This window comes from Luteibacter sp. dw_328, from assembly GCF_018449605.1.
In the GTDB taxonomy this organism is placed as follows: Bacteria; Pseudomonadota; Gammaproteobacteria; order Xanthomonadales; family Rhodanobacteraceae; genus Luteibacter.
Map to the genome: position 1 here is coordinate 342,391 of NZ_JAAVUW010000006.1, position 57,238 is coordinate 399,628.

Genomic DNA, 57,238 nt, shown 5'->3' on the forward strand with positions numbered 1-57,238 from the left:
TGTGCGGATCGTCGCTGCGGATGCGATCCACCGCGCGAATGAGAAGGTCGTAGTTCTTCTGCGGATGAAGGCGGCCGGTGCTGCCAATCCGGAGCGGGCCCGTTCCATCCCAGCGTGGGATCGGTGTCGTCGGAGAGGCGGGATTGAACACCGGCCAGATCGCTATCCTGTCTTTCTCGACGCCCATCGAATCTTCGAGGTAGAGCGCGACGTCGCGCGAGTCGGCAATCCATAACTTGCAGCGGCGCTGGTTTCGGCGGATGTGCGCCTTCGCGTCGGAGCTGTGCTTCCAACTCACGACAGGAATACCGAACATCCCGGCAACGACCTGACCCACTCGCGTCGCCTGGCTCAGCGAGGTCCATATCACGTCGGGTCGGGATGCACGCACCGCTTTGGCATATCTGTAGATGCTGCCGAACTTCGAGGCCTCGTGGTCGGACAGAAGCGTATAGGGAACGCCCGCCTCGATCAGCCTCGGCTCGGTCAGGCGATCGCGAGGCTTGAGCGCGAAGACATGAATTTCATGGCCGAGATCCATGATCACCTTGGCGATGTCCGGAATGATGAATTCGGCGCCGCCGCCTTCAAGGCTCGTAACTACGTAATGAATGCGCATAGGGAGTCCGCGATATCTTGAGGGGGTGAGTGCGGCCGGATCGCACTTCTGCTCGCCTGCGCTGAGCCCTTGGTTGCGAATGACTCCGCCGTTTACAGCTTGGCGAGTCGACACTACGCGGGATAGGTTTCGTGCAGGTTTCGTGGCGCGTGACTTTCGTCGGAAATGTTGTCGATGTCGATGTGTCTGACACTGATAGACGCGGACATCGGGCGAAACGAGCGTGTAAGCAAAAGCAAAGGTATGCGCAAGGCGAGGTCTCGCAAGCCATTCGAAGCAGTGCGACAGCAACGGCGTTGCTTTCATCATCGCTTCAGGCAAGCGGACGGCGAGGCGACCGGCGGGCGATCCTCGTGAGAAGTTTCGCACTCGGGGCTTGGCTATACTCCGGTGTCGCGCGCTTCAGGGCGCGTCCATGTCGGTTACTGGGGAGATCGGATGCGCGCACGTCGCCTGCCATGGTCCATGTTCGTGGTGCTCGCCCTTCTTGGTGGAGGTGCACACGCCGCGGACGACGCCGTCCGATGGGTGCACGAAGCCCAGGCCGTGACCGTCCAGCGCGATGACTGGGGTATCGCCCATGTGCACGGCCACACGGATGCCGACGCCGTGTTCGGCATGGCCTATACCCAGGCGGAAGACGACTTCAATCGCGTCGAGACCAATTACCTGACCTCACTCGGCAGAACGGCCGAGGCTGAGGGTGAGTCGGCGATCTGGCAGGACCTGCGCCAGAAGCTTTTCATCGACCCGGCGCAACTCAAGGCGATGTATGCGCGAAGCCCTCGCTGGCTGGTCGCGTTGATGGATGCCTGGGCCGATGGACTGAATTACTACCTCGCGACGCATCCGGATGTGCATCCGCGTGTGATTGCCCACTTCGAACCGTGGATGGCGCTGAGCTTCAGCGAAGGCAGTATCGGCGGGGATATCGAGAGGGTGTCGACGAAGGGATTGCAGGCCTTCTACGGCAAGGATCCGGAAGGCGCTCTCGCACAGTTCACGCCGCCTTCCAGTTGGGAGGAGCCGACTGGCTCGAACGGCATCGCCATCGCACCGAAACTCACCGCGAACGGACACGCGCTGCTGCTTATCAATCCGCACACCTCGTTCTTCTTCCGTTCCGAACTGCAGATGTCGAGCGACGAAGGCCTCGATGCGTATGGTGCGGTTACCTGGGGACAGTTCTTCATCTACCAGGGTTTCAACAAGCACGTCGGCTGGATGCACACCTCCACCGGTGCCGATGTCGTCGATGAATTCGCCGAGGCCATCGTGCAGAAGGATGGCAAGCCGTTCTACCGCTACGGCAAGGAACTGCGTGCCGTGACCTCGCGCGAGATCGTCGTGCCATATCGCGCGGTGGACGGCACGCGCGCCGCACGCACCTTCACGGTCTATGCGACGCACCATGGTCCGGTCGTGCGCACAGAGGGCGACAGGTGGATCGCCATCGCCCTGATGAACAAGCCACTCGAGGCACTGCAGCAGAGCTGGCTTCGCACCAAGGCCAACGACTACGCGGCGTATATGAAGGTAGCCGAGCTCAAGGCGAACTCGTCGAACAACACGATCTACGCAGACGACAAGGGCAACATCGCCTACCTGCATCCGCAGTTCATTCCGAAGCGCGACGACCGGTTCGACTATACGAAGCCGGTCGATGGCAGCGATCCGGCGACGGACTGGCAGGGACTGCTGCCGCTGGACAAGGCGCCGCGTCTGTTCAATCCGCCCACCGGCTGGATATTCAACACCAACGACTGGCCGTACTCGGCGGCAGGTCCCGACAGCCCGAAGCAGGCCGACTTTCCGCGATACATGGATGCGGTGGGCGAGAATCCCCGTGGCCTGCACGCGACGCGCGTGCTCGCCGGGCGTCGTGACTTCACGCTTGCCTCGCTGATCGATGCCGCGTTCGATTCTTACCTGCCGGCGTTCGCGCGGCAGCTGCCCATCCTCATTGCCGACTACGACGCGTTGCCCGCAGGCGACCCGCTGAAGCAGAAGCTCGCCGGACCCATCGGCTTGCTGCGGACCTGGGATTACCGCTGGGGTATTGCCTCCATACCGACCTCGCTGGCCGTCTTCTGGGGCGACATTCTCTGGGACAAGGCCAGCAAGCTGGATTCGGAGGAGGGGCTGTCGGTCTACGACAGGATGGCGGAGAAGGCCGGTCCGCAGGTGCGCCTGAATGCCCTGGTCGAGGCCACCGACCGTCTCGAGCATGACTTCGGTAGCTGGGGCGTTCCCTGGGGCGAGGTGAATCGTTTTCAGCGCGTTGACGGTGCCATCGTGCAGCCCTTCGACGATGCGAAGCCGAGTATCCCGGTGCCGTTCACGTCGTCGCGGTGGGGCTCGCTGGCTTCGTTCGGCGCCCATCGCTGGCTGGGGACGAAGCGCTATTACGGCACCAGCGGCAACAGCTTCGTGGCCGTCGTGGAGTTCGGCGACAAGGTGCATGCGCGTGCGATCACGGCGGGCGGAGAAAGCGGGCACCCCGATTCGCCGCACTTCAACGATGAAGCGGAGCGTTACACCACCGGCAATCTGCGGACGGTGTACTTCTGGCCCGAGGAACGGCAGGGGCACATCGAACGGACCTATCATCCGGGACAGTGATGAATCGATCAGGGGGCGGCATGGCTAAGTTGGCGGGGTGGGGCAGGGCGTTTGCATTCGCAGGTTGCATGACGATGGCCTGCGGTTCGTTCGCGGCAGAGCCATCGGCCACGTCAAAGCCGGCGGACCACCCCTGGCTGATCAAGGGCGATCGCGTCTTCGACGCACGCAGCGAACAGACCCATGCAGGCTGGGTGGTGCTCGTCCAGGGCGACAAGATTCTCGATGTCGGGCCAGCCGGGAAGGTCGCCGCGCCGCCCGGTACCCAGACCATCGACCTGCCCGGCACGACCATTCTCCCTGGCCTCATCGACGCGCACTCGCACATCTTCCTGCACCCGTATAACGAGACACCCTGGAACGACCAGGTGATGAAAGAGACGCTCGCCTTCCGCACCGTGGAAGCCGTGAAGCACGCCAACGACACACTCATGGCCGGCTTCACCGCCCTTCGCGATCTTGGCACCGAAGGCGCGGGCTACGCCGATGTCGACGTGCAGCGGGCCATCGATAAAGGCGTGATCCCTGGGCCGCATCTTTTCGTCGCCACGCGGGCCACGATCGCCGCCCATTGTTATGGGCCCGGCCCGCTTGGATTCCGCGACGACATGGACATTCCGCAGGGCGGCATCCCGGTGAGCGGGCCGGCGCAGATGCTGGATGCCGTGCGTGACCAGGCGGCGCACGGCGCGGACTGGATCAAGCTCTACGCCGATTACCACTGCGGCAAGGCGAAGGGCTCCGTGCCGACGTTCACCGAAGAGGAACTGAAGGCGGCGGTGGACGCTGCGCATGGCATGGGCCTGCCGGTAGCCGTGCACTCGACGACGGCCGAAGGCATGCGTCGCTCGGTCATGGTCGGCGTCGACACCATCGAGCACGGCTACGACGGCACGCCGGACGTCTTCGCGCTGATGAAGCAGCACGGCGTCGCGTACATGCCCACGCTCGAAGCCAGCGCGGCCACGTCGGAATACTTCGGCGGCTGGAAGCCGGGCGATCCGCCGACCGAATCCATGCAGAAGGCGGCACACGCATTCAAGCTCGCGCTCGATGCCGGCGTGACCATCGGCAACGGCAGCGACGTCGGCGTCTTCACCCACGGCGACAACTACAAGGAGCTCGCCTGGATGGTGCGCGACGGCATGTCTCCCGTGCGCGCACTCCTCGCTGCCACCGCTGTCGACGCGAAGGTGCTGCGCCAGCAGGATCGCATCGGCCAGCTGAAAGCAGGCCTCGACGCCGACATCATCGCGGTGCCGGGCGACCCCACGCAGGACATCGGCACGCTCGCCCACGTCGCCTTCGTCATGAAGGGTGGTGTGATCTACAAGCAGTCGTCGCCTCAGCAGTCGTCGTCTCAGTAGACGTCGGCCGTCTCCCGGCCGCTCGGCTTGACGTCGATCGGCTCGGGATCCGACGGTGGGTCGCCCTGGTCCGGCCCCGGCTCGCCATCGGCGAGCGGGATGTCGATTAATTCGCCGGGACGGCGCCCCCAGGTGCCCTCGGCGGTGTCGTAGTAGCCGGGCGACCAGTTGTGGCGGCGGGCGTTCTCCATATCGCGGAGCGTCTCGAACTGCACGCGGTACGGATAGGAGTCAAAGGAACCGTTGGGATTGTCAATGCGCATGGGGATGCCTCGGATCGCGCAGAACTCGCATTCCCGCCCGTCGCGAACTGCCGCGCAGGCTGGGTTTTCATTGGGTCGGGTGCACGCCGCGGATCCTTCACGCGGGGCAAATAAACGATGCGCCGCTGCGCATTAACGGCGCGTCGTTTCCTTGATGGATCAGCGTAAAGCGATGGTTACACCGTGAGCTTTTCGCTCAACGTCCACAGCCGTTCCACCGCCTCCGGGTCGATCGCCCAAGGACGCACGCCGACATCGTTGCTGACACGGCCCGGTGTGTTGTCCGCGTCGACCAGGACAGGCGACACCTCGACGTCCTCGCAATACACGCCACCCATGCCGTCGAGCTGAGGGCTCGTAGCGCACCAGACGCTGGTCGCCGCGCCCTGCGGCACGCTCTTGAATCCACGAGCAAGATCGACCACCGGGCGGCCTTCGTCGTCGATCGCCCCGCGAGCGCGCAGGTCGTCCTCACTCATGTGTCGAATGAGATCGGTGATGATCGCACCGGGATGCAGGGCGAAGGCGCGGATGCCTTCGGCTTCACCGCGTTTGTCGACGCCGAGCGCGAACAGCACATTCGCCGTCTTCGACTGGCCGTACGCCATCCACGGGTCGTACTCGCGACGTTCGAAGTGGGGATCGTCGAAGTCCACGCCGGCAAACCGGTGCCCGCGAGACGACACAGACACCACACGCGCGCCGTGAGCGCGCTTCAAGGCAGGCCAAAGCCCTGTCGTCAGCTGGAAGTGGCCCAGGTGGTTGGTCGCGAACTGCATTTCGTAGCCACGTGCGTCTCGGGTCAACGGCATCGCCATGACACCGGCGCTGTTCACCAGAATGTGCAGGGGCTCGCCACGGGCGAGGAAGCGCTCGACGAAGGCGTCGATGGAAGCGGGGTCGGCGAGGTCCATGGGCTCGATCTCGACGTCGATCCCTTCGAGGGTCTTCCGGGCCTTGGCCAGGTCACGGGCGGGGACGATGACCCGCGCTCCGGCGGCACGAAGCGCCCGGCTGGTCTCGGTGCCGATGCCCGAATAACCGCCGGTGACGATGGCGGTCTTGCCGGTCAGGTCGATACCGGCGAGCACCTCGTCCGCCGTACTGGCCATGCTGAAGCCGGAATGGATGGGGGTCTGGACGCTGGACATGGGGATCTCCTCGTAGGGTCCGGACAAGGTTAGGCCTCGCCATCCGAACGATGAATGCTTGAAAGTCCGTCATCCATGCTCAATCGTACGGGTATGGCTGACGATCCGATTTCCGAGGTACTGAGACTGGCCGATGTCGAGTCGGTGGTTTCCGGCGGCTTCACCGCAGGGGGCGACTGGGCAATTCGCTTCCCGCCGCCGGACAAACTCAAGTTTTTCGCCGCGCTGCGAGGCGGGTGCTGGCTGCGCCTGGACGAAGGCGCGACGGTGCGGATGGAAGCGGGCGACATCGTCCTCCTCGTCGCCGAGCGCGGCTTCGTGCTGGCCAGCGATCTCACCCTCCCGCCGGTCGACGCACGTGAGGTGTTCGCCGGTCGCACCACGCCGATCGTGGCGCTGGGCCAGGGCGATGACATGCTCCAGATCGGCGGCCATGTCCGCTTGCATCCGACCTACGCGCCGATGCTGCACGAAGCCCTGCCGCCGATGATCCACGTGCGCGGATCGGCGCCGGAAGCGGTGACCATGCGCTGGATCCTCGACCGGATGGTTGAGGAAAGTCGTGGCGATCTGCCCGGCTCCGGCATGGCGAGGACCCAGTTGGCCCACCTTCTGTTCGTGCAGATTCTCCGCGCCCACCTGTCGGCGGGTGGCCCGCTACAGGCCGGTTGGTTGCGTGCGGCGGCCGATCCTCGCCTGGGCGTGGCGCTGCGGATGATGCATGGCGAGCCTGGCAAGCCCTGGCGTCTCGACCAGCTGGCCAGTGCGGCGGCGATGTCGCGGACCATCTTCGCTTCCCAGTTCAAGGCGGCGGCGGGGGTGGCTCCTCTGGCCTACCTGGCGCGGTGGCGTATGAGGCTTGCGGAACGCGCCTTGCGCCAGGGCGACGTTCCTGTGGCCGTGCTGGCAAGAGACCTTGGGTACGCGTCCGAGAGCGCCTTCAGTCATGCGTTCAAGCGGATTGTCGGGGTTTCGCCGAGTCGTTATGCGGGGGCGGAGGTGTCGTTGTAGAAGGCCAGGGCTGGGGCGATCTGGTTTTCGCCGATGAATCGGCTCCTACAGGGAGGGTGTGTTTGGGATGGCATGGAGAGTATCGGGGCGAAGTGGCGCCGGTTCGGACGGCCTGGTGAAAGGCGGTCCGACCGAGACTTCGCTACAATCGCGTTTTGCCCAGCTCGCGATGCCGGCTCCGGGAGAAACCATGCACGTCCAACCAGAGACCCGCGGATGATCGACGGCACCCTGTTCGTGGTCGCCGCGCCCTCGGGAGCCGGAAAGTCCACGCTCGTCAACGCCTTGCTCGAGCGCGAGCCGGACATCTCGCTGTCCATTTCGCATACGACGCGGCCGCCGCGCGTGGGCGAGGAATACGGACGCCACTACTTCTTCGTAGAGCGAACGGACTTCGAGAGCGAGATCGCCGAGGGCATCTTCCTCGAACACGCCGAGGTGCACGGCAACCTGTACGGCACCTCACGCACCGTGGTCGAAGGCAAGCTCTGCGAAGGTGCCGACGTACTTCTGGAGATTGACTGGCAGGGCGCGCGGCAGGTGCGTAAGGGCAAGCCCGACTGCGTCAGCGTCTTCATCCTGCCGCCGTCGCGTGTGGAGCTGGAGCGCCGCCTGCGTGGCCGCGGCTCCGACGCCCCCGAGGTGATCGAGCGTCGCCTGTTCAACTCGCGCGAGGAGATCGCCCACGCGCACGAGTTCGATTACATCATCGTCAACGACCGTTTCGAGGACGCCCTGGCGGACCTCCAGGCGATCGTTCGCGCCGTCCGCCAGCGCACGCCTGCGTCGGCTCGCCGCCACGAGGCGCTGATCGAGGAGCTTCTCGCACCATGACCGACGACGCCATCGTCCGCGTACGCGGACTGACCACGGTCCTCAACGGCAAGACCATCTTCGACAATCTCGATCTGGACATCCCCCGCGGAAAAGTCACCGCGATCATGGGCCCCAGCGGCACCGGCAAGACCACCCTGCTCAAGCACATCACCGGGCAGATGCGCGGCGATGCCGGGACCATCGAGGTCGACGGTGAGAACGTGCCTTCGCTCTCTCGCGAGAAACTCTTCGAGTTGCGCGAGCGCATCGGCTACCTGTTTCAGAATTCGGCCCTGCTCACCGATTTCGACGTCTTCGAGAACGTAGCCTTTCCGCTGCGCCAGCACACCGAGTTGCCCGAAGAACTGATTCGCAACATCGTGCTGAACAAGCTCGAGGCGGTCGGTCTGCGCGGTGCGGCGCGGTTGTCGCCCACGGAACTGTCCGGCGGCATGGCCCGGCGCGTCGCCCTGGCTCGCGCCATCGTCTTCGATCCCGCGCTGATCCTCTACGACGAGCCCTTCGTCGGCCTGGATCCGATTTCGCTCAACCAGGTGCTCCTGCTCATCCGCACGCTCAACCACACGCTGGGCATTACGTCCGTGCTGGTAGCGCATGAGCTGGCCGCCGTGCAGAAGGTGGCCGATCACGTGTACCTCATCGCCAACGGCAAGGTCGTCGCGCAGGGTGCGCCGGCCACGCTGGCCAGTGACGGCTCGCCGTGGACCGCGCAGTTCTTCGGCGGCAAGATCGACGGTCCCGTCCCGTTCCAGTATCCCGCCGGCGACTACGCCACGGCGCTCGGTTTCCCAGGAGGCAAGGCATGACGACGGCCAGGAATGACAATGTCGTCGTCCGCAGCCTCACCCAGATCGGCGCCTGCGGGCTTTTCCTGCTGACGATCCTCGCGGCGATTCCCCGTAGCTTCCGCCACGGTCGCGAAACCGTCCGGCAGATCTGGTTCGTCGGCGCGATGAGCCTGACCATCGTGATGACCTGCGGCCTGTTCGTCGGCATGGTGCTCGGCCTGCAGTTGTATGACGTGCTCTCGATCTTCGGCGGCACCTCGGCCACCGGTACCGTCGTCGCTATCGCGATCTATCGCGAGCTGGGCCCTGTGGTGACGGCGCTGTTGTTCGCCGGGCGTGCCGGCACCTCGGTCACCGCCGAGATCGGCCTGATGCGCGCGACCGACCAGCTCGACGCCATGGAGATGATGGCGGTCGATCCCATCGCCTACGTCATCGCCCCGCGTTTCCTCGCCGGCGTGGTCGCGCTGCCCCTGCTCGCCGTGGTGTTCTGCGCCATGGGCGTGTTCGGCGGCCATCTGGTTGGCGTGACCTGGCTCGGCATCGACAACGGCACGTTCTGGTCGAACATGACCGCCACGGTGGATGTCCATAAGGACATCATCGACGGCGTGCTGCTCAAATCCTTCGCCTTCGGCATCGTGGTCTCCCTGATCGCGGTGTTTCAGGGCTACACCACGCCGCCCACCAGTGAAGGCGTCGCTTACGCGACAACCCGCACGGTGGTCGCTTCGTCCATCGCCATCCTGGCGCTGGACTTCGTCCTCACCTCGTTCCTGATCTGAGGCACCGGAGACCCGCCATGACTGTCCATTCCTTCTTTACCCGTTCGAGGATCGCGCCGTGACCCAGAGACGTTCCTATGCCTTCGGCACCGGCCTGTTCATCGTGCTCGGCTTCGCCGCCCTCGCTTACCTGGCCACGCAGACCACGTCGGTCGCCAACGCCAGCCAGGGCTCCAGCTACACGGTGGAAACCCACTTCGCCAACATCGGCCAGCTGAAGAACCGCGCGCCGGTGAAGATCGCCGGCGTCCGCGTCGGCTCCGTGCAGGCGATCGAGCTTGTTCCCGGCAAGGAAGAAGCCAAGGTCACCCTGTCCATCGACGACCGCCACAAGGACATCCCCGAGGATTCCGTGGCCACGATCTTCACCAGCGGCCTGCTCGGCGACCAGTACGTCGGCATCCAGTTCGGTTTGTCCAAGACCCCGGTCAAGGAAGGTGGCGAAATCGGCCTGACCCGTCCGGCGCAGCAGCTGGAAGAGATGATCGGCAAGTTCTTCGGTGGCGGCAGCGCCCCGGATCGCCTGGGTGGCACGTTCCATGTCACCGGCAACTTCACCAACGTCGGTGCCCTGCAGCCGGGCGCGGCGGTGAAGATGGCCGGCGTGCCGATCGGCAGCGTCGACGCGGTGACGATCAAGCCGGGCAGCAGCGAAGCCACGGTGACCCTTGCGATCGACAAGCGCTACTCCCAGATACCGGATGATTCGGCCGGCGCGGTGTTCACAAGCGGTTTGATCGGCAGCCAGTATGTTGCGATCCAGCCGGGCGGCTCGCCGACCTTCCTCGCCGAAGGCGACCAGCTGATCCTCACCCAGTCCGCACTCCAGCTTGAAGACCTGATCGGCAAGTTCCTCGTGAACGGCTCGCCGAGCGACAACAAATCCGGTGGCGCCTCGGGCGGCACCCAACCCGACAACTCCGGCAAGAAATAAGGCCGGAACCCAGGAGACATCGCATGTTGCGTCAGCTTTCCCTTGCCATTGCTCTGGCCGTCGGTGGCGTCATCGCCGCCCCCGCGTTTGCCCAGGACCCCGCGCCGGCGTCCGCCACCCAGGGTCCCGGCCCCGAGGCGATCGTGCAGACGATTTCCGATGACCTTGCCAAGGCCATCGAAGGTCACCAGGCCGAGCTCAAGAACGATCACGAGAAGCTGATCGCGGTCATCGACGACACCTTCCTGCCGCACTTCGATATCGACTACGCGTCGATCCTCGTGCTCGGCCAGAACGCCAGCAAGGCCACCCCGGAGCAGCGCCAGCGCTTCGCCAAGGCCTTCTACAACTCGATCACGCACCGTTACGCCGAAGGCCTGCTCAACTACACCCGTGGCCGCGTGAAAGTCCTTCCGTTCACCGGCGATCTCAACAACAAGCGCACCGTGGTCCGTACGCAGGTCATGCTCGACGACGGCAAGTCGGTCTCGGTCGACTACGCGTTCCGCAAGAGCGCCAGCGGCGACTGGAAGGCGTATGACGTGATCATCGAAGGGATTTCGTACATCTCGAACTATCGCAACCAGGTCGACGCCGAGATCAAGAAGGAAGGCCTCGACAAGCTGACCGCCGACCTCGAATCGAAGGGCGGTGCCGCGATCGACGATATCCAGAAGGATACCGGTGGCGCCAAGGGCGGCGCCCAGAAGTGATTCCGGCGTCGTTCTCGCTGACGACCACGGCACCGGGCACCCTCGGGGTGTCCGGTGCGTTGACGTTCGCCACGGCGGCCAGCGCGCTCGAGACGGCCCGTGCCGACCTCGACCGTAGCGGCCAGACCACGCTCGACCTCAGCGGCGTTACCCATGCGGATAGCGCCGGTCTGGCCACACTACTGGCCCTGCTGGCGCACGCCCGAACCCAAGGCAAGACGCTCGCGGTCGCCAACACACCGGAAGGCCTGCAGGCCCTGGCCCGCGTCTCGGGCGTAGAAAACCTGCTCTAACGCCAACGCCAGATCCCGGCTCCTGCTTGTGCGTGTATGTAGGAGCCGATTCATCGGCGATCGGCCGCTTGCCTCGACCTACCAACTCAAGCCGCCGCTTGCGTGAGGGGTGAGGCGCAGAGCCTTCGGCGCCCCGACGTAGCGGCACAGAGCCTTCGGTGCTCAGGCGGCGCGGCGCAGAGCCTTCGGTGCCCACCCTCGCTGCTCAGACACGTCCTCCGCGTTCCGTACCGGAAAGGCCGCTGCGCGGCCGTGTACTTATTTGGCCTACGGCCGCTCCACTTGTGCGGAACTCGCCTCGAGGGTGGGCACCGAAGACTCTCCCCAACCCTGAGGTTCGCGTGGGTCGAGCGAAAGCACGGCAGCATCGTCGGCAGGCTCGCAGGCAAGCAGGCACGCCGGTGGAGGCGCAGACGCGAGTAAGGCGTTCCGCAACCGGTTGCCCGCAATCGCTTCCGCATCGGCTGGGTGTTCCGGGAGCGCCCACGCCAACGGCTCTCCGCCCACTCCACCGTATCGTCGTGAGAGACCTTGGTGTCCACCCTCGATGCGAGTTCCGCACAAGTGGAGCGGCCGTAGGCCAAATAGATACACGGGCCGCGTGAGCGGCCTTTCCTTCTCGAACGCGGAGGACGTGTCTGAGCAGCGAGGGTGGACACCAAGGTCTCCCCGCGAGACGCCCAAGTGTTGAGAGCGATGGCAACGCCGAGCCCCGCGAAGCCGAAGGCGAGCCATGCGCGAGGCGCGAGGCGCGAGAGAATCGCCGGCCTGAAAGCCCGGAAATCAGGCATCAAGCGCACGAGCGACCAGGAAAAGGCTCCACGGAAATCGACGACGAACCATAAAAGAAGGCCCCTCGCGGGGCCTTCTCCTTACTCGGGCTTTTCGCCGTTCTGGCGTTCCCACTTGTGCTGCTCATCGAGCAGCTTGTCGGGATCGAAGCCCTGGTTGTCGTTCAGCCCCTGCATCTGTTCAATGACCGCGTCCGGCGGGTTGCCGTCGTAGATCTGGTACAGGCGCTGCTGGCGGTAGGCGTCACGCATGAACACGTACGGATCGTAGGCCGAGGCAAGGAAGCTCTCGGCATCGATACCGCGCGAGCGCAGGGTCACGAGATAGAGCGCCGACGGGATGTATTCCTGACCGTACTTGTAGCTGTGGTTGCGCGAGTAGTAGCTGAGCGGGTCGAAGAAATAGCTGTCGACCGGCAGGCGCCAGACGTCGCGGACCGTGGTCGGGCCGACCAGCGGCAGCACCAGGTAGTCGCCCTCGGGCAAGCCCCAGCGAGCCAGCGTCACGCCGAAGTCGTTGTCTTCCAGGGGAATACCGAGCAGGCTTGCCGGATCCTTGAAGCCGAGGAAACCGATCGTCAGGTTCACGACGAAGCGGCTGGTCGACTGGATCGCCTGCTTCGGACGAGCCTGCAGCAGGTCGTTGGCCACCGTGATCGGCAGCCGGATATTGGTGTAGAAGTCGCTGACCGCGGTGCGTACGGCCGGGGTGGTGACCTTCCGGTAGCCGACAGCCACGGGGCGAATGACCGCCTTGTCGAGCTTGTCGTTGAAGGCGTACATGTTCCGGTTGAAGTGTTCGTTCGGATCGTCCGTGCGCGGCGGTGCGATATGGCACGCGGCAAGCAGGGCGGTGGCGAACACGGCCAAAGCGGGTCTGGCGATCCGGGAGATCAGATTCAGGTGCATCGGGGCGACTTTGCGGGTGGGGCGATACTTTAGTGTACCGCTTGGTTTTATTATTTGCACTAATACCCGTCCATCCTGGCCAGAACCGCGCATGATACCCCTCCCCTGATTGCCAGCCAACCGGCCGGACCGGTAAACTGCCCGACCAGAAGTGTCTTTATTGTCAAGGATTTGAAATGGCCCGTATTACCGTCGAAGACTGCCTAGAGGTAGTCGACAACCGCTTTGAGCTGGTGCTCATGGCGACCAAGCGTGCCCGTCAGCTCTCCAAGGGCGCCGAGCCGACCATCGATCCCGCCAACGACAAGCCGACCGTGCTGGCCCTGCGCGAAATCGCCGACCGTCGCGTCAACGACGAGATGATCGACGAAATCGACCGTGCCGCCCGTGAGCGCGCCGAGCGTGAAGCCCTCGAGTGGGCCGCCACGGAAGTGGACGACGACCTCTCGAAGGGCGGGGATGACTGATGACACCGGGTCGCTGTCGGCCCTGTCATAAACGGAACACTGCGCACGTTGACGCGCGGCTGCTGAGGCCGCGTGCGGGAGGCTGCGCCGGCTAGGCGCGAGACCCTCCCATGGAAGTCGTCCCTGCGAAAAAACTGACCGACGTGGTCGATGATGGCTCGGTGCCGCCGTACGTGCAGGCGCTGGAAGATCGCGTGGGCGCCTACCTGCCCAGGGATCAGGTGCTGCGCATCCGCCGCGCCTTCCTGATCGGCGCCGCCGCGCACGACGGACAGACACGCAAATCGGGTGAGCCCTACATAACGCACCCGGTGGCCGTGGCGCAGGTCCTGGCCGAACTCGGCCTGGATGCCGAAACGATCATCGCGGCGATTCTCCACGACACCCTCGAAGACACCAAGCTCGCGCGCGACGAACTCGCCGGCGAATTCGGCGAGACCGTGGCTGAGCTGGTCGATGGCGTCACCAAGCTCGACAAGATGCGTTTCTCCAGCCGGCAGGAAGCGGACGCCGAAAGCTTTCGCAAGATGCTGCTGGCGATGGCGCGTGACCTTCGCGTCATCCTGATCAAACTGTCCGATCGCCTGCACAACATGCGTACGCTGGGCGCGAAAGACGGCGAGTCGCGTCGCCGCATCGCCCGCGAAACGCTCGAGATCTACGCCCCGATCGCACAGCGCCTGGGCATGAACAAGTTCAAGGCCGAACTGCAGGACCTCGGCTTCAAGGCGTTGTATCCGGATCGCCATCGCATCATTGGCGAGCGTATCCGTGCCGCGCTGGGCAACCGTCGCGAGGCGATGGCCAAGATCGAGATGGCCCTCGAAGGACGCCTTGCCGCCGAGAAGATTCCCGGCCGCGCGGTGAGCCGCATCAAGTCGGCCTGGAGCATCTATTCGAAGATGCGCGGCGAACACAAATCGTTCGCCCAGCTGATGGACGTCTACGGGTTCCGCGTCATCACCGATTCGGCCATGCATTGCTACATGGCGCTGGGCGCCGTGCACGGCCTGTACAAGCCGGTGGACGCCCGCTTCAAGGATTTCATCGCCATTCCGAAGGGTAATGGCTACCAGTCGCTGCATACCGTGCTGCTCGGCCCCTTCGGCGCGCCGATCGAAATCCAGATCCGAACGTCGGAAATGGAGTCCGTCGCCGAGCGGGGTGTCGCGGCGCACTGGGCATACAAGTCGGATTCGGGTCCAGCGAACAGCGCACAGGCGCGTGCCCGCGAGTGGCTTTCCGCGCTGGCGGACAGCCAGGCGAATACGCCTTCGGCCGCTGAGTTCCTCGAAAACGTCAAGATCGACCTGTTCCCGGATGAGGTCTATCTGTTCACCCCGCGCGGTGAGATTTTCTCGCTGCCGCGCAACGCCACGGCCCTGGATTTCGCCTACGCAGTGCATACCGACGTGGGCGACCACGCCGTCGCAGCGCGCGTCGACAAGAAGCTCGTGCCGCTGCGCACGCGCCTGATTTCCGGCCAGCAGGTAGAAATCATTACGGCGCCCTCCGCCGTGCCTAACCCGGCGTGGCTGGAAGCGGTCGTCACCGGCAAGGCGCGTACGGCGATTCGCCAGTACCTCAAACATCTGCAGCACGAGGACGCGGTCGACTTCGGTCACCGCATGCTCGATCGCGCGCTCGATGCGCGCGGCCTCAGTCTCGACTCCGTGCCAGCCGCCGCGCTCGATCGTTTCCTCGACGACGCCAAGCTGAAGCGACTCGAGGAGTTGCTCTCGGAGATCGCGCTCGGCAATCGCTTCGCCGACCAGGTCGCCACGCAGCTCGTCGCCCTGCTCGGGCCGCGTGAGGGCAGTCACCCGCAGGCACCGCCGGAGCACAACGCCGAGAAGATACGCATCAGTGGTGCGGAGCGTGGCGTGTTGAGCTTCGGCAACTGCTGTCACCCGCTGCCGGGCGACGAAATCGTCGGCTTCCTGTCGTCGGGCAAGGGCATCGTCGTCCATCGCGTCGAGTGCCCGAACGTGGTCGAGTTCCGGAAGACGCCCGAGCGCATCGTCGCCATCGAGTGGGACCGCGACGTGCAGGGCGATTACCGTGCCGAGCTGCGCATCGAAGTCCTCAACCGCCCGGGCGTACTCGCCACGGTCGCGGCCGCCATCGCCGACGCCGGCTCGAACATCGAAAACGTCGAATACATCGAACGCGACAGCACGGCCGCCACGCTGCTCTTCGCCATCGAGGTAAAGGATCGCAAGCACCTTGCCGACGTGATGCGTCGCGTCCGCCGCACCGGCGTGGTCAGCGGCGTTTACCGCCACCCGCTGTAAATGTGGGAGCCGGCTATGCCGGCGATGGTAGGAGCCGATTCATCGGCGAATGGGTGCTCGCGAAACCCTGGCCCGCTGCCGCGGGATCGCCGATGAATCGGCTCCTACAGAAAGCTGCGAGCATCCGGCCGGAGCGCATGCGATAGACTCGGAGGATCGATTCCCCGAGGAAAGTCCATGACCCGTAGCAGCATCGCCACCGAGAAGGCACCGTCGGCCATTGGCCCGTATTCCCAGGCCGTTCGCGCGGGTAACACGGTGTATTTCTCGGGCCAGATCCCGCTCGATCCCGCCACCGGCAATCTCGTCGAGGGCGATATCACCCTGCAGACCCGTCGCGTGTTCGACAACCTCGTCGCCGTGGCCGAAGCCGCCGGTGGCAAGCTGGCGGACATCGTGCGCGTGGGCATCTACGTGACGGACCTGGGCAACTTCGCCGCCGTGAACGCGGTGATGGCCGAATACTTCCAGCAGCCGTACCCGGCACGCTCGACGATCGAGGTCTCGGGCCTGCCCAAGGGCGCCCAGGTCGAAGTCGACGCGATCCTCGTCCTGCCGTAATCCTCGGCACGACCCGTGGCCCGAGGCGCAGTGACCACGCCGGCGACACCGCCGGCGGATCCCGGACGTGCACCGCTGACAACACTCGGCGGTGTCGGGCCCGCGCTCGCCGAAACGCTGGGCAAGCTCGGTCTGCGCGAGGTGCAGGACCTCTGGTTCCACCTGCCGCTGCGCTACGAAGACCGCACCACGGTCGTGCCCATCGCCGACCTTCGCCCGGGTGACCGCGCGCAGGTGGAGGGGATCGTCGAACACGTGGAGCGAGGCTTCCGCTTTCGTCCCCAGCTGAAGCTCATCATCGGCGACGATTCCGGTCGGCCCCTGCTGTTGCGCTTCTTCCACTTCCGGAAGTCGCAGGTGGATCTTCTGGCGAAAGGTACGCGGCTCCTTTGCTTCGGCGAAGTCAGGCAGGGACCGCAGGGATTGGAGATCGTCCACCCGCAATACCAGCGTATTGAAGCGGACGAGCAGGTCCTCGTCGACGAGCGCCTCACGCCGGTCTACCCCACGACGGAAGGTCTCGGCCCGCGTCGCCTCGCCAGCGTGATCTCACGTGCGCTGGCCCACTTGCCGACAGACGACCGCCTGGAATTGATTCCCGACGAGATCGGCCGTCCCATGGGTCTGACCTCGCTACGTAACGCCTTGCTTCATGTGCACCGCCCGCCACCCGACGTGGACCTGCGGCAGCTGGGGGAGGGCACGCATCCCGCACAACAACGGCTTGCCTTCGAGGAGCTGCTCACTCAGCACCTCACCTTGCGGCGCATGCGCGCGGCGGTGAAGAAGCGCAAATCGCCCGCACTCAAGAGTGCCGGTACCCTGCGCGACCGACTCCTCGCGGCACTGCCGTTCGCACTGACCAAGGCCCAGTCGCGCGTATCGAAAGAAGTCGCCCGCGACCTCGCACGCGCACATCCCATGCTGCGTCTGGTCCAGGGTGACGTGGGAAGTGGCAAGACCGTCGTGGCCGCGCTCGCTGCACTGGCGGCGATCGAGAGTGGCTACCAGGTGGCGCTGATGGCGCCGACCGAACTGCTTGCCGAACAGCACCTGCGCAACTTTCGTGCATGGTTCGAACCGCTCGGCCTCGAGGTCGAATGGCTGGCCGGCAAGGTGCAGGGCAAGGCGCGCAAGAGTGCACTGGCGCGTGCGGCCGGCGGAGCGCATGTGCTGGTCGGTACGCACGCACTCATGCAGGAGGGCGTCAGCTTCGCGAAGCTCGGCCTGGTCATCGTCGACGAGCAGCACCGCTTCGGCGTGCACCAGCGTCTCGCCTTGCGTGACAAGGGTGCCGAGGGTGATCTCATCCCGCATCAGCTTGTCCTCACGGCGACGCCGATCCCGCGCACGCTCGCCATGAGCGCCTATGCCGACCTCGACGTTTCGTCGATCGATGAACTGCCGCCGGGCCGCACGCCGGTGCAGACGGTCGCCATCTCCAACGAGCGCCGCTACGACGTCATGGAGCGCATCCACGCCGCGTGCATGGAAGGGCGCCAGGTGTACTGGGTGTGCACGTTGATCGAAGAGTCCGAACAGCTCAACGCGCAGGCCGCGGAAGTCGCCCACGCGGAACTGACCATCGCCTTGCCCGATCTCGCCGTCGGCCTGATTCATGGCCGCATGAAGCCGAAGGAAAAGCAGGCGGTCATGGACGCCTTCAAGGCCGGCGAACTTGCCGTGCTGGTCGCGACCACGGTGATCGAAGTAGGTGTGGACGTGCCCAACGCCAGCCTCATGGTGATCGAGAACAGCGAGCGCCTTGGCCTTGCCCAGTTGCATCAGCTACGTGGACGCGTCGGTCGCGGGGCCATCGCTTCCAATTGCGTGCTGCTGTACCAGAACCCGCTGTCGCGACTGGCGCGCGAACGCCTGCAGGTGATGCGCGAGACGAACGACGGCTTTCGTATTGCTGAGAAGGATCTGGAACTGCGTGGTCCGGGCGAGGTGCTCGGCACACGACAGACCGGCCAGCTGCAGTTTCGCATCGCGGACCTCACGCGCGATGGCCATCTCATGCCCGAGGTACAGCGTGTCGCCGAGGCGATGATGAAAGACCATCCTGCGCGGTGCGAGCGTCTGATCGCCCGTTGGGTAGGCGACGCAGCCCGTTACGTCGACGCCTGAAAAACCCCTTGTAGGAGCCGATTCATCGGCGATCCCGCGGCAGCGGGCCAGATTCTCGCGAGCACCCATCGCCGATGAATCGGCTCCCACAGAGAGCTCGCCGGTGAATCGGTTCCTACCGGGCGACGGCGTCGCTTAGCCCCAGGTGCCGGCGTACCTCGGAGGCAATCGCCGCGGTCTCGCGTAGCGGCGTTTGCGTCGTCGCCGTCGTCGCGTCGATATCGTGCAACAACCCCGCCGAGCGCAGCTCCCGGTGAAACCGCTCCAGCTTCTCCGGCAGCGGCTGCGAAACGAAGGTATGCACGGGCCGCCCCGTCGCGCAGGCCTCGGACAGCATATTCACCGAGTCCGGGGTGACGACGAGCCGATCGGCCCAGCCGAGCACGCCAGGGTAGGGGTTCGCGCCGTCGGTGCTATCGGCCCAGACCACACCGGGCAAGCCCGCGAACGCGCTGCGAATGCGACCCCGCTGTGCTTCCGGTGTCCGCCGTGATGCCGCCACCAGGACGGAGCCACCATCGGCCTGATGTCGTCGCTTCACGGCCTCGAGGAAGGCTGCCGCCGCGTCGTCGTCGAACGGCGTGCCGTGCCTGGCCCCGCCGATCAACACGCCCAGCCGCGGCGACCGCAGGTCGGCGAACGGGGCGAAGGCATCGCGTCCGTCGGCCAGCCAGGTGTCGTCGATGGGATGCAACGAGCCCAGCGGATTGAGGACATTGTCGCCGCGCAGGGTGTCGTGCCTGGGCGCGATCACCAGGTCCCAGTGGGCCGGATCGATCCTCGGATCCAGCACCTGCACGGCCAGGGTCTTGCCGTCCGACCATTGGCGGATCTGCCGGGTCGCCCAAGCGGCGCTGCGTCCGCAGCCGATGACCAGTTTCGGCCAGGGCGGTCGCAGGCTTTCGTCGTTGCCGCCCAGCGCCATACGCGAACCCGGCAATTGCCGGGGCGCGAACCACGACCAGGGAGCGCGCAGCTCCACTACGATCTCGCGGATAGATGGGGTCAGCGCCTCGGCCAGCGCCAGCGCCTGCCGTCGATTGCCGGCCGCGCCGTCTGTCACAACCCAGCAGGCATCGTGGGGCAGGATTGTTGTCGTATTTGCCACAGTTCGTTCCCTGGCCGACCGATCACGGACCGGCTCATGACGCTTACACTGTCGGGATGCCGGGGCCCCGGCGATCCGTCACTGTACAAGGATATCCATGAGCGCTCCGTTGTCCGATGCTTCGCTTGACCAGCTTTTCCTGACCGCCCGCACCTATAACGCGTGGCTGCCGAAGGAAGTGACCGACGAGCAGATCCGCCGCTTGTACGATCTGGCCAAGTTCGGCCCCACTGCGGCCAACTCCTCGCCCATGCGCATCGTCTTCGTGAAGTCGCCGGACGCCAAGCAGCGCCTCAAGCCGTATCTCTCCGAGAGCAACGCCGAGAAGACCATGCAGGCGCCGGTGACCGCCATCGTCGCCACCGACTACGCCTTCTACGAGCACCTGCCCAAGCTGTTCCCGCACGCGGACGCCCGCAGCTGGTTCGTCGGCAACGAGCAGCTGGTCCAGGCTTCGGGTACCCGCAACGGCTCGCTGCAGGGTGCTTACCTGATCATGGCGGCCCGCGCGCTCGGCCTCGACTGTGGCCCGATGTCCGGCTTCGACCAGGCCGGCGTGGATGCCGAGTTCTTCGCCGGCACCCAGATCAAGTCGAACTTCCTGATCAACATCGGCTACGGCGATCCGGACAAGAATCTTTTCGACCGCCTGCCGCGTCTTTCCTTCGACGAAGCGGCACAAATAGCCTGACCTCAATTCCCGCGGTGACCATCCGGTCCCGCTGCCATCAGCAGTACCCATCCCACTGCAGGAGATTCACCATGCGCGCACTCCGTTACGTCGCCCTCGCGGGCCTGCTCGCCACCGCCGGCACCGCCGCTGCTGCTCCGGTCACCTATAAGCTGGATCCGGGCCACACCATGGTCCTGTTCAGCTGGAACCACTTCGGCTTCTCCAACCCGACCGCCAACCTCGGCCAGGTCGACGGCACGCTCGTCTATGACGAAGCCGCCCCGACCAAGTCCACCGTCGAAGCGACCCTGCCGCTCGCCGGCCTCGACACCTTCGTGCCGAAGCTCGATGAGCACCTGAAGTCGAAGGACTTCCTCGACGCCGCCACCTACCCGACCGTGACCTTCAAGAGCACCAAGGTCACCTCGGCCGGCAAGGACAAGCTGAAGGTTGTTGGCGACCTGACCGTGCACGGCGTCACCAAGCCGGTCACCCTCGACGTCACCGTGAACAAGGTCGGCCCGCACCCGATGATGAAGGTCCAGACCGCCGGCTTCGACGCCACGGCCACGATCAAGCGTTCGGATTTCGGCGTCGGCGCTTACGTGCCGAACGTCTCCGACGAGATCAAGATCCGCATCACCACCGAAGCGCACGACGCCTCGGCTGCTGACAAGAAGTAAGCAAGCCCCTCGGCTTCGCTTCCAGACCCGCGTCGGTAACGGCGCGGGTTTTTTTTGTTCACCGTGGACACCAAGGCCCGGGCGCCCGGCTTCCAGGCCGCACATGCTTTCGCATCGCGCATCGCGCATCGCGCATCGCGCATCGCGCAGAGGGCTCGCCTTCGGCCTCGCAGGCTCGGCTTAGCCGTCGCTTTCTACACTTGAGCGTCTCGCGGGGAGACCTTGGCGCCCACCCTCGCTGCTCAGACACGTCCTCCGCGTTCGAGAAGGAAGGCCGCTGACGCGGCCCGTGTATCTATTTGGCCTACGGCCGCTCCACTTGTGCGGAACTCGCCTCGAGGGTGGACGCCAAGGTCTCTCACGACGATACGGTCAGCTGGAAGGAGAGCCGTTGGCGTGGTGCCGTCATCGGTCCCGGCCGCACACAGAACACTAGGGCGATGCGGAAGCGCATGCGGATACGCGGTGGCGGGTACCCGGTTGCCGAACACCTTCCTCGCGCCTCTGCCCGTGCCTGTGCCTGGCGACAGCCGCAAGCGTGGCGAATGGACTCCGAATAAACACGCCGGTCGATGCCGCCGAGCGCTTCGGCTCGACCCACGCGAACCTCAGGGTCCGGGAGAGTCTTCGGTGCCCACCCTCGAGGCGAGTTCCGCACAAGTGGAGCGGCCGTAGGCCAAATAGATACACGGGCCGCGGTAGCGGCCTTTCCTTGTCGAACGCGGAGGACCTGTCTGAGCAGCGAGGGTGGGCACCGAAGACTCTGCGCCGCCACGTCCAGGCACCGAAGGCTCTGCGCCGCCACGTCCAGGAATCGAAGGCTCGACGCCGCCACGTCCAGGCACCGAAGGCTCTGCGCAGCAACGTCTGGGCCCGCCGCGGCAGGCACTCAAGCGGGTGAACCCGGAGGAAGCCCGAAAACCGCAATTCCACCGAGAGCCAATTCCTTTTTTGCTACCATCGCAGACCCAGTTACACGGCCTTGTCCGGAGTTTCCCCATGCATGCCAATCCCGCGGCCGCCAAGCTGATTCCGGCCAACGCCGAGAACCGTTATGAAGTGACCAAGGCGGACCTTCCGCTATCCTGCCCCATGCCGGGCATGTACCTGTGGAACTCGCATCCCAAGGTCTACCTGCCCATCGTGGACGACGGCGGCACTTCCAAGTGCCCGTATTGCGGCGCCAATTACGTATTGAAAGACTGAACGGCCCCGCGCGGGCATGCTTCCTGCATTGCCCGTGACACTCCTTCCTCTCGGACCGCCCATGGCCACCGTCTTCCCAGATCGGACGATGACCGTCGTACAGCTCATCCCCGCCCTTCACTCGGGTGGTGCCGAGCGTTCGACCCTGGAAATTGCCAGGGCGCTGGTCGCTGCGGGACACCGCTCGGTCGTGGTTTCCGCGGGAGGGCGCCTCGTCGCCCAGCTCGAGGCGGAGGGGAGCGAGCATTTCACCGTGCCGATCGGTCACAAATCGCTCGGCACGCTGTTCACTGTCGGCAAGCTGCGCCGCATCCTGCGCGAGGTGAAGCCCGACATCGTCCATGCCCGGTCACGCTTGCCCGCGTGGATCGGCTGGTGGGCCATGCGTGGCGTCAAGCCCCGCCCCCATTTCGTCACGACGGTGCATGGACTGAATTCGCCGGGCCGGTATAGCGCCATCCTGCTCCGGGGCGAGCGTGTCATCGTCGTCTCGCAGACCCTGCGTGACTACGTGCTGCGTCATTACCCCGACGACATCGACACGGCGCGGGTGGCCGTTATCCCGCGCGGCATCGATACCGACGCCTTCCCTTACGGATACCGGCCCGACGAGACCTGGCAGCGCGCCTTTTTCGAGGAATACCCGCAACTGGCCGGCGCCCCGCTGCTGACCCTCCCGGGCCGTGGTACGCGTCTGAAAGGCCATGCGGATGCGATCGAGCTGCTCGCCGATCTCATTCATCGGGCCATCGACGCGCGCCTGCTCCTGCTCGGTGCCGATGAGCCCGGTCGCGAGGCCTACGTGGCCGAGCTGCGTCAGCTCATCCATGCCCGCGGCCTGGACGACAAGGTGGTGATCTCCCCGGCCCGGGACGATGTTCGCGACATATTTGCTATGTCGGCCCTCGTCCTGCAGCTGTCCGTTCGCCCCGAGTCGTTCGGGCGGACGGTGGTCGAGGCCCTGGCGTTGTGCCGTCCGGTGATGGGCTACGCCCATGGCGGCGTCGGCGAACTCTTGGCCGAGCTCTACCCGGCCGGTCGCGTACCGCTGGGCGATCGCGAAAAGCTGGTCGAGCGTGCTGCTGAACTGCTGCGTTTCGCGCCACCCATTCCGCCGCCGCGCAGTTACCGCCTGGTCGACATGCAGGAAGCCACGCTCGCGCTCTACGCCGGCCTGCTTCAGGGCGAGCCGACCGCGTGAGCGGCACCGTCGCCCGTTCGATCAAGGCGGGTCTGGCCTCGCCGCTGTTGCCGATCTGGCTCGTGCCGGCCTTGCTGCCGTTCGGTCGCAGCGCTGAGCTGGGCGTGTTCCTTTGCCTGGTCGGCAGCATCCTGCTGCTGGTTCGCGAGCCGCAGGCCATACGTCATCACCCCGGCGCGAAGCTCTTCCTGTGGCTGTTCGCGGCTTACGCAGGCGCTGCCCTTGTCTCGGTCATTGATGCCGTGGCACCGGGCAAGAGCTGGCTTACGGTGGCTGGCATCCTCCGTTTCGCACCGCTGGGTGTGTACACCTGCTTCGCGATGCGTCGGCCGGGCAAGGTGCGGGCCCTCTATCTGGCCACCGCCGTGGTGGTCGCAATCTGGGTGGCCGATGCCTGGGTACAGGCCATTACCGGCTACGGTCTCGCTGGCGCGTCGAATGCTGAACGCCTATCGGGCATCTTCGGCGCAGACAACCTGAAGCTGGGTCCGGCGCTTTCCGCCCTGGCGCCCTTCCTCCTGTGGGGCGCCCGTGAGCGCTGGGGACGTCGCGGCCTGGTCATCGCCTTCCTGCTGGCCCTCGGTCCTGTCCTGCTTTCCGGCTCACGCGCGTCGTGGCTTTGCTACGGACTCGTCGCGCTGGGTTTTCTCTGGAACGAGGCAAAGACGCCGCGCCGATTCGCCGTGGCGTGCGCGGCGGCCGCCGTCTCGCTGGCCGTGGTCGTGTTGCTTGCATGGCAGGTGTCACCGCGTTTCCGCGACCGCGTGGCGCACACCTTGCCCGCGTTGTCGGGCACCAGCGCAGGCGTCGACAACGCGCTGACCGGAAGGCTGGATATCTGGACCACGTCGCTGCGGATGTTCGCCGCGCATCCGGTGAACGGTGTCGGTGTCCGTGGGTTCCGCTATGCCTATCCCGCGCTGGCGACACCGGGTGACCACTTCCTGACGATCGAGAAATGCGCGGAGGGCGAAGGTGCCTGCCACGCGCACCAGGTCGTGCTGGAAGTGGCGACCGAGACCGGCGTCATCGGACTGCTCGCGTGGCTGGCAGCGGTGGTCCTGGCCGTACGCACCTGGTGGCGCGCCGGAACCGTCGCGCGCTACCGGGCTTTCCCCGCCACGCTGGCACTGGTCGTCATTCTCTTTCCGCTGAACACACACATGGCCTTCTACTCGGCCTGGTGGGGCCTCCTTGCCGCCTGGCTCGTGTCGGTCTGGTGCGCCGCGCTATTTGCGGACCTGCCTGACCTGGAACCGCGCGATGGCGCGTGAGCCGCTATCGGTCGTCGTCACCACATTCAACAACGCGGACACCATCGAGGCCTGCGTGGCCTCCGTGCACTTCGCCGATGACATCCTCGTGCTGGATTCCGGCTCGACCGATGCCACGCGCGACATTGCCGCACGGCTGGGAGCACGCATCGAAGTGCAGCCCTTCGCCGGTTACAGCGCCCAGAAGCAGGCGGCCATCGACCTCGCGATCCATCGCTGGGTGCTCCTGCTGGATTCGGACGAAGCCCTGCCGGTCGCCGCGGCGGATCGCGTACGCGCGGCCCTGGATTCGCCCGATGTCGCCGGCTTCGAGCTGCTCCGCCGGGAGTGGGTGTTCTGGCGCTGGCAGTCCGACCATGCCCGGCTGAATCATTATGTCCGTCTGTTCGATCGCACCCGCGCCCGGATGAGCGGCCACGAAGTGCACGAGAGCATCGTCGTCGACGGGCCGGTACGCCGCCTCGACGCCGTGATCGACCACTACGGCGAACGCGATATCGAAGGTCGCGTGGACAAGGCCAATCGCTACTCGTCGTTGCAGGTGCGCGACCGGCGCACGCGCACGCCGCGCCACCTGCGCGCACGCATGGTTGTCTATCCGACGGTCGCTTTCCTGCGCTACTACCTGTGGCGCGGACACTGGCGTGGCGGCTGGGCGGGCTTCGTCGCCGCGCGCGTGCACGCGTTCTACGCGTTCCTCAAGTACGCGAAGCTCTACGAACGCCGCGTCTCAGGCCGCCTGGTGGACCGTGATTCCCGGAACGCAAAAGGCGTCGACGAGTAAGTCGCACGCCTGCCGACGCAAGGCTTCGCGACGGCGAAATTCGCTGCGCCGTTTGCTCTCCACCGTCAACTCCGAACGGACCGGCTCATGCACGGGCATCGCGTAGAAGCCTTCTTCATCGGCGACACCATCGTTCTCCTGCCAGAACCCGTCGTAGTCGGCCTTGATCTTTTTCCTGCTCGCGAACGGATGGGCCTCGTTGCTGATGCCGCGTATGCGTTGCGCGCCCATCGCCTCGGACAGCGAACGGACCATCGACAGCAGGAGATTCTTCGGACGCAGTCCATGCGACTGCCGGGTGAGTTCGCGAATCGCATCGCGTCCCGCATTGTTCGCGGCACCTTGCAGGCAACCGATGATCACCGTACGGCCGTCGTCCACGAACGAAAGGGTCGCGTACGAGATCTGCAGCCCCCAGTCGTCGGTGAGCGAAAGGCTCAATTCGCCCTCGCGGCCCCGGAGCGTGGGTGCCTTCAGCACCAGTGACAGTCCGCTGCCATCGCGCAGGACGAGGCGCCCGACGCCGACTTCGCGCTGTAAGTACAACTGTTTGAACAACGGAGTGGGGAAACGGCGCACAGCGAAGGCGTAATGTTGCTGCGTGGCCGCCAGTCGCTGCATCATCGACCAGTGACGGTTCATGTAGCGGTGCTGGTAACGCTCGATCAGCGTGCGGTCGATCGCCGTCACGCCGGCCATGGCCGGCGATTCGAGGAACGCTAGCCACGCGCTGTGTCGACGCCAGTGAAGCAGCGCGCGCGCGATGTACGTCATCGCGGCATTGAATCCACGTGAACGTGAGCTATGCCATTCGGCCCGGCCGCGCAGCGAGCGCGCGAAACGGAGGAGCGACTGCATGGGGAAGGTCCGTCCAGGGAGTAGACGAATCGTTTCTACGCTCGTATTTTTTCGCGTAGCTTTCGTCGTCGCTGACGGGAAGTACCTGCTTAGGCCCGTAATTAACGGCGGTCGAGCCGGATCAGTAGATCTTCGGCTCGCCGGGTGGGCGCGTCTTGAACCGCTTGTGTACCCAAAGGTATTGCTCAGGTGCTTCACGCGCCATGCTTTCGATCTGCACGTTCACCCGTGCGGTGTCGTGTTCCGCGTCGTCACTGGGAAAATCCGTAAGCGGAGCACCGAGGCGCATGGCGTAGCCGGCATCGCCCGGCAGGCGGCGGTGGTAAAAAGGGATGACAAGCGCGCCCGACAACCGGGCCAGGTGATGCGTCGCGGTGATCGTCGCGGCCCGGACACCGAAGAACGGAACGAAGACGTTGTCCTTGCTGCGCATGTCCTGGTCGGGTGCGTACCACAGCGTGCCGCCCTTCTTCAGATATCGCACGGTCCCACGGATATCGTCTTTGTCGAACATCGCGTCGGCGTAGTGCAGGCGCGAGCGCAGCACCGTGAACTCGAAAACCTCCGAGTCCATCCGCCGGTACATGCCGGCGATGCGAATGCGCGAGGAGACCAGGCGGGCGCTCAGTTCGAGGTGCGAGAAGTGGCCCCCGACGAGCAGGACGCCACGACCGGCGGCACGCGCGGCCTCGAGGTGCTCGAGGCCTTCAACGGTGACCGGTACGTTCGCGATGGCGCGGTCAGAGCCCATCCAGCCGAGCGCGAATTCGGCCAGCATCATGCCAACGTCGCAGAGATTGGCCCGCAGCAGCGCTTTCTGGGCGGTCTCGCCCAACTCGGGGAAGCACAGCGCGATATTGGTCGCGGCGATGCGCCGCCGTTCCCGATTCAGGTGGAGCGCAAGGCGTCCGGCCGCGCGTCCGAGGCGCATCAGCGTGCGGAAGGGCAGGTGCGCGATGAGCCAGATGAAGCCGACGCCAACCCACGCGGCCCAGTGGCGGGGCGCAAGCAGGCGCAGGGTCAGGGAGGGGCGGGGCATTCCAGGCATGTCCGGCCATTGTAGCGAATGGGGGCGGCTATACTGGCCGGTCACCGGGAAGTCCAGGGAACCCCGTGCTGCTGCGTCTGATCTACAACTGCGCCATGTACCTTTTCACGCCACTGGTGATGCTTCGCCTGATGGCGCGTGGCATGCGCTACGGCGACTATCACGTGCGCTGGCGCGAGCGCTTCGGCCGCTTCCCGCTGCCTCGCCTGCATGGTTGCCTGTGGGTGCATGCGGTATCGGTCGGCGAGGTCAATGCGGCCGAACCGCTGGTCAAGGCGTTGATGGAGGCCTATCCGCACGCGCCCATGCTCGTGACGACAGTAACGCCGACGGGCTCGGAGCGCGTCCGCCAGTTGTTCGGCGATCGTGTCCACAGTGTCTACCTGCCGTACGACCTGCCGTTTGCGGTGCGCAGCTTCCTGCGCAACACGCGCCCGCGGCTGGCCGTGATCGTCGAGACCGAGATCTGGCCGAACCTCTATTTCGCCTGCCGTCGCCATGGCATCCCCCTGCTGATCGCCAACGCACGCCTCTCCGAGCGTTCGTTGCGCGGGTACTCGCGCATGAGTTCGCTGGTGAAAGGTGCGCTCCGTTGTGTCAGCCACATCGCCGCCCAGTCGCGCACGGATGCCGCGCGCTACCGTCTGCTCGGTGCCGAGCCAAGCCAGCTCACGGTCTGCGGCAACCTGAAGTTCGACATGCCGGTACCCGACGACGCGCTGGTGGCTGGCAAGGCCATGCGCGAAGCCTGGGGCACCGGTCGTCCGGTCTGGATCGCGGCAAGCACCCACGAGGGCGAGGAGATGAGCGTGCTCGAGGCGCACCTCGACGTGATGCGACGCCTGCCGGACGCGTTATTGCTGATCGCGCCGCGCCACCCCGAGCGTTTCAAGGCGGTGGAGTCCTCGGTGCGCAGCCTCGGCTTCCAGGTAGGCACGCGCAGCGCCGACGGCGTGCCGGGCCACGGCACCCAGTGCTTCGTGATCGATTCGATGGGCGAGTTGCTGCGATTCTTCGCGGCCTGCGACGTCGCCTTCGTCGGCGGCAGCCTGGTACCCATCGGCGGCCACAACGTGCTCGAGCCCGCTGCCTTGTCGAAGCCGGTGCTGGTGGGTCCCTATACCTTCAACTTCGAAGAGATCACCCAGGCGCTGCTGGACGAGTCCGGCGGCCAGCGCGTCGCCAGCGCCGACAAACTCGGCGAGCAGGTCCTCTCCCTCCTGCGCGACCATGACCGCCGCCAGGCCATGGGCACCGCCGCCCGCCACGTCTTCGACAGCGAACGCGGCTCCGTCGGCAAGGTGATGAAACTCGTCGACCGGCTGTTGCAGGAATAGGAACATGTAACCAGCGGCTTGCGCCGCCTCACGCTTGCGGGTGCGTTGGGAGCCGCGAGGGGCAAGGCCCTTGGGGCCGCGGCGCGGCTCTTCGAGACGGGCGGTAGCTGGTCTCTCGCTTTGTAAGGTAGTCGGGGCCGCCCTCAGCTTAAGCGTCCCCAAGGGCCTTGCCCCTCGCGGCAGCGAACGTCGAGGTTGCGTGGGGTCAAGCGCACCGCCAGCAAGCATGTGTTGTTGCTGTTGTAGGAGCCGATTCATCGGCGAAGCCTCAGAGGTCGTCGTTGCGAATGAGGGATTGCATCGCATCGTGGAGGCGGCTCAACCGCTCGCCCGATCACCACAAGGCCTTGTTCGCAAACCCGATAGCCTGAGGGTTCGCCGCTGAAGCGGCTCCTACGAAGGCGCGTTGGCGCGTTGGTGCGTTGAGGCAGTCGTGCGACGCATGGCGGCGAAGCGGCGTGACGCTCGTGCCACACGCAACCGCGACTCCCAGGAAACCACGAGCGTGAGGCGGCGCAAGCCGCTCAACACACCAGCCGCGCAGCGGCTATCCGCACAAAAAAAAGCGGACCCGAAGGCCCGCCCTTTTCATCGTGCAGTGGAACGCGGCCGTTACTGCAGCAGCGAGTTCACTGCTTCGAGGTCCTTGATGTCCACCGTGCCAGCCGTCTGCTTCAGCAGGAGCTTGTCGAGGATGAACTGATGGCGGGCCTGCGAGTAGTCGCTGAGCGACGAGGTGAGGTTCTGCTGGGCGATCAGCACGTCGACGATGGTGCGGGTGCCGACTTCGAAGCCGGCCTGCGTCGCGTCACGTGCACTCTCCGACGACTCGACGGCAGCCTTGGTCGCTTCGACCTTGCTGATGCCGGCGACGACCGAGCGGTAGAAGTTGAGCGTGTCACGCACCACCTGGCGACGCACCGATTCCAGGGAGTCCTGGGCGGCATCGCGCTGGTAGATCGACTGGCGCACGCGCGACTGCGTGAGGCCACCGGAGAAGATCGGCACGTTCAGCGTCAGGCCGACCGAGGTCGCGCCACGGCCGTTGCTGCCGGACGATCCGAGGGTGCCGGAGGTGGCCGCGGAACCGGCGCCACCGTTCTGCGTCCAGGCCGTGCTCTTGTTGTAACCCAGCGACGCGTCGATCGTCGGCAGATGGCCGGCGCGGGCGGAGGAGATGCTGTGCTCGCTCGACTCGACGCTGTACTGAGCGGCGAGAATGCTCGGGCTGCTCTTGACCGCTTCGGCCACCCAGGCCTTCGGATCGTTCGGGGTCGGGGGATCCATCGGCAGCTGTTCACGCAGCTTCTTCAGGTTGTCCGCCGGCTTGCCGGTGATCTGGGTGAGGGCTTCGCGCGAGTCGGCCAGGGTGTTCTCAGCCGTGATGACGGAGGCGACCGAGGTGTCGTGCTGGGCCTTGGCGTCCTGCACGTCCGTGATGGCGGACAGGCCGACGTCGAAACGCTGCTGCGCCTGCTCCAGCTGGCGGGCGAGGGCCTGCTCGTTGGCCTTGGCGAAGGTCAGGGCGTCGTCGTTGGTCAGGACCTGGAAGTAGGCCGTGGCCACGCGCGTCGCCAGCTGCTGGAGGGCGGCTTCGTACGTCGCGTTCTGCGAGTTGGCGGACGAATGCGCCGCCTGCAGGTCGGCGATCTGGCTGAAATTCAGCACGCTCTGGGTCACCGTCGCGCTCAGCGTACGCTCGCGGGTGTGGCCGATGTCGCTGCTCAGCAGCGGATTGCCGTTGCCGTCGAGGAGCGGGTTACCAGCGGCGTCGGTCAGCACCGAACGCGAGGGGCCTGCCGGGTTGGACTGGGTAATACCGACCGAGCCGTTGACCTGAGGCAGCAGCAACGCGCGTGCCTGATCCACGCCTTCGCCGGTGGCGAGACGGGTGGAATCGGCCTGCGACAGCACCGGATCGTTTGCACGCGCCTGGCGGTAGGCGTCGAGCAGGTCTTCAGCATGGCTCGCGAACGGCGTCGCGGCCAATGCAAGCGCGACGGTGAGCAGCTTCAAGCGCATGATTTCGCCTCGTGGGTGATGGGTAATCTTGTGGGTCAGAGCACGAAGCGCTTCACCGGCGCAGCGTGCGCCAGGTAGGGAAGGTCCGTTTCAAACAGCGATTCCTCGCGGAAGCGACCTTCACCCTCGTGGGTGAGGAGCACTGCCGTCTGCGCGGGGGAATCGCCGCGTACGACGAACATGCGCCCACCCGGCTTGAGCCAGCGCACGAACTTTTCGGGAACCGTGTGCACGGCACCGGTAATGACGACGGCATCGAAAACGCCGGTCGGGTTGTAGCCGTTGACGGCCTCGGCGGTCTCCAGCGAGACGTTGGTCACCCCGGTCGCGGCGAGGCGCTGGCGAGCGGCCTCGACGAAGTCGGCGTGCATGTCGATGCTGGTCACGTGGGCGGAGAGGCGGGCGAGGCAGGCGGTAAGAAAGCCCGAGCCGGTGCCGATTTCGAGCACGGTGTCGGTCTTCTTCAGCTCCAGAGCCTGCAGCACGCGGCCTTCCACCACCGGCTTCATCATCACCTCGCCGTGGCCCAGGGGCAGGGTGAGGTCGGCAAAAGACACGTTGCGGTGGGCCGCTGCGACGAAGTCTTCGCGGCGGATACCCTTCAGGGTCTCGAGGACGTCGAAGTCCAGGACTTCCCACGGGCGAACCTGGTTTTCAACCATGTTCTGCCGGGCCTGCTCGAAATTCATCGCCATGGTGTTGGATTCCGTACGAAAAGCTATAAAAAGGTTCGAAAGGATAAGCGTTCGTAGCCCGCTTTCCCAATGTGTTAAGGCTGCGGTCCCCGCGCCACTCCTACTAAGTGCCGGAAGTCACCGGACAGAACTGACGGAAGTCATGTCCCGCCCTACGGTGGCTCGCTGGCGCCTGAACGGCCGGTGGCGCAAGTGCCTGATGCCCATGGGAACGGTAAGGGCCGGCCCCACTTCATTCTAAGGTAGACGGGCGGCCAGACCCTTACTTTTTCCTGCGGCGTGAATGACAACCATGACGTGCTGGAAATAACTGAACCGCTGCGTATAATAAAGTCATAATTTTTGTTTGTGAAGGTGTAGCCATGAACGCCAGCCCGAAAATGAAAACGCAGGGTCCCGGGCGTCCGAAGGATATGGAGAAGCGCGCGGCCATCCTCGATGCCGCCAAGGCGCTCTTCACCCAGGGCGGCTTCGCGGGAACCAGCATGGACGCCGTCGCGGCTTCCGCGGGCGTCTCCAAGCTCACCGTCTACAGCCATTTCGGCGACAAGGACAACCTCTTCCGCGAGGTCATCCGCGCCCACGTTCAGGAACGCCTCCCGGACGATCTCTTCGACTTCAGCCCGGGCGCGGACATCCGCGTCACCCTGAATAACATCGCCAGCCGCCACGCGGCAATGGAAACGAACGTCGAATCGGTCGGCACCTTCCGCGCCATCCTTTCCGACTGCCAGGCCGGCGGTAACCCGCGTTTCGGCCGGCTGGTCTGGGAAGAAGGCCCGGTGCGCATGCACAAGCTGATGCAGCGCCTGCTCGACGGCGCCACGGAGCGCGGTCAGCTCGAGATCGCCGACACCTCGCGCGCCACCACGCAGTTCCTGGCCCTGCTCAAGGGCGACCTGCTGCTGCGTCGCCTGTTCGGTTGCGAAGACTGCGCCGTGCAGTTCGGTGAAGAGGTCAAGGCCAATGCCCTGGCCGCTGTCGAGATGTTCATCCGCGCTTACGAGCCGCGCCCGGACTGCTGAGCGCTCGCGTCCGACACCCGCTTCGTGGTTGAATCCCCCTCGAAGCGGGGGTGCCCAAGCGATTGCGCGGGCTGAGAGAGTCCCTTCGAACCTGATCCGGTCCGTACCGGCGTAGGAAGCTTCGTCCACGGGTAACGTGCGTCCGCGCACGTGTGCTTCCGTGGCGGCGCCGTCCGCTTCTCCCCTTATCCGCAAGGAACGAGAAGCCAATGAACGCCATGCCCTCCGATCTTGCCCGCGCCGCGCGCGAGCTGTCCGAAGCCGTCATCACGCCGATCGCCGGCTCGCGCAAGATCCACGTGACCGGTAGCCGCCCCGATCTGCGCGTGCCGCTGCGAGAGATCGCCCAGGCCCCCACGCCGACCCTGTTCGGCGGCGAAGAAAATCCCCCGATCGTGGTCTACGACACCTCCGGTCCCTACACCGATCCCGAGCACGCCGTCGATCTGGCCAGCGGTCTCCCGGCACTGCGTGCGCGATGGATCGCCGAACGGGGTGATGTCGAGCGTCTGGATGGCCTGTCTTCCGCCTTCGGGCGGGCGCGTGCCGACGATGCGCGCCTGGACCCCATCCGCTTCGGCACCCAGCGCATGCCCCTGCGCGCCAAAGCCGGCGCCAATGTCACGCAGATGCACTACGCACGCCGCGGCATCGTGACGCCGGAGATGGAATACATCGCCATCCGCGAGAACCAGCGTCTGGAGGCCCTCGTCGACAGCGCGCTGCGCGCTCAGCATCCCGGCGAATCCTTCGGCGCCTCGCTGCCGAGCCGGATCACGCCCGAATTCGTGCGCGATGAAGTGGCACGTGGCCGCGCGATCATCCCCGCCAACATCAACCACCCGGAAGTCGAGCCGATGATCATCGGCCGCAACTTCCTGACCAAGGTCAACGCCAACATCGGCAACAGCGCGGTGAGTTCGGGCATCGCCGAAGAGGTGGAGAAACTGGTCTGGGCGATCCGCTGGGGCGGCGACACGGTGATGGATCTCTCCACCGGCAAGCACATCCACGAAACACGCGAGTGGATCATCCGCAATGCGCCGGTGCCCATCGGCACGGTGCCGATCTACCAGGCGCTGGAGAAAGTAGGGGGCGTCGCCGAAGACCTCACCTGGGAGATTTTCCGCGATACGCTGATCGAGCAGGCAGAGCAGGGCGTCGACTACTTCACCATCCACGCCGGCGTGTTGCTGCGCTACGTGCCGCTCACCGCCAAGCGCGTCACCGGTATCGTCTCGCGCGGCGGCTCGATCATGGCCAAGTGGTGCCTGGCGCACCACCGCGAGAACTTCCTCTACACGCACTTCGAAGACATCTGCGAGATCATGAAGGCCTATGACGTGTCCTTCAGCCTCGGCGATGGCCTGCGTCCGGGCTGCATCGCCGACGCCAACGACGCCGCGCAGTTCGGTGAACTCGACACATTGGGCGAACTGACCAAACTGGCCTGGAAGCATGACGTGCAGACCATGATCGAAGGTCCCGGGCACGTGCCGATGCACCTGATCAAGGAAAACATGGATCGTCAGCTGGCGGTATGCGACGAGGCGCCGTTCTACACGCTGGGCCCTCTGACCACGGATATCGCGCCGGGCTACGACCACATCACCAGCGCGATCGGCGCGGCGATGATCGGCTGGTTCGGCACGGCCATGCTCTGTTATGTCACGCCCAAGGAACACCTTGGCCTGCCGAACCGGCAGGATGTCCGCGACGGCATCATCGCGTACAAGATCGCCGCGCATGCCGCGGACCTGGCCAAGGGCCATCCCGGTGCACAGGTGCGCGACAACGCGCTGTCGAAGGCGCGCTTCGAATTCCGCTGGGACGACCAGTTCAACCTCGGTCTCGATCCCGACAAGGCACGCGAATTCCACGACGAGACCATGCCCAAGGACGCGCACAAGTCGGCGCATTTCTGCTCCATGTGCGGCCCGAAGTTCTGCTCGATGAAAATCACCCAGGACGTCCGCGACTACGCCGCCGGCATGGAAGCCTCCGCCGGTATGGAAGAGAAATCCCTCGAATTCCGCGCCCAGGGCAGCGAGGTCTACCAAAAGGCCTGAGGTCCCACGTCGTCCCGCGTCGACTTGCGTCGGCCCGCTCAGTAGGAGCCGATTTATCGGCGATCTTTCATGTGGGAGCCGCTTCAGCGGCGATGGGTGCTTGCGGCAGCCTGGCCCGCTGCCGCGGGATCGCCGATGAATCGGCTCCTACAACGGGCGCGGCACCCTTCACCCCGTGTTACCGGACCTACCGAGAATATTCGTAAAGGTCCGCCCGACACCGGCGGGGTAAGCTAACCCCTCACGTTCCCCCACATAAAGGACAGGCATGAACGCGAACGCCGCCCCGTCACCGTCGCCGACCCGTCGTCGACGCAACCCGATCAGCCTCACCGTGGCGGTCGTGATCGCGCTTCTCATCCTGTGGGTGCTCATCACCATGTGGTGGTGGGACAAGGAGCCCGAGCAATTCGATCCGGTCACGGTGACCACGGCGCACATGAAGGAGATCGGCCGGCCGATGGCTACCGGTGCGGTGACCACGTACACGCTGATCGAATCGGTGAATACGCTGATGGATAAGCGTGGCGGTTACCTGAGCAACGACAAGCTGCCGCCTGGCGTGTTCATGGACAATATTCCCAACTGGGAATTCGGCTCGCTGATGGCCTCGCGCGATCTCGCACAGGCGCTTCGCAACAGCTTCAGTCGCTCGCAAACGCAGTCCACCGAAGATAAGGATCTCGGTGAGGCCGACCCGTTACTCAACAGCCCGAACGATCGCTGGCTGCTGCCGAGTTCCGAATCGCAATACGGCAAGGCGACGGACGACCTGGAGAAGTACCTCGTCCGCCTGAGTGACTCCGAGGACGCCAACGCGCACTTCTACGCGCGCGCCGACAACCTTGCGGATTACCTGCAGACCGTGTCCGCCCGTCTGGGCTCGCTGTCGCAGCGACTTTCGGCGAGCGTCGGGCAGCTCAAGGTGGATGCGGCGCCCAACGCCGATGTCTCCGGCAAAGTGGGGCCATCCAAGGCGGTGTACGTGAAGACGCCCTGGAACAAGATCGACGACAACTTCTATGAAGCGCGCGGTTACACCTGGGCCTTGCTGGAGCAGCTGAAGGCGATTCGCCACGACTTCGCGCCGATCCTTCGCAGCAAGAACGCGGATGCGAGCCTGCAGCAAGTCATTCGCGAACTGGAAGAATCGCAGAAGGCGCTGGGTAGCCCGGTGGTCCTCAACGGCTCGCCGTTCGGCTTCTTCGCGAACCACTCGCTGGTGATGGCGAACTACATCTCGCGCGCCAACGCGGCGATCATCGACTTGCGTACGTTGTTAGGCCGCGGCTAAAAAAATCGGCTCCCTTGTGGGAGCCGATTCATCGGCGATCATGGTCGCCGGGCTTCGCAGGGATCGCCGATACATCGGCTCCTACCAAGCAGGTTGCGTCAGATCAGTGGTCGGCCTTGTAACGACCCATGCCAGCGACGATCTCCGCCTTGGCTTCTTCCGCGCCGACCCAGCCGTCGATCTTGACCCACTTGCCCTTCTCGAGATCCTTGTAGTGCTCGAAGAAGTGACCGATGCGCTCCAGCCAGTGACCGGAAACCTGGCCGATATCCTTGATGTGCGCGTAGCCGGCGAACACCTTGTCCACCGGAACCACGACGAGCTTCTCGTCGGCACCGGCTTCGTCGGTCATCTTCAGCATGCCGACCGGATGGCAACGGATCACCGAGCCCGGTACCAGCGACAGCGGCAGGATCACCAGCGCGTCGAGCGGGTCGCCGTCGCCACCCAGGGTGCCCGGCACGTAGCCGTAGTTGCACGGGTAGCGCATCGGGGTCGACAGGATGCGGTCGACGAAGATCGCGCCGCTTTCCTTGTCCACTTCGTACTTGACGGGCTCGGCATCCTTGGGGATTTCGATGATGACGTTGATTTCGTCCGGCACATTCTTGCCGGCGGGAACGAGGTGCAGGCCCATGGGATTCCTTGGTGATTCGGGGGGTTAAGGCGGCCGAATAGGATACCGCCCGGCCATGGCCCCGGCAAAGTGCCTGTTTTTTGTGTGGGAGCCGGCTATGCCGGCGATGGACTCACCCGCTAAACCGCTTCGTTGGCTTTTCGCCGCTGAAGCGGCTCCCACAGGATGTGCTTACTTCAGGTGTTCCCAGAGGTAGGTATAGGCCAGGGCGCTCATGAACGCCGACTGCTTGTTGTCCGCTGCGGCGCCATGTCCACCTTCGAGGTTCTCGTAGAGGCTGGCGTCGAAGCCCATGGCCTGCATGCGTGCGGCCATCTTGCGGGCATGCACCGGGCCCACGCGGTCGTCGCGCGTGGAGGTGGTGAACAGCACCGGCGGGTACTTGGTGCCCTTATGCAGGTTCTGATACGGCGAGAAGGTCTGGATGTACTTCCATTCCTCCGGCTTGTCCGGATCGCCGTATTCCGCCATCCACGAAGCACCGGCGGACATGTGCGTGTAGCGCTTCATGTCGAGCAGGGCCACCTGGCTGACCACCGCGCCGTACAGCTGCGGATACTGGGTCAGCATGTTGCCGGCGAGCAGTCCGCCGTTGCTGCCGCCCATCATGCCCATGTGTTTCGGGTTGGTGATCTTGCGGTCGATCAGATCCTGCGAGACAGCCGCGAAGTCCTCGTAAGCGCGAGGACGATTGGCTTTCAACGCCGCCTGGTGCCAGCGCGGACCGTACTCGCCGCCACCGCGGATATTGGCGATGACGTACACGCCACCCTTTTCCAGCCAGGCGCGTCCGGCACCCGCGGCATAGGCCGGCTCGAGCGATATCTCGAAACCGCCGTAACCATAGACCAGGGTCGGGTTAGTGCCGTCGGCCTTCAGGGCCTTCGGCGCGATCTCGAAGTAGGGCACCTTGGTGCCGTCCTTGGAGGTGACGAAGTGCTGGCTGACGACGAACTTCGAGGCATCGAAGAAGGCCGGGCTGTGCTTGATCGCCTCGCGCTCACCCTGGCCCAGCGTGCCGTAATAAAGCGTGGTGGGCTGCAGGAAACCGGTCACGGTGAGGAAGTATTCGTCCGTGTCGTCGGCATCGATACCGCCGGCCTGCATGTTGCTGAGGGCCGGTGCACCGCTGAGCGTATCTTCCTTCCAGGCACCGGTATCGGCTGGCGTCAGGACCTTGATCTGGGTGACCACATCGCGCGACACGGTGAGGATCAGATGGTGGCGCGTCCACGAATGACCCGCCAGCGACGTGTGCTCGTCGGGTGTGAAAAGTACGGTGAAGTCGCGCTTGCCAGCCATGAAATCGTCGAACTTCGTGGCGACCAGCGAGCCGGAGGGATAGGTCTTGCCGCCGACCGTCCACGCCGTGCGCAGCTCGACAAGCAGCCATTCGCGTTCGACATCGGTCTCGGCGTCGTTGGGCACGTCGATTTTCGTCAGCGAGCCGTCCTTGCCGCGCAGGAAGGTCTCGGAGCTGTAGAACTCCAGTGCGCGCTGCACGAAATCGCGCTCGAAGCCCGGCGTGCGATCGCGATAGGCCGAGATGGAAAGGTCGTTGTCCTTACCTTCGTACACGGTCTGAGCGGAAGCCAGCGGCGTGCCGCGCTTCCATTCCTTGACGATGCGCGGGTAGCTCGAGGTGGTCATCGAGCCCGGGCCGAAATCCGTGGCGACATAGATATGGTCGTCGTCGATCCAGGCGACCTGGCTCTTGGCCTCCGGCAGGGCGAAGCCGTCCTTGATGAAGCCCTTGGTCGAGAGATCGAACTCGCGGATCACGTCGGCATCCGCACCGCCGCGCGACAGCGAGACGAGGCAGCGGCGGTAGTCCGGCTTCAGGCACTGCACGCCGTGCCAGACCCAGTTCTCTTTTTCGGACGCGGCGAGCGCATCGAGATCGATCACGGTGTCCCAGGCCGGCTTGTCCTTGCGGTACTCGGCCAGCGTGGTACGGCGCCACAGGCCCTTGGGGTGCTGCTTGTCGCGCCAGAAGTTGTAGAAGTGGTCGCCGATCTTCGAAACCATCGGGATCTTTGCGTCGGAATCGAGCATCTCCAGCAGGCGCGCGTCCAGCGTCTTGAAGTCCTGGCTCTCGGCGTACTTCGCCACGGTCTCGGCGTTACGCGCCTTGACCCACTCGAGCGGCTTGGCGCCGTCGATATCGTCCAGCCAGAGATTTTCGTCATCGGCTCCGGCCTGGGTGGCGGGAGCGGCGGTATGCGGGGTGTCGTGGGCTTGAGTCATGCCACTGAAGGTAAGGGCGATGACGAGCGCAATCCAGCGTCGATGCATGGTTCCGGGTTCCGAGATTGAGCGGAACCCGGACCATAGCTTACCCGGCGGGCCCGAAGGCCCATGACTTCCGGGCTACAACCCCCTTGCTCGGTAGGAGCCGATTCATCGGCGATCGGGTGCTCGCCGCACCCTAGCCCGCTGCCGCGGGATCGCCGATGAATCGGCTCCTACCTAGCCAGAGGCAACACGGCTCAAAGGAACGGAATCAGCAACAGCGCCACGATGTTGATGATCTTGATCAGCGGATTCACCGCCGGGCCCGCCGTGTCCTTGTACGGGTCGCCCACGGTGTCGCCGGTGACGGCGGCCTTGTGCGCGTCCGAACCCTTTCCACCGAAGTTGCCATCCTCGATGTACTTCTTGGCGTTGTCCCAGGCGCCGCCACCGGTCGTCATCGAGATGGCAACGAACAGGCCGGTGACGATGGTACCGATCAGCACGCCACCCAGCGCCTGCGCGCCCGCCTCGGAGCCGCCCAGCCACTTGAAGCCGAAGAGCACCACCACCGGCACCAGCACCGGCAGGAGTGAAGGCACCAGCATTTCGCGAATCGCCGAACGCGTGAGCATGTCCACCGCGCGGGAATAGTCCGGCTTGGTCGTGCCCTCCATGATCCCGGAGATCTCGCGGAACTGGCGCCGTACTTCCTCGACCACGGCCCCTGCCGCGCGACCCACCGCTTCCATGGCCATGGCTGCGAACAGGTACGGAATCAGACCGCCGATCAGCAGGCCGATGATCACGTAATGGTTGGAAAGGTCGAAGCGTATCTCCGTGCCGCCAAAGTGTTCGTTGAGGTTGTGCGTGTAATCGGCGAACAGCACGAGGGCGGCGAGACCGGCCGAACCGATGGCATAGCCCTTGGTCACGGCCTTGGTCGTGTTGCCCACGGCGTCGAGCGGATCGGTGACGCCGCGCACCTCGGGCGGCAGGTCCGCCATCTCGGCGATGCCGCCGGCGTTATCGGTAATCGGGCCGTATGCGTCCAGCGCCACGATCATGCCGGTCATGCTGAGCATGGCCGTTGCCGCGATGGCGATCCCGTAGAGACCGGCGAACGCGAAGGCGCCCCAGATGGCTGCGCAAACAGCCAGCACCGGCAGGGCCGTGGACTTCATCGAGACGCCGAGGCCGGCGATGATGTTCGTCGCGTGGCCCGTGGTGGACGACTTGGCCACATGGCGCACCGGCCCGTATTCCGTTGCCGTGTAGTACTCGGTGATCACCACCATGGCCCCCGTGAGCACCAGGCCGATGATCGCGCAGCCGTAAATGCGGCCGGCGCCATAGGCGGAATCCGCCATCATCGACTGGGTGATCGGCCAGAAGGCAATCGCGGCGAGCAGGGCGGAAACGAAGACGCCGGCGTACAGCGCATTCATGATCTTGCCGCCGCGGGTCTTCACGAAGAACGTGCCGATCACCGACGCGATGATCGACGCCCCGCCCAGCACCAGCGGGAACAGCACCCCCGACGGACCGGTCTCGGTCGCCATCACGCCGCCGAGCAGCATGGTGGCGATCAGGGTCACGGCGTAGGTCTCGAACAGGTCGGCCGCCATGCCGGCGCAGTCGCCGACGTTGTCGCCCACGTTGTCCGCGATGACCGCCGGATTGCGCGGGTCATCTTCGGGAATGCCGGCTTCGACCTTGCCGACCAGATCCGCGCCCACGTCGGCACCCTTGGTGAAGATGCCACCACCGAGGCGAGCGAAAATCGAGATCAGCGACGAACCGAAGGCCAGGCCGATCAACGCGTGCAGCGCGTGGGTGCGTTCATACCCCATGTGCAGGAGGATGCCGTAGTAGCCCGCGACGCCGAGCAGGGCGAGTCCCACGACCAACATGCCAGTGACGGCGCCGCCACGGAAAGCCACCGCGAGGGCAGAAGAAAGGCCGCTTCTGGCGGCCTCGGCGGTACGAACATTGGCACGAACCGACACGTTCATGCCGATGTAGCCGGTAGCCCCCGACAGGAGCGCCCCCAGCGCGAAGCCGATGCCTGTTCCCCAGTCGAGGAAGACACCAATAAGGAGCAGAAGGACGATGCCGACGACGCCGATGGTGGCGTACTGGCGGTTGAGGTATGCGCGTGCGCCTTCCTGGATGGCCGCGGCGATCTCCTGCATGCGCTCGTTGCCTGGCGATCTGGCAAGCACCCAGCTGACCGAAAACGCGCCGTACAGAATCGCAACGACCGCACATGCCAGCGCGATCCATAAACCGTACTGTTGCAGCATCGAAGCCTCCCCAAGTTGTGGGAGCCCGCCATGGGGCTCGACCCGAGTATAGGCAGGGGAGACCGCCGAAGGCGTTGTGCGCTGCGGGACAGCCCACAAGAAAGGCTCATCGCAGGCTCGGCTTCGCCGTCGCTTCGTACACTTGGGCGTCTCGCGGGGAGACCTTGGTGTCCACCCTCGCTGCTCAGACACGTCCTCCGCGTTCGAAAAGGAAGGCCGCTGACGCGGCCCATGTATCTAACTGGCCTACGGCCGCTCCACTTGTGCGGAACTCGCCTCGAGGGTGGACACCAAGGTCTCTCACAACGATACGGTCAGCTGGAGGGAGAGCCGTTGGGCGGGGTGGCCGCCGAAACCGGCTGTCACGGCCGTCGTGCCGGTACGAACATTCCGACTTGGTGAGACCCTTCCTTGCCGCTGGGCCGCGTCGCGCGGATGATCGCGACCGGCGCGCTGCGGTTGACCGCCTGCCGATGGCGACGGGCCAGCAGCCGAAGCAGCGCTGCTCTGTCGGCTCGATCCACACGAACCTCAGGGATGGGAAGAGCGTTCGGTGCCCACTCTCGAGGCGAGTTCCGCACAAGTGGAGCGGCCGCAGGCCAATAAGCACATGGTCCGCGCAGCGGACTTTCCGGTACGAAACGCGGAGGACGTGTCTGAGCAGCGAGGGTGGGCACCGAAGGCTCTGCGCCGCTACGTCCCCGCCCGCCGCGACGTCTCCGGAGCTCCGCGAGGAACCACAAAAAAGGCCGGGCCCCGCGATGCGGGGCCCGGCCTGGTGGTGCGGTGTTATTGGGAAATGATGTCCGCGATCACACCCGTGGCAACAGCGACGAGAAGGAAGTCGTTGTTGTCGGCGCGCTGCCAGCGGTAGCCGCGTGGCGGTTCGCGCAGGTGGCGCTCGCGGTAATCGTTGACCACGATGACGCGGCCGTCATAACGGTGGCCACGCTCCCAATGGCCGCCCGGGCCCGGATGCCAGTTATTGGCACGGTAGTCCCGGTGATCGTCGCGATGGTCGTCACGGCGATCGTCGCGGTGGTCGTCACGATGGTCATCGCGGTGATCGTCACGCTGATCGTTGCCATGGTCGTCGTGGTACTGCTGGACGCCTGCCGGCTGGAAAGGCGCCGGGCTGAAGGCGAACGCCGGGGCGATGACGGCCGAGGCGGCGACGGTAAGCGCGATCTTGCTAAGCAGTTTCATGCGGATGCTCCCGAATTAGCGTGTGGCAATGTCGAAGATGATGCCGGTCGCCACGGCGACAAGCAGAAAGTCGTTGTTCTCGCGGACCCAGTGGTAGCCGCGCGGCGGCGGGCGCAGGCGGTAGCTGCCGTAGTCGTACACCACCGTGTTACCGCCGTAGTAGCGATGGCCGCGCTCCCAGTGCCCGTAGTAACGCGGCGGGGGCGGGCGATGATAGTAGGCCGGACCGTTGTAGTAGCCGTGCCCGTAGTAACGTGGCGGCTCGCGACGGCCCTGCCAGCCACGATCATCGTGCCAGCGGCGATCATCGTGCCGGCCGCGGTCGTCGTGTCCGCGATCATGGCCGCGGTCGTGGCCGTGGCGATCGCGGTCGCCGTCGTGGTCGCGATGATCGTCGGCAAACGCCGCTGTCGTGGCGACCAGGGCAAGGGCGGCAAACGCGGTACGCAGCATCATTCTCATCGCATCTCTCCAGGACGATCATCACGCCGCAAGTCGCTACGGCTGATCGACGATTGGAAGATAGGCAGACTTTCCTGAACGCGAAGTCCTACGAATCGAAAGTTTCGCGAAAGCATTCATAGACGCGACAGCTGTTGAACCACCGCGTTCAGGAAATCGATCCCGGACCGAACTCGAGAGTGAGCTCTGGCGCGCGTTCCGCAAGATTTAACGACGTTCGCCGTTCAGGCGTGCGGGCAATGATTTTTCCGCCGCGAACGACCATCAGCCGGGTCGCCTTGAGGCGGATGGCTTCGTAGGTGTCGCCCGCCTGGAGCAGGACGAAGTCCGCGCGATGACCCGGTGCAATCCCGTAGCTTTCCAGGCCGAGGACCCGCGCCGCATTGGTGGTGACAGCGTCGAAGCACTGCGCCACGCCGGTGGTCGACGTCATCTGCGCCACGTGCAGCCCCATGTGTGCGACCTCGAGCATGTCGCCCGAGCCCAGGCCATACCAGGGGTCCATCACGCAGTCGTGGCCGAAGGCGACATTGACCCCAGCGGCCATCAGCTCGGGCACCCGGGTCATGCCACGGCGCTTCGGATACGTGTCGTGCCGGCCCTGCAAGGTGATGTTGATCAGGGGGTTGGCGATGGCATGCACGCCTGCTTCGGCGATCAGCGGCAGCAGCTTGGAGACGTAGTAGTTGTCCATCGAATGCATGGACGTGAGATGCGAGCCGGTGACACGACCCTGCAGGCCGCTACGGATCGTTTCGGTGGCGAGCGTCTCGATATGCCGGGACAGGGGATCGTCGGATTCGTCGCAGTGCATGTCCACTCGCAGGCCCCGCTCGGCGGCCAACTCGCAGAGCCAGCGGATCGACGTCGCGCCATCGGCCATCGTCCGCTCGAAGTGCGGAATGCCACCGACCACGTCCACGCCCATGTCCAGCGCGCGGATGAGGTTGGCCTTCGCGCTGGTTGAGCGAAGCAGGCCGTCCTGTGGGAAAGCGACGAGCTCCAGGTGCAGGTAGGGCGCCACGCGGCGCTTCACCTCCAGCAAGGCTTCGGTGGCCAGCAGCCGGTCGTCACAGATGTCGACATGGCTGCGGATCGCGAGCAGCCCTTGCGCCACTGCCATGTCGCAATAGGCCATGGCGCGGGCGACCAGCGCGTCGATCGTGAGGTCGGGCTTGAGCTCGCCCCACAGCGCGATGCCTTCGAGCAAGGTGCCGGAGGCGTTGAGGCGGGGCAGGCCGAGCGACAGCGTCGCATCCATGTGGAAGTGCGCGTCGACGAAGGGCGGTGAGACAAGTCGGCCACCCGCATCGATCTCCTCCAGGCCCTTCGCTGGTAGCGCCGGCTGGATCGCTGCGAAGCGCCCGTCGGCGATGCCGATATCGACGTCGCGGCGCCCGTCGGGAAGGCTGGCGTGGCGGATGATCAGGTCCATGTCGGTCGACTCTGGCAGTAAAGCCCGAATCATATGCCTTTGCTTTCGATCGCTCCTACAGGGGTAAGAGCATCGCCGCTGAAGCGGCTCCCACATGTACTTATTTGTGATCCGCGCTTTCACGCGGAGGTCGGCGCCATTTGGCACCATGGCTTTCCCCATGAAACTGTCCGACAAACTCGCCATCCTGGCCGACGCGGCCAAATACGACGCGTCCTGCTCGTCCAGTGGCGGCAAGGGCCGCAACTCGCTGCGCTCGGGTGGCATCGGTTCGACTGAAGGCATGGGCATCTGCCACGCCTATGCGCCGGATGGACGCTGCATTTCCCTGCTGAAGATCCTGCTGACGAATTTCTGCGTCTACGACTGCGTGTACTGCGTCAACCGGCGCAGCAGCAACGTGCAGCGCGCCCGCTTCACGCCCGAGGAAGTGGTGGAACTCACGATGGAGTTCTACCGCCGCAATTACATCGAAGGCCTGTTCCTCTCCTCGGGCATCATCCAGTCGCCCGACTACACCATGGAGCAGCTGGTTCGCGTCGCCCGCACGCTGCGCACCGAGCACAAGTTCGGCGGCTACATCCACCTCAAGACCATTCCGGATGCGTCGCCCGAGTTGATCGACGCCGCCGGACGCTGGGCGGATCGCCTGAGTATCAATGTGGAGATGCCGACGGCCGAAGGCCTCAAGTCGCTGGCGCCGGAGAAAGACCTGGGCGATATCCGTAGTGCCATGGGACGCCTGCGCCTGTCTATCGACGAGGCGAAGGCCGAAAAGAAAGCGCCGAAGTTTGCCCCGGCCGGGCAGAGCACGCAGATGATCGTCGGCGCCGATGCGGCGACGGATCGCGATGTGCTCGCGGCCAGCACCAACCTCTACACGAACTACCACCTGCGCCGCGTCTACTATTCCGCGTTCAGCCCGATTCCCGATGCGTCGAAAATCCTGCCGCTGAAGCCGCCGCCGCTCGTGCGCGAGCATCGTCTGTACCAGGCGGACTGGCTGATGCGCTTCTACGGTTTCCGCGCGGACGAAATCGCTCCCCCCGGTGACAGCGGCATGCTTTCGCTCGAGGTCGATCCGAAGCGGGCCTGGGCGCTGCGTCATCGGGAAAGCTTCCCGGTCGACGTCAACCGGGCGCCGCGCGACATGCTCCTGCGTGTTCCGGGTCTGGGCGTGAAGACCGTGGACCGCATGATCGCGATGCGCGCGCACCAGCGCATTCGCTACGCCGACCTCATCCGCCTGCGCGTGCCGGTGAAAAAGGTCGCGCCCTTTGTTGAAACGGTGGATCACCGTCCCCGAGGTGACCACGAAAGCGCCGCATTGCAGCGTGACCTGCGCGAGCCGGCGCAGCCCGACCTGTTCGGCTGATGCTCGGCGTCCGGCTCGACGATGCTTCGGACGCGGAGGCATGGCGCGCGAAGGCGCGTGCCTTGCTGCTGGCGGAGGTCGATCCGTCGCAGGTCGAATGGCTCGCGGGACCGGACGGCGGCCTGTTCGGCAGCGACGACGCGATGCCCGAGCCACGGCATGCGCAGGCCCCGGCCGTTCCGCGCGATTTCCTCAGCCTCGTCAATTCGGTGCTGGCGCATTCGGATCCGCGACGCCACGCCACGCTCTACCGCATGCTGTGGCGTTTGACGCACGGCGAACGCAACCTCCTGGCGATCGCCACGGACGACGATGTCGCCTGGGCCCACACCTGCGTGAAGCAGGTCAACCGCGACATGCACAAGATGAAGGCCTTCGTGCGCTTTCGCGAGTTGCCGGTCGACGACGGCACCGTCTATGTTGCGTGGTTCGAACCCGACCATGACATCGTCACGCGCGTGGCACCATTCTTCGTCCGCCGGTTCACCGGTATGCGCTGGTCCTTGTTGACGCCCTCACGCAGCGCCCACTGGGACGGCACGACGCTCTCGTTCGGGCCCGGTGCGAAGCGTGGCGACGCGCCTTCCGGCGACGCCCTCGAAGATCTCTGGCGCACCTACTACGCCAGCATCTTCAACCCCGCGCGCCTCAAAGTGGATGCCATGCGCCGGGAGATGCCGGTGAAGTACTGGAAGAATCTCCCGGAGGCGCGGCTCATACCCGAACTGGTGCGCGATGCGCTGCCGAGGATGCAGGCAATGGTCGAGAAACAACCCACGGTGCCGAGGAAAAAGGTCACGCCGCTGCAGAAGGCCGCCGTGGACGCGCCCGAGGGAAGCCTCGCGGCGCTGCGAAAGCAGGCGAAAGACTGTCGCCACTGCGACCTGTGGAAGCCGGCGACGCAGACGGTCTTCGGTAGCGGCCCTGCCGATGCGCGCATCGTCGTCATCGGTGAGCAGCCGGGTGACCAGGAGGATCTGGCCGGGAGGCCCTTCATCGGCCCGGCGGGAAAGCTGTTCGATCGCGCGCTGGAGGAAGCGGGTGTCGATCGCGCCGCGCTCTATGTCACCAATGCGGTGAAGCATTTCAAGTTCGAACCGCGCGGCAAGCGGCGCCTGCACAAACGCGCCAACGCCGAGGAGCAGGCGGCGTGTCGCCCCTGGCTGGCCGCCGAAATCGACCGCATCCGCCCGGAGGCGATCATCTGCCTCGGGGCGATGGCGGCGCAGGCGGTATTCGGGGCGTCGTTTCGGTTGATGGCGCAACGGGGGCAGTGGCTCGACCTGCCCGATGGGCGCCGCGCGATGGCCACGGTGCACCCGTCCTACCTGCTGCGCCTGACGGATGAGAAGGCGCGAGAAGAGGGGTATGCGGATTTCGTCCGCGACCTGCGTCTCCTGCGAAATTTCCTGTAGGAGCCGATTCATCGGCGATCCCGCGGCAGCGGGCAAGGTCGATGCAACACCCAATCGCCGATGAATCGGCTCCTACAACAGCAGTTGTACCCAGCCCGTCAGCCGATCTTGAACTTCTTCAGCTTCTTCGGCACCGAGGCATTCTTCAGCGTCACGTACACCGGCAGACCGTCCGGCCCATACGGCGGCGGTGCTTCACCCTGGATCAGCGGGGCGAGATAGCGTCGCGCGGCGGCGGTGATGCCGAAGCCGTCCTTCGAGATGAAGTTCCTCGGCATCTTCTTCTCGTGGTTGGCGATCTTGTCCAGCGGCGCCGCTTCGATCTTCCACTTGTAGGGCTCGTCAGAGGTGCGGACGATCACCGGCATCACGGCGTTGAGGCCTTCGGCCGCGTATTCGACGGCCTTCTTGCCTACCGCATAGGCCTGCTCGAGATCGGTCTTCGAAGCGATGTGCCGCGCCGAGCGCTGCAGGTAATCGGGCAGGGCCCAGTGGTACTTGTAGCCAAGCTTCTCGCGCACCAGGGCGGCGAGCACCGGGGCGGCGCCACCCAGCTGCGCGTGGCCGAACGCATCGCGCGCGCCGGACTCGGCGAGGAACGTGCCGTTGCTGTCCTTCACGCCCTCGGAAACGACCACGGTGCAGTAGCCGACCTTTTCCACCGTGGCCTTGACCTTGGCGAGGAAGGTCTCGGGATTGAACACGTTCTCCGGAAACAGGATGACGTGGGGCGCGTCGCCGGGTGCCGATCCGGCAAGACCGGCAGCGGCGGCGATCCAGCCCGCATGACGACCCATCACTTCGATGATGAAGACCTTGGTCGAGGTATCCATCATCGAGACCACGTCCAGGCTGGCCTCGCGCACCGCGATCGCGGTGTACTTCGCGACCGAACCGAATCCAGGGCAGGTGTCGGTCACCACGAGGTCGTTGTCGATCGTCTTCGGCACGCCGATGCAGTTGACCTCGTAGCCCAGCGTCTGGCCGATCTTCGAGACCTTGTTCGCTGTGTCAGCCGAGTCGTTGCCGCCGTTGTAGAGGAAGGTGCGGATGTCGTGTGCCTTGAACACCTCGATCAGGCGCTCGTACTCGACACGGTTTTCTTCCAGCGACTTGAGCTTGTAGCGGCAGGAACCGAAAGCGCCACCGGGCGTGTGCTTGAGCGCGGCGATATTGGCCTTGGCTTCCTTGGAGGTATCGATGAGCTCCTCGCGAAGCGCGCCGAGGATGCCGTTACGCGCGGCATAAACAATGATGCCCTTGTCGCGAGCCGTTTCGATCACGCCCGCGGCGGAGGCATTGATGACGGCGGATACGCCGCCCGACTGGGCGTAAAGAATTTTGCCGGCGGCCATACGCACTTCCTCGTCACCATGGGAGTGCCGAGCGTAGCGCGTGCGGCATGACGATGACACGCTAGACTCAGGAACGATCAAGGGGAAGGGGCTCGCCGTGCGCTTACCGAATACGCTGTATGCCCCGCCCGCCGACGCCACGCGCTGGCAGCGTGGTCTTTTCTATAGCGCCGGCGCCCGCATCGGGCTCTTCGCCATCCTGACCATCGCGCTGACGATCCTGCTCAGCCACCTGCTCAAGCCCATCGGCCTTGCGGGCAAGGATGTGAGCACCTTGGCCCGCGGCATCGGGGAAATGCTGATTCGTGCGGTGCCGGCGATCCTCGCTTACGGCGTGCTGGTTCGCTTCGTCGAGCGCCGTCCCCTTACCGAATTCTCGCGGCCGACCTGGGCGGCCGGCCCGCTCTGGCTGGTCGGCGGCGTGGCCCTGATGGGCGTGGTCGTCGGCAGCCTGTGGCTTTTCGGCGCCTATGTACCCCTCGGACCGGACACGGCCGCCGACTGGCCGGGCATCGTCCTGGGCGCGGGGGTTGGCGCGGCCATCGGCGAGGAACTGATCTCCCGTGGCGTGCTTTTCCGCGCCTGCGAGGAGGCGCTGGGCACCGGCTGGGCCCTGCTCATCTCCTCGGTGTTCTTCGGCTTCGCCCACGCCTTCAACCCCCACGCGACGATCGGCACCAGCCTGGCGATCGCCCTGGAAGCGGGCGTCATGCTGGGGCTGCTCTACGTGGCGACCCGCTCGCTGCTGGCCTGCATGGGCCTTCATGCCGGATGGAATATCACCCAGTCGCTGGTTTTCGGCGTACCCACCTCGGGCCTCCAGATGCACGGGCTGGTGGCCTCGCGCCTCGCCGGGCCGGACTGGCTCTCCGGCGGAGAATTCGGCGCCGAGGCGTCGATCGTTGCCCTGGTAGCGTGCAGCCTGGTCTCTCTGGGCCTGTTCCTGGTGGCGCGCAAGCGGGGCCGGCTGGTCGTTCCCCGCTGGAAGCGGGCCGCGGCCTACACGCCTCCGGTGTCGGCCGTTTGACGCGAGCGCGGCCGTGCCGTTACCTTGAGACCCATTTTCTTGTGTCCGGCGCTGGGGTTAACCCCCTGTCGCCCGACGTATCGGAGCATCAATGCGACTCGTGCTATTCGGCGCCCCCGGTTCAGGGAAGGGCACCCAGGCCACCCGCCTCAAGGAGCGCCTCGGCGTCCCCCACATCTCCACCGGCGACCTGCTTCGCGCGGAGATCAAGGAAGGAACCGAGCTGGGTCTGAAGGCCAAGGGCCTGATGGACCAGGGCATCCTGCTGTCGGACGACATCATGCTCGGCATCATCGAGCACCGCCTCAGCCAGCCGGACGCCAAGCCGGGCTTCATCCTCGACGGTTACCCGCGCAACCTGGCCCAGGCCGCTGCGCTGGACGAAGTGCTGGCCCGGATCGGCCAGCCGCTGGATGTCGTGGTCAAGCTCGATGTGCCCGACCAGGCCATCGTCGGCCGCTGCGAAGTCCGCTTCGAGAAGGAAGGCCGTCCCGACGACAACCCGGATACGGTCAAGAAGCGCCTGGCCATCTATGCCGAACAGACCGCGCCCGTCGCCGACTTCTACAAGCAGCGCGGCAAGCTGCAGGTCGTCGAGGGCGTCGGCGAACTCGATGAAGTGACCCAGCGCGTTCTCGACGTCCTCCCGGGCGATATCCAGGCCGCCAGCGCCTGACCCTCACGGCCCGCTTCGGCGGGCCCCCATGAGTCGACCCATGCGCGTCCATATCCTCGGTATCTGCGGCACCTTCATGGGCGGCGTCGCTGCGCTCGCGCGCGAGCTCGGCCTCACCGTCGAAGGGTCGGACGCGAACGTCTATCCGCCCATGAGCGACCAGCTCGAAGCCCTCGGCATCGGCCTGATGCAGGGCTACAAGGCGGAACACCTGCAGCCCGCGCCGGATCTGGTCGTGGTGGGCAACGCCATGGTGCGCGGCAACCCGGCCGTCGAGTACATGCTCGACGAAGGCCTGCGTTACATCTCGGGTCCGCAGTGGCTGGGTGAGACACTGCTCGGCGGCCGCGAGGTGCTGGCGGTCGCGGGCACGCACGGCAAGACCACGACGACCAGCCTGCTCGCCCACCTGCTCGAGACGGCCGGCCTTTCGCCGGGTTTCCTCATTGGCGGGGTGCCCGGCAACTTCGATGTCTCGGCGCGTCGCGGCGAGGGCAAGCCCTTTGTCATCGAGGCCGACGAGTACGACTCGGCCTTCTTCGACAAGCGCTCCAAGTTCGTCCACTACCGTCCGCGCATTGCCATCCTCAACAACCTCGAGTACGACCACGCGGATATCTTTCCCGACGTGGCAGCGATCCAGCGCCAGTTTCACCACCTGGTGCGCACGGTGCCGGGCAATGGCCGCCTCATCGTCAACGCGGAAGACGCCTATCTCGCCGACGTGCTGGCCATGGGTGCGTGGACGCCGGTGGAAACCTTCGGCGTCGACAAGGGCGACTGGCGCGCCGAACTGATCGCCGCCGACGGCTCGCATTTCCGCGTGCGTCGTGGCGACACCGTGCTCGGTGAGATCCACTGGAGCTCGCTGGGTCGGCACAACGTGATGAACGCACTGGCCGCGCTCGCGGCGGCAACGGCGGCGGGTGCAGATCCGGTGAGCCTGCTACCGGCCTTCGCCAGTTTCACCAGCGTGCGTCGCCGCATGGAAGTGATCGGCGAGGCCGGTGGCATCACGGTCTACGATGACTTCGCCCATCACCCGACGGCGATCGCGACAACACTGGCCGGCCTGCGTGCAAAGGTCGGCGGCGCACGCATCCTCGTCGCGCTCGAGCCCCGTTCGAACTCCATGCGTCTGGGCGCGCACGCGGAGGCCCTTGCGCCGTCGCTCGCCGATGCCGACGGCGTGGTCTTCCTGCATCGCCCCGAGCTCGCCTGGGACGCGGCACGCGTCACGGCGGCGCTCGATGGTCGTGGCAAGGCCGTGCCGACGGTCGAGGCGCTGGTGGCCACGCTCGCCGCGGATGCGCGGGAAGGCGACCATGTCGTGTTCATGTCCAACGGCGGCTTCGAAGGTGCGCCGCGGCGCTTTTTTACCGCGCTCGACGCAGGTTAGACTGGCGGGCATGGCTGCCACCACGCCCGGACAAGACTTCCCGCTGTTTCCGTTGACGAACGTCCTTTTTCCGGGCGGTCAGCTGCAACTGCGCATCTTCGAGCCACGCTATATCGACCTCGTGCGCGAATGCGCACGAACCGGCCGACCCTTTGGCGTCTGCATGATCCTCGAGGGCAGCGAAGCCGGGCATCCCGCGGTGCCTGCGGCCGTCGGCACGCTGGCGACAATCACGGACTTCCACACGGGTGAGGACGGCCTGCTCGGCATCGTCGCCGAAGGTGGCCTGCGTTTTCGCGTCACGCGTACGCGCATCCGTTCGGACGGTCAGGTGCGTGGCGACATCGCCACGTGGCGTGCCGAAGACATCACGCCGCTTCCGCCTGAATTCGGTCTGCTCGCGACCATTCTCGAGCGCCTTGTCGACCAGATGCAGCCACCCTGGCGGCATGACGTCGCCACGCGCTCTGACGATGCCAGCTGGGTCGGCTTCCGCCTCTCCGAATTGCTGCCGCTGGATCCGAACGAGTGCCAGCACATGCTCGAACTCGACGACCCACTCGAACGGCTTGCCGAGTTGCGTGACATTCTCCCGCGCTTCCAGCGCCCTTAATGGACTTGCCATGACGACCCTCGCAGGGAAGACGCTTTTCATCACCGGGGCCTCGCGCGGCATCGGGCTTGCCATCGCGCTGCGTGCCGCACGCGACGGCGCCAATATCGTCATCGCAGCGAAGAGCAGCGTCGCCAACCCCAAGCTGCCCGGCACGATCCACACCGCGGCCGCCGAGATCGAAGCGGCCGGTGGTGTCGCGCTGCCGTTGAAAGTGGATATTCGCGAAGAGTCCGAAGTGCGCATGGCCGCGGCCACGGCCGCCGAACGTTTCGGTGGCATCGACATCGTGGTGAACAATGCCAGCGCCATCTGGCTGGCCGGCGTGGAGAACACGCCGATGAAGCGTTTCGACCTCATGCAGCAGGTGAACACGCGGGGAACCTTCCTCACGACACAGGCTTGCCTGCCGTACCTGAAGAACGCAGAGAACCCGCAGGTGCTGATGCTGTCGCCTCCGCCGAGCATCGATCCGAAGTGGTACGAACCACATGTCGCGTACACCATTGCCAAGTTTGGTATGAGTCTGTGCGTGCTCGGCATGGCGCCCGAATTCAAGTCGCTGGGCATCGCGGTGAACGCGCTGTGGCCCAAAACCGTCATCGCCACGGCCGCGATCGCGATGATCGATGGCGTCCGCGTCGAAAACTGCCGCACGCCGGACATCGTCGCGGATGCGGCGCACGCGGTGCTTACCCGTCGCTCGCGTGACTACACCGGCCAGTTCTACATCGACGAAGACGTGCTGCGTGAAGAGGGCATCACCGACTTCAATCGCTACGCCGTGGCACCGGGCAACCCGCTACTACCGGATTTGTTTCTGTAGCTAGCGCGGCGATGCACCCGTATGGCTCTGGAGGCTAGCCCGTTTGGTGTATGGCCGCTTTCGGCACGCCGGTATAACTTCGATCCCCGTCGCTGTCGTCTGACACACGCGCGACGATGTGGGGCTTGCCGGCCTGCAGGGGTGCCGGCGGCGGGTCCAGGATTGAATCCGCGAAGCCGGCTAGCAGGCCACGTAACGGGTGAGGAGCAGGCATGTCGCGCGGGGAAATGTCGGGGCGTTGTGTCGTCTGGGTAGGCAGACCGAGCGTTGAAGAACACTTTGGTCTGCTCCGGGCGGGCTGGCGCACCCTGGTGGCCGATCCGGCCACCCAGAGTGAGGCACTACCCGAATGCGGAGACGCGGCCATCGCCGTGGTCGACCTGCGGGCAAGCGCGCTCGCCGCCGTCCGCATCCTCCACCAACTTCGTGAAAACCACCCGGCCATGGCCTGGATCGGCCTGACGGGCTCCCGTACGCCGGCACATGAGCCCTCGATCCGGCTGGCCTTGCCGCAGGCCCTCGAGATCATCGACGGCGCATCGTCGTTCACCGCCTTGCGCCTGGCGCTGCAACGCGCGCCGGGCGATGCGCCCGCCGCCGTGGACACCCGTCCGAGCATCCTCACGGGCGACAGCCAGGCCATCCGCACCCTCTCGCAGAACATCCGCAAGTTCGCGCCGGTCGAATTGCCCTTGCTCATCACCGGCGAGACCGGGACGGGCAAGGAGATGGCCGCGCGGGCCCTGCACCAGCTTTCGGCACGCCACGAACGGCCTTTCGCGGCAATCAACTGTGGCGCGCTGCCGGCCAACCTCGTCCAGTCCGAACTGTTCGGGCACGAACGCGGCTCGTTCACCGGCGCCACGGCGCGGCGCATCGGCCACTTCGAATCCGCCGACGGCGGCACCGTGTTCCTCGACGAGATCGGCGACCTGCCCCTCGATGCACAGACCAACCTGTTGAGGGTGCTGCAGGAAGGCACCATCGAACGCATCGGCAGCTGCCAGTCCATCAAGGTCGATGTGCGGGTGCTGGCCGCTACCCATGTGGATCTCGAGAAGGCCGTTTCGCAGGGACGGTTCCGCGAAGATCTCTTCTACCGCCTCAACGTATTGCGCCTGCGCATGCCACCGTTGCGGGAGCGCAATGGCGACATCGAACTGCTGGCCCAGTATTTCCTGGACGCTTTCCGTGAGAGCTATGGAACGCGTGCAAGGGCCTTCAGCACGAGCGCCCGGAAGGCGATGAGCGCCTTTGCCTGGCCGGGCAACGTGCGCGAACTGATGAACCGCGTGCAGCGCGCGGCCGTGATCGCCGACGATGCGCTGATCACGCCGGAGGATCTGGAGCTGAGCGCCGACCTCCCTGGCGCGGACCGGGATAGCCTTGGCAGCGCGCGCACCTCCGCCGAACGCGAGGCGATCGTCGACTGCCTTCGTGCAAGCGCGTTCAACATCAGCGAATGCGCGCGGCGCCTGCGCGTATCCCGCGTGACCGTCTACCGCCTCTGCAAAAAACACCAACTCGCTCTCGACCAGCTGCGCTGACCGGGTTCGGCCCCTCCGGTGACGGGAGTGAAGAAAACTCCCGGCCCTCTGGGGACCGGGAGTTCCCATTCGTCGTCCGGCTTGGCAGGGTCGTCGGGCGAACGAACATCGCGGGCTTCACAGGGCCTTGCCCACTACGGCAGCAAGCGCCGTGCCACGGGGGCCTTCCTTTGATTCTCAAGGCATTTCCGGCAGACGCGCTGAAACCGGGCGTTCAGGCGGTGTAGCGACGTGTAACAAAACGTTGCACCGGCGGTACACGCCGCGCGTTGTCGGCGCGGGCCGCGCCTTATAGGATGATGTGGTTTCGGATCGATGTCGGACCGCAGAGCGTACCGTGCGATTCCATCCGTTCTTGTAGGGGCGTCGGCGCTGCGGCCGGGGCCCGGAGTCAGCACCATGTCGTCGCACCCTGTCACACCCTCCGATCTCGTTGGCCTGGGCAAGCGTTATTGGCTGTCCGTTTATCGCCCGCGCGATGTCATCCTCGATCACGGGAAGGGTTCCCGCGTCTGGGACACGGAAGGCCGCGATTACATCGACTTCGGCGCCGGTATCGCCGTGAATGCCCTGGGTCACCAGGATCCGGATCTCGTTGCCGCCCTGGTTGGCCAGGCCAATAAGCTGTGGCACGCCAGCAACGTCTTCTATTCCGAGCCGCCGCTGCACCTTGCCCAGGAGCTGGTCGAGCACGCACCGTTCGCCGAGCGTGTGTTCCTTTGCAACTCCGGCACCGAAGCCAACGAGGCAGCGATCAAGCTGGTGCGCAAGTGGGCGGCGTCGCAGGGGCGGCCGGCCGAGAAGCGCGTCATCGTGACCTTCAAGGGTTCATTCCACGGCCGCACCCTCGCCGCGGTCACGGCGACGGCCCAGCCGAAGTACCAGGAAGGCTATGAGCCACTTCCCGGGGGCTTTCGCTATGTGCCGTTCAACGACCCGGCCGCGCTCGAGGAAGCGATGGCTCACGGTGACGTGGCGGCGGTGATGCTCGAGCCGGTGCAGGGCGAGGGCGGTGTGATGCCGGCGGAGCCGGGCTTCCTGAAGAAGGTTCGTGAGCTGTGCGACGCGCACGGGGCCCTCATGGTCCTCGACGAAATCCAGTGCGGTATGGGCCGCACCGGGACGCTGTTCGCCCATTCGCATGACCATGTCACGCCCGATATCGTCACCCTGGCCAAGGCACTCGGCGCCGGCTTCCCGATCGGCGCCATGCTGGTCGGGCCCAAGGTGTCCGAAGTGATGCAGTTCGGCGCCCATGGCACGACCTTCGGTGGCAACCCGATGGCCGCGGCCGTGGCACGCGTGGCCTTGGCCAAGATCGCCTCGCCGGCGGTCATGCTCAACGTCGAGCGTCAGGCCAATGACATCCGAACGGGCCTGAACAAGCTCAACCACGAATTCCACCTGTTCTCGGAAATCCGCGGTCGCGGGCTGATGATCGGCGCGGTGCTCGACGGCGCGTACGCTGGCCGGGCCGGCGAAATCCTCGATCTCGCTGCCGCCCACGGCCTGCTCATCCTCCAGGCCGGCCCCGACGTGCTGCGCATCGTCCCGCCGCTGACGATCACGGATGAGGAAACCGCGGAAGGTCTCGAACGGCTCCACGCCTCGCTGGCGGCGTTCGCGCAGGAAGCGAAAGTCGCCTGATGACAACGCCGGCCTGTCGCCGGCTTGTTGCGCGTCCACCATCGGCTTGTTGTGGGAGCCGATTCATCGGCGAAGCCGGCTCCTACAGTTCCATGTTGTTTAGAGGGTGGCAAACACCTCGCCTGCCGTGGCAATCGTCTCGGCGATGACACCGTCATCGTGCGCGCTGGAGACGAACCCGGCCTCGAACGCCGACGGTGCGAGGTACACGCCGCGCTCCAGCATGCCGTGGAAGAAGCGGTTGAACGCAGCGACATCGGCCTTGGTTGCCTGTGCATAGCTTTCCACCGTTTCTTCGGTGAAGAACAGGCCAAACATCGCGCCGACGCGGTTCACGCTGAAGGGTACGCCGGCTTTCTTCGCTTCGGCGAGGATGCCGTCGGTGAGCCGGGCCGTACGCGCCGTCAGGTCGTCGTAGAAACCCGGCGCCTGGATCAGCCCGAGCATGGCGAGACCGGCGGCCATGGCGACAGGATTACCCGAGAGCGTGCCCGCCTGGTAGATCGGGCCCGACGGCGCGATCTGTTCCATGAGGTCGCGGCGACCGCCATAGGCACCCACCGGCATGCCGCCGCCGATGATCTTGCCGAAGCAGGTCAGGTCGGGCGTGATGCCGTAGTGGGCCTGCGCCCCGCCCAGCGCCACGCGGAAGCCCGTCATGACCTCGTCGAAGATGAGCAGGACGCCATGCGCGGTGCACAACTCACGCAGCGCCTGCAGGTAACCCTCTTTGGGCGGAATGCAGTTCATGTTGCCGGCGACCGGCTCGATGATCAGGGCCGCAATCTCCTTGCCTTCCTGGGTGAGCAGCAGCGTCGCGGCGTCGATATCGTTGTAGGGCAGGGTGAGTGTCAGGTCGGCCGAGGCCTTGGGTACGCCGGGCGACGTGGGGACGCCGAAGGTGAGTGCGCCCGAACCTGCCTTCACCAGGAAGCTGTCTCCATGGCCGTGGTAGCAGCCTTCGAACTTCACGATTTTCGAGCGGCCGGTAGCGCCACGGGCAAGTCGAATGGCCGACATGGTGGCTTCCGTGCCCGAATTGACCATGCGCACCATGTCCACGGAAGGGATGAGCGAGACGATCGTCTCGGCCATGGTCACTTCGGCCGCGCAGGGCGTGCCGAACGACAGACCCTTCCGGATGGCGCGCTCCACGGCCTCGCGCACGGCCGGGTGGTTATGGCCGACGATCATCGGGCCCCATGAGCCGACATAGTCGATGTAGCGCTTACCCTCCACGTCCCACAGATAGGCGCCGTCGGCCCGCT

The 57,238-nt window shown here is 65.4% G+C and carries 49 protein-coding genes and 1 riboswitch (2 of these 50 running past the window's edge); of the genes, 32 read left to right on the top strand and 17 right to left on the bottom strand.

The features are described 5' to 3' along the window. A protein-coding gene (locus HB634_RS16540; protein WP_213949374.1) for a glycosyltransferase crosses the window boundary here: on the bottom strand, window positions 1-925 show its 5' portion. It extends 575 nt beyond the left edge of the window; only the first 925 of its 1,500 coding nucleotides appear in the window; the start codon lies at window positions 923-925; the stop codon falls past the left edge of the window. Window positions 926-1,084: 159 nt separating this feature from the next. Here HB634_RS16540 and HB634_RS16545 point away from each other — a divergent pair, with 159 nt between their 5' ends. Together HB634_RS16545 and HB634_RS16550 are read left to right on the top strand one after the other, a co-directional pair. Continuing rightward, window positions 1,085-3,241, top strand: a complete 2,157-nt coding sequence (locus HB634_RS16545) for a penicillin acylase family protein (RefSeq protein WP_255548660.1) — start codon at window positions 1,085-1,087, stop codon at window positions 3,239-3,241. Window positions 3,242-3,261: 20 nt separating this feature from the next. After that, window positions 3,262-4,608 (top strand): amidohydrolase family protein, encoded by a 1,347-nt coding sequence (locus HB634_RS16550; protein ID WP_213949376.1) that lies wholly within the window; start codon window positions 3,262-3,264, stop codon window positions 4,606-4,608. On the opposite strand, the gene HB634_RS16555 is transcribed toward HB634_RS16550, so the two are convergent. Continuing rightward, on the bottom strand, window positions 4,602-4,871 hold the full coding sequence (locus HB634_RS16555; protein WP_063573859.1) for a hypothetical protein: 270 nt from the start codon (window positions 4,869-4,871) through the stop codon (window positions 4,602-4,604). The two genes, HB634_RS16550 and HB634_RS16555, sit on opposite strands and share 7 nt — an antisense overlap. A 176-nt stretch (window positions 4,872-5,047) precedes the next feature. After that, the gene (locus tag HB634_RS16560) at window positions 5,048-6,022 is read right to left on the bottom strand and encodes an oxidoreductase (protein ID WP_213949377.1); all 975 of its coding nucleotides are present in this window, start codon (window positions 6,020-6,022) and stop codon (window positions 5,048-5,050) included. A gap of 75 nt (window positions 6,023-6,097) precedes the next feature. Between HB634_RS16560 and HB634_RS16565 the strand changes: the two genes are divergently transcribed. The 7 genes from HB634_RS16565 (at window position 6,098) to HB634_RS16595 (ending at window position 11,383) form a co-directional block, all read left to right on the top strand. Beyond that, window positions 6,098-7,033, top strand: a complete 936-nt coding sequence (locus HB634_RS16565) for an AraC family transcriptional regulator (RefSeq protein WP_213949378.1) — start codon at window positions 6,098-6,100, stop codon at window positions 7,031-7,033. Window positions 7,034-7,249: 216 nt separating this feature from the next. Beyond that, window positions 7,250-7,867, top strand: coding sequence for a guanylate kinase (gene gmk / locus HB634_RS16570; RefSeq protein WP_213949379.1), 618 nt, complete (start codon window positions 7,250-7,252; stop codon window positions 7,865-7,867). Further along, window positions 7,864-8,676, top strand: a complete 813-nt coding sequence (locus HB634_RS16575; protein ID WP_213949380.1) for an ATP-binding cassette domain-containing protein — start codon at window positions 7,864-7,866, stop codon at window positions 8,674-8,676. Before gmk ends, HB634_RS16575 begins: the two co-directional genes overlap by 4 nt. Further along, window positions 8,673-9,443 carry a lipid asymmetry maintenance ABC transporter permease subunit MlaE gene (gene mlaE / locus HB634_RS16580; RefSeq protein ID WP_063573600.1) on the top strand — a complete coding sequence of 257 codons (771 nt, stop codon included), beginning with the start codon at window positions 8,673-8,675 and terminating at the stop codon, window positions 9,441-9,443. The genes HB634_RS16575 and mlaE overlap by 4 nt, the downstream gene beginning before the upstream one ends. Window positions 9,444-9,501: 58 nt before the next feature. Continuing rightward, window positions 9,502-10,377 carry an outer membrane lipid asymmetry maintenance protein MlaD gene (mlaD, locus tag HB634_RS16585; protein WP_063573599.1) on the top strand — a complete coding sequence of 292 codons (876 nt, stop codon included), beginning with the start codon at window positions 9,502-9,504 and terminating at the stop codon, window positions 10,375-10,377. A gap of 23 nt (window positions 10,378-10,400) precedes the next feature. Then, on the top strand, window positions 10,401-11,090 hold the full coding sequence (locus HB634_RS16590; protein ID WP_213949381.1) for an ABC transporter substrate-binding protein: 690 nt from the start codon (window positions 10,401-10,403) through the stop codon (window positions 11,088-11,090). Then, complete coding sequence (locus HB634_RS16595; RefSeq protein ID WP_213949382.1) at window positions 11,087-11,383, top strand: STAS domain-containing protein; 297 nt, start codon at window positions 11,087-11,089, stop codon at window positions 11,381-11,383. Before HB634_RS16590 ends, HB634_RS16595 begins: the two co-directional genes overlap by 4 nt. Before the next feature lie 872 nt (window positions 11,384-12,255). Here HB634_RS16595 and HB634_RS16600 read toward each other — a convergent pair. After that, a complete protein-coding gene (locus HB634_RS16600; RefSeq protein ID WP_213949383.1) occupies window positions 12,256-13,083 on the bottom strand; it encodes a VacJ family lipoprotein in 828 nt (275 codons plus the stop codon). A gap of 176 nt (window positions 13,084-13,259) precedes the next feature. Here HB634_RS16600 and rpoZ point away from each other — a divergent pair, with 176 nt between their 5' ends. The 4 genes from rpoZ (at window position 13,260) to recG (ending at window position 18,535) form a co-directional block, all read left to right on the top strand. After that, entirely contained in the window at window positions 13,260-13,550 is a 291-nt protein-coding gene (rpoZ, locus tag HB634_RS16605) for a DNA-directed RNA polymerase subunit omega (RefSeq protein WP_046968048.1), read from the top strand. A 110-nt stretch (window positions 13,551-13,660) separates the two neighbouring features. Then, window positions 13,661-15,844, top strand: a complete 2,184-nt coding sequence (locus tag HB634_RS16610; RefSeq protein ID WP_063573099.1) for a bifunctional (p)ppGpp synthetase/guanosine-3',5'-bis(diphosphate) 3'-pyrophosphohydrolase — start codon at window positions 13,661-13,663, stop codon at window positions 15,842-15,844. 177 nt (window positions 15,845-16,021) lie between these two features. Next, on the top strand, window positions 16,022-16,405 hold the full coding sequence (locus tag HB634_RS16615) for a RidA family protein (protein WP_213949384.1): 384 nt from the start codon (window positions 16,022-16,024) through the stop codon (window positions 16,403-16,405). Window positions 16,406-16,435: 30 nt separating this feature from the next. Next, window positions 16,436-18,535 (top strand): ATP-dependent DNA helicase RecG, encoded by a 2,100-nt coding sequence (gene recG, locus HB634_RS16620; protein ID WP_213949417.1) that lies wholly within the window; start codon window positions 16,436-16,438, stop codon window positions 18,533-18,535. Between the two features lie 115 nt (window positions 18,536-18,650). On the opposite strand, the gene HB634_RS16625 is transcribed toward recG, so the two are convergent. After that, window positions 18,651-19,598 carry a mitochondrial fission ELM1 family protein gene (locus tag HB634_RS16625; protein ID WP_345777509.1) on the bottom strand — a complete coding sequence of 316 codons (948 nt, stop codon included), beginning with the start codon at window positions 19,596-19,598 and terminating at the stop codon, window positions 18,651-18,653. 142 nt (window positions 19,599-19,740) lie between these two features. Between HB634_RS16625 and HB634_RS16630 the strand changes: the two genes are divergently transcribed. The 6 genes from HB634_RS16630 to HB634_RS16655 all read left to right on the top strand — a co-directional run bounded on the left by HB634_RS16630 (window position 19,741) and on the right by HB634_RS16655 (window position 25,464). Continuing rightward, window positions 19,741-20,334 (top strand): malonic semialdehyde reductase, encoded by a 594-nt coding sequence (locus HB634_RS16630; protein WP_063573225.1) that lies wholly within the window; start codon window positions 19,741-19,743, stop codon window positions 20,332-20,334. A 71-nt stretch (window positions 20,335-20,405) separates the two neighbouring features. After that, window positions 20,406-20,999, top strand: coding sequence for a YceI family protein (locus HB634_RS16635; protein WP_213949385.1), 594 nt, complete (start codon window positions 20,406-20,408; stop codon window positions 20,997-20,999). 999 nt (window positions 21,000-21,998) lie between these two features. Next, entirely contained in the window at window positions 21,999-22,205 is a 207-nt protein-coding gene (locus tag HB634_RS16640) for a zinc-finger domain-containing protein (RefSeq protein ID WP_046979305.1), read from the top strand. 88 nt (window positions 22,206-22,293) lie between these two features. Next, the gene (locus HB634_RS16645; RefSeq protein ID WP_255548647.1) at window positions 22,294-23,406 is read left to right on the top strand and encodes a glycosyltransferase; all 1,113 of its coding nucleotides are present in this window, start codon (window positions 22,294-22,296) and stop codon (window positions 23,404-23,406) included. Beyond that, entirely contained in the window at window positions 23,403-24,680 is a 1,278-nt protein-coding gene (locus HB634_RS16650) for an O-antigen ligase family protein (protein ID WP_213949387.1), read from the top strand. Before HB634_RS16645 ends, HB634_RS16650 begins: the two co-directional genes overlap by 4 nt. Next, window positions 24,670-25,464, top strand: a complete 795-nt coding sequence (locus tag HB634_RS16655; RefSeq protein WP_213949388.1) for a glycosyltransferase family 2 protein — start codon at window positions 24,670-24,672, stop codon at window positions 25,462-25,464. The genes HB634_RS16650 and HB634_RS16655 overlap by 11 nt, the downstream gene beginning before the upstream one ends. Here the strand turns inward: HB634_RS16655 and HB634_RS16660 are convergent. Together HB634_RS16660 and lpxL are read right to left on the bottom strand one after the other, a co-directional pair. Next, the gene (locus HB634_RS16660) at window positions 25,411-26,322 is read right to left on the bottom strand and encodes a DUF535 family protein (RefSeq protein WP_213949389.1); all 912 of its coding nucleotides are present in this window, start codon (window positions 26,320-26,322) and stop codon (window positions 25,411-25,413) included. The genes HB634_RS16655 and HB634_RS16660 overlap by 54 nt on opposite strands. 121 nt (window positions 26,323-26,443) lie before the next feature. Further along, window positions 26,444-27,361, bottom strand: a complete 918-nt coding sequence (gene lpxL, locus HB634_RS16665) for an LpxL/LpxP family Kdo(2)-lipid IV(A) lauroyl/palmitoleoyl acyltransferase (protein ID WP_213949390.1) — start codon at window positions 27,359-27,361, stop codon at window positions 26,444-26,446. A gap of 80 nt (window positions 27,362-27,441) precedes the next feature. Between lpxL and waaA the strand changes: the two genes are divergently transcribed. Beyond that, window positions 27,442-28,707 carry a lipid IV(A) 3-deoxy-D-manno-octulosonic acid transferase gene (gene waaA, locus HB634_RS16670; RefSeq protein WP_063574189.1) on the top strand — a complete coding sequence of 422 codons (1,266 nt, stop codon included), beginning with the start codon at window positions 27,442-27,444 and terminating at the stop codon, window positions 28,705-28,707. A 612-nt stretch (window positions 28,708-29,319) separates the two neighbouring features. Here waaA and HB634_RS16675 read toward each other — a convergent pair. Beyond that, a complete protein-coding gene (locus HB634_RS16675) occupies window positions 29,320-30,729 on the bottom strand; it encodes a TolC family outer membrane protein (RefSeq protein WP_063571983.1) in 1,410 nt (469 codons plus the stop codon). Window positions 30,730-30,764: 35 nt separating this feature from the next. Beyond that, entirely contained in the window at window positions 30,765-31,424 is a 660-nt protein-coding gene (locus HB634_RS16680; protein ID WP_063571982.1) for a protein-L-isoaspartate O-methyltransferase, read from the bottom strand. Window positions 31,425-31,786: 362 nt separating this feature from the next. On the opposite strand from HB634_RS16680, the gene HB634_RS16685 reads away from it, so the two are divergent. From HB634_RS16685 to HB634_RS16695, 3 genes are all read left to right on the top strand, one after another. After that, window positions 31,787-32,449 (top strand): TetR/AcrR family transcriptional regulator, encoded by a 663-nt coding sequence (locus tag HB634_RS16685; RefSeq protein ID WP_063571981.1) that lies wholly within the window; start codon window positions 31,787-31,789, stop codon window positions 32,447-32,449. Between the two features lie 36 nt (window positions 32,450-32,485). Then, a riboswitch (TPP riboswitch) is annotated at window positions 32,486-32,584 on the top strand. A gap of 74 nt (window positions 32,585-32,658) precedes the next feature. Next, window positions 32,659-34,518 (top strand): phosphomethylpyrimidine synthase ThiC, encoded by a 1,860-nt coding sequence (gene thiC, locus HB634_RS16690; RefSeq protein WP_213949391.1) that lies wholly within the window; start codon window positions 32,659-32,661, stop codon window positions 34,516-34,518. Window positions 34,519-34,786: 268 nt separating this feature from the next. Further along, a complete protein-coding gene (locus tag HB634_RS16695) occupies window positions 34,787-35,812 on the top strand; it encodes a DUF2333 family protein (protein WP_213949392.1) in 1,026 nt (341 codons plus the stop codon). 103 nt (window positions 35,813-35,915) lie between these two features. On the opposite strand, the gene ppa is transcribed toward HB634_RS16695, so the two are convergent. The 6 genes from ppa to HB634_RS16725 all read right to left on the bottom strand — a co-directional run bounded on the left by ppa (window position 35,916) and on the right by HB634_RS16725 (window position 44,090). Next, window positions 35,916-36,449 carry an inorganic diphosphatase gene (gene ppa / locus HB634_RS16700; protein ID WP_063572247.1) on the bottom strand — a complete coding sequence of 178 codons (534 nt, stop codon included), beginning with the start codon at window positions 36,447-36,449 and terminating at the stop codon, window positions 35,916-35,918. 171 nt (window positions 36,450-36,620) lie between these two features. Next, window positions 36,621-38,696 (bottom strand): prolyl oligopeptidase family serine peptidase, encoded by a 2,076-nt coding sequence (locus HB634_RS16705; protein WP_255548664.1) that lies wholly within the window; start codon window positions 38,694-38,696, stop codon window positions 36,621-36,623. Window positions 38,697-38,938: 242 nt separating this feature from the next. Next, window positions 38,939-40,987 carry a sodium-translocating pyrophosphatase gene (locus tag HB634_RS16710; RefSeq protein ID WP_213949394.1) on the bottom strand — a complete coding sequence of 683 codons (2,049 nt, stop codon included), beginning with the start codon at window positions 40,985-40,987 and terminating at the stop codon, window positions 38,939-38,941. Between the two features lie 789 nt (window positions 40,988-41,776). Beyond that, on the bottom strand, window positions 41,777-42,193 hold the full coding sequence (locus HB634_RS16715; RefSeq protein WP_213949395.1) for an RcnB family protein: 417 nt from the start codon (window positions 42,191-42,193) through the stop codon (window positions 41,777-41,779). A gap of 15 nt (window positions 42,194-42,208) precedes the next feature. After that, on the bottom strand, window positions 42,209-42,655 hold the full coding sequence (locus HB634_RS16720) for an RcnB family protein (protein ID WP_213949396.1): 447 nt from the start codon (window positions 42,653-42,655) through the stop codon (window positions 42,209-42,211). Window positions 42,656-42,803: 148 nt separating this feature from the next. Next, on the bottom strand, window positions 42,804-44,090 hold the full coding sequence (locus HB634_RS16725; RefSeq protein ID WP_213949397.1) for an amidohydrolase family protein: 1,287 nt from the start codon (window positions 44,088-44,090) through the stop codon (window positions 42,804-42,806). Window positions 44,091-44,250: 160 nt separating this feature from the next. Here HB634_RS16725 and HB634_RS16730 point away from each other — a divergent pair, with 160 nt between their 5' ends. Beyond that, complete coding sequence (locus tag HB634_RS16730) at window positions 44,251-45,465, top strand: putative DNA modification/repair radical SAM protein (protein ID WP_213949398.1); 1,215 nt, start codon at window positions 44,251-44,253, stop codon at window positions 45,463-45,465. Then, a complete protein-coding gene (locus HB634_RS16735) occupies window positions 45,465-46,880 on the top strand; it encodes a UdgX family uracil-DNA binding protein (protein WP_213949399.1) in 1,416 nt (471 codons plus the stop codon). The genes HB634_RS16730 and HB634_RS16735 overlap by 1 nt, the downstream gene beginning before the upstream one ends. Before the next feature lie 98 nt (window positions 46,881-46,978). Here the strand turns inward: HB634_RS16735 and HB634_RS16740 are convergent, their stop codons facing one another. Then, the gene (locus HB634_RS16740) at window positions 46,979-48,235 is read right to left on the bottom strand and encodes a 6-phosphofructokinase (protein WP_213949400.1); all 1,257 of its coding nucleotides are present in this window, start codon (window positions 48,233-48,235) and stop codon (window positions 46,979-46,981) included. 97 nt (window positions 48,236-48,332) lie between these two features. On the opposite strand from HB634_RS16740, the gene HB634_RS16745 reads away from it, so the two are divergent. From HB634_RS16745 to HB634_RS16775, 7 genes are all read left to right on the top strand, one after another. Then, complete coding sequence (locus tag HB634_RS16745; protein ID WP_213949401.1) at window positions 48,333-49,262, top strand: CPBP family glutamic-type intramembrane protease; 930 nt, start codon at window positions 48,333-48,335, stop codon at window positions 49,260-49,262. A 91-nt stretch (window positions 49,263-49,353) separates the two neighbouring features. Further along, complete coding sequence (locus tag HB634_RS16750; RefSeq protein ID WP_063573458.1) at window positions 49,354-49,938, top strand: adenylate kinase; 585 nt, start codon at window positions 49,354-49,356, stop codon at window positions 49,936-49,938. A 40-nt stretch (window positions 49,939-49,978) separates the two neighbouring features. Beyond that, window positions 49,979-51,337: a UDP-N-acetylmuramate:L-alanyl-gamma-D-glutamyl-meso-diaminopimelate ligase gene (gene mpl, locus HB634_RS16755; RefSeq protein ID WP_213949402.1), complete on the top strand. Its 1,359-nt coding sequence runs from the start codon at window positions 49,979-49,981 to the stop codon at window positions 51,335-51,337. 10 nt (window positions 51,338-51,347) lie between these two features. Continuing rightward, window positions 51,348-51,950 (top strand): LON peptidase substrate-binding domain-containing protein, encoded by a 603-nt coding sequence (locus HB634_RS16760; protein WP_063573460.1) that lies wholly within the window; start codon window positions 51,348-51,350, stop codon window positions 51,948-51,950. Between the two features lie 10 nt (window positions 51,951-51,960). Then, entirely contained in the window at window positions 51,961-52,776 is an 816-nt protein-coding gene (locus HB634_RS16765) for an NAD(P)-dependent oxidoreductase (RefSeq protein ID WP_063573461.1), read from the top strand. A gap of 212 nt (window positions 52,777-52,988) precedes the next feature. Beyond that, window positions 52,989-54,323 carry a sigma-54 dependent transcriptional regulator gene (locus HB634_RS16770; RefSeq protein ID WP_213949403.1) on the top strand — a complete coding sequence of 445 codons (1,335 nt, stop codon included), beginning with the start codon at window positions 52,989-52,991 and terminating at the stop codon, window positions 54,321-54,323. 399 nt (window positions 54,324-54,722) lie between these two features. Further along, window positions 54,723-55,970 carry an acetylornithine/succinylornithine family transaminase gene (locus tag HB634_RS16775; protein WP_063572496.1) on the top strand — a complete coding sequence of 416 codons (1,248 nt, stop codon included), beginning with the start codon at window positions 54,723-54,725 and terminating at the stop codon, window positions 55,968-55,970. Between the two features lie 99 nt (window positions 55,971-56,069). Here the strand turns inward: HB634_RS16775 and hemL are convergent, their stop codons facing one another. Further along, window positions 56,070-57,238: the 3' portion of a glutamate-1-semialdehyde 2,1-aminomutase gene (gene hemL, locus HB634_RS16780; protein WP_213949404.1), read on the bottom strand. It continues 109 nt past the right edge of the window; only the last 1,169 of its 1,278 coding nucleotides appear in the window; the start codon falls outside the window, past its right edge; its stop codon occupies window positions 56,070-56,072.

Bases quoted from the DNA above. Each gene is read 5' to 3' on its own strand.
- HB634_RS16635 (WP_213949385.1), top strand. From the start codon at position 20,406: ATGCGCGCACTCCGTTACGTCGCCCTCGCGGGCCTGCTCGCCACCGCC.
- HB634_RS16715 (WP_213949395.1), bottom strand. From the start codon at position 42,193: ATGAAACTGCTTAGCAAGATCGCGCTTACCGTCGCCGCCTCGGCCGTC.
- mlaE (WP_063573600.1), top strand. From the start codon at position 8,673: ATGACGACGGCCAGGAATGACAATGTCGTCGTCCGCAGCCTCACCCAG.
- HB634_RS16775 (WP_063572496.1), top strand. From the start codon at position 54,723: ATGTCGTCGCACCCTGTCACACCCTCCGATCTCGTTGGCCTGGGCAAG.
- HB634_RS16560 (WP_213949377.1), bottom strand. From the start codon at position 6,022: ATGTCCAGCGTCCAGACCCCCATCCATTCCGGCTTCAGCATGGCCAGT.
- HB634_RS16680 (WP_063571982.1), bottom strand. From the start codon at position 31,424: ATGGCGATGAATTTCGAGCAGGCCCGGCAGAACATGGTTGAAAACCAG.
- HB634_RS16655 (WP_213949388.1), top strand. From the start codon at position 24,670: ATGGCGCGTGAGCCGCTATCGGTCGTCGTCACCACATTCAACAACGCG.
- lpxL (WP_213949390.1), bottom strand. From the start codon at position 27,361: ATGCCCCGCCCCTCCCTGACCCTGCGCCTGCTTGCGCCCCGCCACTGG.
- HB634_RS16645 (WP_255548647.1), top strand. From the start codon at position 22,294: ATGACCGTCGTACAGCTCATCCCCGCCCTTCACTCGGGTGGTGCCGAG.
- HB634_RS16720 (WP_213949396.1), bottom strand. From the start codon at position 42,655: ATGAGAATGATGCTGCGTACCGCGTTTGCCGCCCTTGCCCTGGTCGCC.
- HB634_RS16545 (WP_255548660.1), top strand. From the start codon at position 1,085: ATGTTCGTGGTGCTCGCCCTTCTTGGTGGAGGTGCACACGCCGCGGAC.
- HB634_RS16660 (WP_213949389.1), bottom strand. From the start codon at position 26,322: ATGCAGTCGCTCCTCCGTTTCGCGCGCTCGCTGCGCGGCCGGGCCGAA.
- HB634_RS16735 (WP_213949399.1), top strand. From the start codon at position 45,465: ATGCTCGGCGTCCGGCTCGACGATGCTTCGGACGCGGAGGCATGGCGC.
- HB634_RS16725 (WP_213949397.1), bottom strand. From the start codon at position 44,090: ATGGACCTGATCATCCGCCACGCCAGCCTTCCCGACGGGCGCCGCGAC.
- rpoZ (WP_046968048.1), top strand. From the start codon at position 13,260: ATGGCCCGTATTACCGTCGAAGACTGCCTAGAGGTAGTCGACAACCGC.
- HB634_RS16555 (WP_063573859.1), bottom strand. From the start codon at position 4,871: ATGCGCATTGACAATCCCAACGGTTCCTTTGACTCCTATCCGTACCGC.
- HB634_RS16590 (WP_213949381.1), top strand. From the start codon at position 10,401: ATGTTGCGTCAGCTTTCCCTTGCCATTGCTCTGGCCGTCGGTGGCGTC.
- mpl (WP_213949402.1), top strand. From the start codon at position 49,979: ATGCGCGTCCATATCCTCGGTATCTGCGGCACCTTCATGGGCGGCGTC.
- HB634_RS16765 (WP_063573461.1), top strand. From the start codon at position 51,961: ATGACGACCCTCGCAGGGAAGACGCTTTTCATCACCGGGGCCTCGCGC.
- HB634_RS16750 (WP_063573458.1), top strand. From the start codon at position 49,354: ATGCGACTCGTGCTATTCGGCGCCCCCGGTTCAGGGAAGGGCACCCAG.
- HB634_RS16630 (WP_063573225.1), top strand. From the start codon at position 19,741: ATGAGCGCTCCGTTGTCCGATGCTTCGCTTGACCAGCTTTTCCTGACC.
- HB634_RS16710 (WP_213949394.1), bottom strand. From the start codon at position 40,987: ATGCTGCAACAGTACGGTTTATGGATCGCGCTGGCATGTGCGGTCGTT.
- thiC (WP_213949391.1), top strand. From the start codon at position 32,659: ATGAACGCCATGCCCTCCGATCTTGCCCGCGCCGCGCGCGAGCTGTCC.
- HB634_RS16770 (WP_213949403.1), top strand. From the start codon at position 52,989: ATGTCGCGCGGGGAAATGTCGGGGCGTTGTGTCGTCTGGGTAGGCAGA.
- HB634_RS16760 (WP_063573460.1), top strand. From the start codon at position 51,348: ATGGCTGCCACCACGCCCGGACAAGACTTCCCGCTGTTTCCGTTGACG.
- HB634_RS16575 (WP_213949380.1), top strand. From the start codon at position 7,864: ATGACCGACGACGCCATCGTCCGCGTACGCGGACTGACCACGGTCCTC.
- HB634_RS16675 (WP_063571983.1), bottom strand. From the start codon at position 30,729: ATGCGCTTGAAGCTGCTCACCGTCGCGCTTGCATTGGCCGCGACGCCG.
- gmk (WP_213949379.1), top strand. From the start codon at position 7,250: ATGATCGACGGCACCCTGTTCGTGGTCGCCGCGCCCTCGGGAGCCGGA.
- HB634_RS16600 (WP_213949383.1), bottom strand. From the start codon at position 13,083: ATGCACCTGAATCTGATCTCCCGGATCGCCAGACCCGCTTTGGCCGTG.
- HB634_RS16695 (WP_213949392.1), top strand. From the start codon at position 34,787: ATGAACGCGAACGCCGCCCCGTCACCGTCGCCGACCCGTCGTCGACGC.
- HB634_RS16565 (WP_213949378.1), top strand. From the start codon at position 6,098: ATGCTCAATCGTACGGGTATGGCTGACGATCCGATTTCCGAGGTACTG.
- ppa (WP_063572247.1), bottom strand. From the start codon at position 36,449: ATGGGCCTGCACCTCGTTCCCGCCGGCAAGAATGTGCCGGACGAAATC.
- HB634_RS16685 (WP_063571981.1), top strand. From the start codon at position 31,787: ATGAACGCCAGCCCGAAAATGAAAACGCAGGGTCCCGGGCGTCCGAAG.
- HB634_RS16615 (WP_213949384.1), top strand. From the start codon at position 16,022: ATGACCCGTAGCAGCATCGCCACCGAGAAGGCACCGTCGGCCATTGGC.
- HB634_RS16640 (WP_046979305.1), top strand. From the start codon at position 21,999: ATGCATGCCAATCCCGCGGCCGCCAAGCTGATTCCGGCCAACGCCGAG.
- HB634_RS16550 (WP_213949376.1), top strand. From the start codon at position 3,262: ATGGCTAAGTTGGCGGGGTGGGGCAGGGCGTTTGCATTCGCAGGTTGC.
- HB634_RS16705 (WP_255548664.1), bottom strand. From the start codon at position 38,696: ATGACTCAAGCCCACGACACCCCGCATACCGCCGCTCCCGCCACCCAG.
- HB634_RS16730 (WP_213949398.1), top strand. From the start codon at position 44,251: ATGAAACTGTCCGACAAACTCGCCATCCTGGCCGACGCGGCCAAATAC.
- HB634_RS16740 (WP_213949400.1), bottom strand. From the start codon at position 48,235: ATGGCCGCCGGCAAAATTCTTTACGCCCAGTCGGGCGGCGTATCCGCC.
- HB634_RS16610 (WP_063573099.1), top strand. From the start codon at position 13,661: ATGGAAGTCGTCCCTGCGAAAAAACTGACCGACGTGGTCGATGATGGC.